At 63.1% G+C, this 57,671-nt stretch carries 30 protein-coding genes and 3 pseudogenes (2 of these 33 only partly in view); 7 read left to right on the top strand and 26 right to left on the bottom strand.

Annotation, left to right across the window (positions count from 1 at the left end):
- The 3 genes and pseudogenes from EJ071_RS39380 to EJ071_RS13605 form a co-directional block, all read right to left on the bottom strand.
- A pseudogene (locus tag EJ071_RS39380) lies at window positions 1-14 on the bottom strand (Zn-dependent hydrolase) (its annotated part extends 193 nt beyond the left edge of the window); the annotation flags it as partial.
- Window positions 11-667, bottom strand: a complete 657-nt coding sequence (locus tag EJ071_RS13610; RefSeq protein WP_126098330.1) for a TenA family protein — start codon at window positions 665-667, stop codon at window positions 11-13. The pseudogene EJ071_RS39380 and the gene EJ071_RS13610, both read right to left, overlap by 4 nt.
- A gap of 3 nt (window positions 668-670) precedes the next feature.
- Window positions 671-1,513, bottom strand: coding sequence for a BtpA/SgcQ family protein (locus tag EJ071_RS13605; RefSeq protein ID WP_126098329.1), 843 nt, complete (start codon window positions 1,511-1,513; stop codon window positions 671-673).
- Between the two features lie 26 nt (window positions 1,514-1,539).
- Between EJ071_RS13605 and EJ071_RS13600 the strand changes: the two genes are divergently transcribed.
- A complete protein-coding gene (locus EJ071_RS13600; RefSeq protein WP_126098328.1) occupies window positions 1,540-2,439 on the top strand; it encodes a ribokinase in 900 nt (299 codons plus the stop codon).
- Window positions 2,440-2,441: 2 nt separating this feature from the next.
- Here the strand turns inward: EJ071_RS13600 and EJ071_RS13595 are convergent, their stop codons facing one another.
- The 9 genes and pseudogenes from EJ071_RS13595 to EJ071_RS13555 all read right to left on the bottom strand — a co-directional run bounded on the left by EJ071_RS13595 (window position 2,442) and on the right by EJ071_RS13555 (window position 12,114).
- Window positions 2,442-3,215 (bottom strand): glutamine amidotransferase, encoded by a 774-nt coding sequence (locus EJ071_RS13595; protein ID WP_126098327.1) that lies wholly within the window; start codon window positions 3,213-3,215, stop codon window positions 2,442-2,444.
- Between the two features lie 44 nt (window positions 3,216-3,259).
- A pseudogene (locus EJ071_RS13590) lies at window positions 3,260-4,329 on the bottom strand (phosphotriesterase-related protein).
- Window positions 4,326-5,339, bottom strand: coding sequence for an ABC transporter permease (locus EJ071_RS13585; protein ID WP_126098326.1), 1,014 nt, complete (start codon window positions 5,337-5,339; stop codon window positions 4,326-4,328). The pseudogene EJ071_RS13590 and the gene EJ071_RS13585 overlap by 4 nt, the downstream one beginning before the upstream one ends.
- On the bottom strand, window positions 5,336-6,175 hold the full coding sequence (locus EJ071_RS13580; RefSeq protein WP_126098325.1) for an ATP-binding cassette domain-containing protein: 840 nt from the start codon (window positions 6,173-6,175) through the stop codon (window positions 5,336-5,338). The genes EJ071_RS13585 and EJ071_RS13580 overlap by 4 nt, the downstream gene beginning before the upstream one ends.
- On the bottom strand, window positions 6,144-7,103 hold the full coding sequence (locus tag EJ071_RS13575; protein WP_126098324.1) for a substrate-binding domain-containing protein: 960 nt from the start codon (window positions 7,101-7,103) through the stop codon (window positions 6,144-6,146). The genes EJ071_RS13580 and EJ071_RS13575 overlap by 32 nt, the downstream gene beginning before the upstream one ends.
- Before the next feature lie 39 nt (window positions 7,104-7,142).
- Complete coding sequence (locus tag EJ071_RS13570) at window positions 7,143-8,165, bottom strand: LacI family DNA-binding transcriptional regulator (protein ID WP_126098323.1); 1,023 nt, start codon at window positions 8,163-8,165, stop codon at window positions 7,143-7,145.
- Window positions 8,166-8,595: 430 nt separating this feature from the next.
- A complete protein-coding gene (locus tag EJ071_RS13565) occupies window positions 8,596-9,432 on the bottom strand; it encodes a carbohydrate ABC transporter permease (RefSeq protein ID WP_126098322.1) in 837 nt (278 codons plus the stop codon).
- A gap of 17 nt (window positions 9,433-9,449) precedes the next feature.
- A complete protein-coding gene (locus EJ071_RS13560; RefSeq protein ID WP_126098321.1) occupies window positions 9,450-10,334 on the bottom strand; it encodes a sugar ABC transporter permease in 885 nt (294 codons plus the stop codon).
- A gap of 136 nt (window positions 10,335-10,470) precedes the next feature.
- Window positions 10,471-12,114, bottom strand: a complete 1,644-nt coding sequence (locus EJ071_RS13555) for an extracellular solute-binding protein (protein ID WP_126098320.1) — start codon at window positions 12,112-12,114, stop codon at window positions 10,471-10,473.
- A gap of 343 nt (window positions 12,115-12,457) precedes the next feature.
- On the opposite strand from EJ071_RS13555, the gene EJ071_RS13550 reads away from it, so the two are divergent.
- Window positions 12,458-13,564, top strand: a complete 1,107-nt coding sequence (locus tag EJ071_RS13550) for an ABC transporter ATP-binding protein (RefSeq protein WP_126098319.1) — start codon at window positions 12,458-12,460, stop codon at window positions 13,562-13,564.
- Window positions 13,565-14,378: 814 nt separating this feature from the next.
- On the opposite strand, the gene EJ071_RS13545 is transcribed toward EJ071_RS13550, so the two are convergent.
- The 7 genes from EJ071_RS13545 to EJ071_RS13515 all read right to left on the bottom strand — a co-directional run bounded on the left by EJ071_RS13545 (window position 14,379) and on the right by EJ071_RS13515 (window position 20,435).
- Window positions 14,379-15,536, bottom strand: coding sequence for a sulfite oxidase (locus EJ071_RS13545; protein ID WP_126098318.1), 1,158 nt, complete (start codon window positions 15,534-15,536; stop codon window positions 14,379-14,381).
- 527 nt (window positions 15,537-16,063) lie between these two features.
- On the bottom strand, window positions 16,064-17,326 hold the full coding sequence (locus EJ071_RS13540) for an ABC transporter substrate-binding protein (protein WP_126098317.1): 1,263 nt from the start codon (window positions 17,324-17,326) through the stop codon (window positions 16,064-16,066).
- Between the two features lie 47 nt (window positions 17,327-17,373).
- Window positions 17,374-17,796, bottom strand: a complete 423-nt coding sequence (locus EJ071_RS13535; protein ID WP_126098316.1) for a DUF4440 domain-containing protein — start codon at window positions 17,794-17,796, stop codon at window positions 17,374-17,376.
- Window positions 17,797-17,804: 8 nt separating this feature from the next.
- Window positions 17,805-18,860 (bottom strand): aldo/keto reductase, encoded by a 1,056-nt coding sequence (locus tag EJ071_RS13530; protein WP_126098315.1) that lies wholly within the window; start codon window positions 18,858-18,860, stop codon window positions 17,805-17,807.
- Window positions 18,857-19,216, bottom strand: a complete 360-nt coding sequence (locus tag EJ071_RS13525) for a TIGR04076 family protein (protein WP_126098314.1) — start codon at window positions 19,214-19,216, stop codon at window positions 18,857-18,859. The genes EJ071_RS13530 and EJ071_RS13525 overlap by 4 nt, the downstream gene beginning before the upstream one ends.
- Window positions 19,217-19,705 carry a DUF3830 family protein gene (locus EJ071_RS13520; protein ID WP_126098313.1) on the bottom strand — a complete coding sequence of 163 codons (489 nt, stop codon included), beginning with the start codon at window positions 19,703-19,705 and terminating at the stop codon, window positions 19,217-19,219.
- A gap of 1 nt (window position 19,706) precedes the next feature.
- Window positions 19,707-20,435 (bottom strand): GntR family transcriptional regulator, encoded by a 729-nt coding sequence (locus tag EJ071_RS13515; protein WP_126098312.1) that lies wholly within the window; start codon window positions 20,433-20,435, stop codon window positions 19,707-19,709.
- A gap of 154 nt (window positions 20,436-20,589) precedes the next feature.
- Between EJ071_RS13515 and EJ071_RS13510 the strand changes: the two genes are divergently transcribed.
- From EJ071_RS13510 to EJ071_RS13490, 5 genes are read left to right on the top strand one after another with little or no spacing between them, the layout of a single operon-like run.
- A complete protein-coding gene (locus tag EJ071_RS13510) occupies window positions 20,590-21,390 on the top strand; it encodes an ABC transporter ATP-binding protein (RefSeq protein WP_126102569.1) in 801 nt (266 codons plus the stop codon).
- The gene (locus EJ071_RS13505) at window positions 21,387-22,154 is read left to right on the top strand and encodes an ABC transporter ATP-binding protein (RefSeq protein WP_126098311.1); all 768 of its coding nucleotides are present in this window, start codon (window positions 21,387-21,389) and stop codon (window positions 22,152-22,154) included. The genes EJ071_RS13510 and EJ071_RS13505 overlap by 4 nt, the downstream gene beginning before the upstream one ends.
- A complete protein-coding gene (locus EJ071_RS13500) occupies window positions 22,151-23,059 on the top strand; it encodes a branched-chain amino acid ABC transporter permease (protein ID WP_126098310.1) in 909 nt (302 codons plus the stop codon). Before EJ071_RS13505 ends, EJ071_RS13500 begins: the two co-directional genes overlap by 4 nt.
- On the top strand, window positions 23,056-24,039 hold the full coding sequence (locus EJ071_RS13495; protein ID WP_189521458.1) for a branched-chain amino acid ABC transporter permease: 984 nt from the start codon (window positions 23,056-23,058) through the stop codon (window positions 24,037-24,039). The genes EJ071_RS13500 and EJ071_RS13495 overlap by 4 nt, the downstream gene beginning before the upstream one ends.
- A complete protein-coding gene (locus EJ071_RS13490; protein WP_126098309.1) occupies window positions 24,036-25,340 on the top strand; it encodes an FAD-dependent oxidoreductase in 1,305 nt (434 codons plus the stop codon). The genes EJ071_RS13495 and EJ071_RS13490 overlap by 4 nt, the downstream gene beginning before the upstream one ends.
- A gap of 439 nt (window positions 25,341-25,779) precedes the next feature.
- On the opposite strand, the gene EJ071_RS13485 is transcribed toward EJ071_RS13490, so the two are convergent.
- From EJ071_RS13485 to EJ071_RS13460, 7 genes and pseudogenes are all read right to left on the bottom strand, one after another.
- A complete protein-coding gene (locus EJ071_RS13485; RefSeq protein ID WP_189521457.1) occupies window positions 25,780-26,577 on the bottom strand; it encodes an efflux RND transporter periplasmic adaptor subunit in 798 nt (265 codons plus the stop codon).
- A gap of 122 nt (window positions 26,578-26,699) precedes the next feature.
- Complete coding sequence (locus tag EJ071_RS40245) at window positions 26,700-27,395, bottom strand: hypothetical protein (protein ID WP_348628159.1); 696 nt, start codon at window positions 27,393-27,395, stop codon at window positions 26,700-26,702.
- Window positions 27,396-27,416: 21 nt separating this feature from the next.
- Window positions 27,417-28,639: pseudogene (locus EJ071_RS40240) on the bottom strand (DEAD/DEAH box helicase); the annotation flags it as partial.
- A 111-nt stretch (window positions 28,640-28,750) separates the two neighbouring features.
- Window positions 28,751-29,581: a SapC family protein gene (locus EJ071_RS13475; protein WP_126098307.1), complete on the bottom strand. Its 831-nt coding sequence runs from the start codon at window positions 29,579-29,581 to the stop codon at window positions 28,751-28,753.
- A gap of 436 nt (window positions 29,582-30,017) precedes the next feature.
- Window positions 30,018-32,165, bottom strand: coding sequence for a M50 family metallopeptidase (locus EJ071_RS13470; RefSeq protein ID WP_126098306.1), 2,148 nt, complete (start codon window positions 32,163-32,165; stop codon window positions 30,018-30,020).
- 9 nt (window positions 32,166-32,174) lie between these two features.
- Entirely contained in the window at window positions 32,175-34,058 is a 1,884-nt protein-coding gene (locus EJ071_RS13465) for an efflux RND transporter periplasmic adaptor subunit (RefSeq protein ID WP_126098305.1), read from the bottom strand.
- A gap of 31 nt (window positions 34,059-34,089) precedes the next feature.
- Window positions 34,090-57,671, bottom strand: partial view of a hypothetical protein gene (locus EJ071_RS13460; RefSeq protein WP_245460222.1) — the 3' portion only. 11,158 nt of this gene lie beyond the right edge of the window; only the last 23,582 of its 34,740 coding nucleotides appear in the window; the start codon falls outside the window, past its right edge — the gene reads right to left on this strand; the stop codon is at window positions 34,090-34,092.

The following is a 57,671-nucleotide window of genomic DNA, read 5'->3' as shown; positions in this document are numbered from 1 at the left end:
CGAGGCTCGCTCATACAATGTTTCCATAGGCGGCATCATGGAAGGCAATCTCCAGTGCCTGCACGCGGCCGAAGACGGCGCTGAGCCGGGCCTGCCCTGCATCGTCGAGGCTGGCGTCCGCCTCGTCGATCTGCTGCCTCAGCCATCCAGCCTGCCTGGCGAAGGTATCGCCGGCGTGCATGGCCACCCACTCCTTGAGCAGCGGATCGGCAATGGCCGCGGCCGCGACGCGCTTCGACCAAGTCCAGTACATCCATTCCGCCGCAAACATCGCAACGATGGTGTCGAGGAATGCTCCCTTTTCGGCTATGTCCAGCATCCCGGCGCAGAATGCCTTCACGCGCGGATCGCCGAGATTGAAGCTGCTGGGATCGATGACGCGGGCCGCCAGTGTCCGTTCGAAATAGGCGATCTGCTGGTTGGCCAGATCATCCTGCACACCGATCAGCCAGCGCTTCTGTTCGATCGTGCCGGCCTTGGCGGTGGCAAGCGCGAAGATCGAGATGGCCGTATCCACGAAGGCGCCCTCGTAGACAAGGTAGCGGTCGAACACCTCGCCCGCCAGATGACCGCCCTCGATGTCCGTGGTGAAGCGGTGGCGAACCATGGCTTCGAAGACGGCCTCGTTTTCGCGCAAAATGCGCTCCGACAGCGTTTCGCCCGTCATCCGTCAGGCTTCCAGAGCCGGCTCGGCAGCGGCGCGGAAGGCGCGCACGCGCTCGATGTCGACCGGGTTCCACCAAGCGCCGCCCGCCTTCAGCGACGAGGCGACGATGACGCCGCTTGTGCGCTTGAGGATCTCCACGACATTGGTTTTGTCTACGCCCGAGCCGACCAGCAGCGGCAGATGCGTGGCGGCGGCGATCTCCTCGATCTCCTCGATGGTAGCGGCGTTGCCGGTGCGCTGGCCGGTGGCAATTACGCCGTCGGCATCAAAAAAGGCGAGGTCGCGCGTCAGCTCGGCAATGCTGCGATCGGCGACGATGGCGTGGCTGCCATGCTTGACGTGGCTGTCGGCGAAGACCTTGATGTGCTCGGCCCTGAGCGCCGAACGATAACGCATGGCCTCCGCCGCGCGACCCTCCATGAAGCCCTCATTGGCGACATAGGCGTTCGCCCATTGGTTGACGCGGATGAACTTCGCGCCTCCCGCCAGGGCGATGGCAAAGGCCGGTATCGGCGCATTGGCCAGCACATTGATGCCAAGCGGCACGCCGACCGCGCGCGCGATGCGGTCGGTGACGACCGACATGAAGGCAGCCGTCTCATAGCCGATGTCGTCAGGCTTCGAGAAGGGCACGTCGCCATGGTTTTCGATAATCAGGCCATGCATCCCGCCTTCGATAAGGGCTTCGGCATCGCGCATGCAGGTATCGTAGATGGTTTTCATATCGGCGCCGCGATAACGGGGGGCACCGGGGAAGGCGGGGCAATGAATCATGCCGATCAGCGCCTTGTCGCGCCCGAATATTTCCCTTATGGCGCTGGCGGGATTGTCCGAGATTTGCTGCATTTCAAAAGTCCTTCGGAAGAGTGTTCATGCATGCTTATGTCATAGGCAATGTGGCGGTTGACGAGACCATCCGGGTCGAACAGTGGCCATTGGCCGGTGCCTCGATCTTCGGCAGCCACGGCTCCAGCGATCTCGGCGGCAAGGGCGCAAACCAAGCGGTGGTCATGGCCCGCTGCGGCCTGAGCACCACCCTCGTAGCGCCTGTGGGTGTGGAGTTCCGCGCCCAGAGCATCGCCGAACGGCTCGCCGCCGAGCCAGTCGAATGCCGACTCCTGCGACAGGAGGGCCGCAGCAGCGACTTCTCCATCATATTCACAACTCCCGACGGGGAGAACGCCATCGTCACCACGACGGACGCGGCCGAGAACCTTCGGCCCGAGGATGCGCTGCTTGCTATCCGCGAAGCACAACCGGGCGACCTTGCGGTTTTCCAAGGCAATCTGAGCGAGGCGACGACAGAGGCGCTGCTGCGCGAAGCGCGCCGGCGCAGCATCGTCACAGCCTTCAATCCGTCGCCGCTCAGGCCTTCCTTTCAGGATCTGTGGCCGCTGGTAGACCTTGCCTTCCTCAATGCAGGCGAGGCGATGGCACTGACGGGCGAGTCGAGCGACGCGGCCGCCGCCGTGCTGCATGCGCGCGGCGTACGCGATGTGGTGCTGACGCTCGGCGCGGACGGCGCCCTGCTCAGCGGCGGCGGTGCTCCGCTGCGGGTGGCCGCGATGCCCGCTAACGTCGTGGACACCACCGGCGCGGGGGACACGTTTATGGGCGTGGCCCTGGCCTCCGCGTTCCTGCGCGGCACCCGCCTTGACGAACTGGCGCTCATCCATGCGACCCGAGCGAGCGCACTCACCGTGTCGCGGAAAGGCACGCTGGGCGCCTTTCCGAGCATCGAGGAAATGAGAGCGATCCTGGCGCACCTTTGAGGTCAGCGCTCGGCGGTCAGCCAGCCGAGGATGTTCTTCCACAGCCTGCCGTAGCCTTCCCAGGCACAAAAGGCCGGCGATAGCCAGTGCGGGCCGATGTCAGAGGTCCAGGCCGCCGTGCGGCCCTTGCCATGGCTGCCAATCACAAGCAGCGGGAAGCCACCCTGGTCCTGCGGCAGGCGCGCGAGCAGCTCAGCATTAGTACCTGGCCGAAGTTCAACCTCGTTGACGCCAAGCAGCGGCGGCCATGCCTGGCCGGTCAGTCCCGCCATGACCGGATGATCCGCGGCGACGATCTCGGCCACGGTGCCTTCGGGTATCTCGACGCGATCGTCATAGGGCAGGCAGGTGACGGGCAGTGTGTCTTCCACCGGCGTGCGGCGCCAGCGGGCCTTGCCGTCGATGCCCTGGAAAGAGAAGTAGCCGCCGACCATGAGCAGGCCCCCGCCCTTTTCCACCCAGGCCTTGAGCAACTTCAGCCGGTTCGGCACGGTGCGCGAATGCAGCCACACCTCCGGCGGCAGAAGCAGCGAATTCGCCCCGATGTCGGACAGGATGATGGTATCGTAGATGTCTAGCCCCGCCATCTCGAAGGGCAGCTTCTCCACTGCTTCGTGGGCCGGCATGTAAGTCAGCTCATATTCTGAGCCTTCAAGCGCCTTTACCAGCGGCTCGGCGCCGAGATGGAAGGTGACGGAACCGAACTGATCGAAGCCCTTATAGTGGGTGGCCGAACTTACCCAGCTTTCGCCGACCAGGAGAACCTTCTTTGTCATGTCGTCTTTCGCTTTCTTCTATGGGAAATTGGGGCCTTCCAACGTCAGACCGTCGCGTCGAAGACCAAGCGCGGATTGTCATGCATCAGCCGCGTGAGCGCGGCCTCCGGCACGCCATGTCGCCCCAGGCGCGGCAGGAAGTGCTTCGGCACGTAGGCATATCCGTTGCCGCCATAATGAGTGAGCATCATCTTCAGGAACACGTCGTGCGAGATCAGGATGCGATCCAGATAACCGGCGTCGATCAAGCGCACGATGCCACGCGCCGCCTCGTCGTCGCTCGGGCACTGCACCTGCTGGTCGGCATAGAAGAAGTCCATGCCGACCATGTCATATTCGATGAAGGCGCCGCGAGCGGCCAACGACAATTGATAGGCGAAATCGTCGTGCGAGGGGTTCATGTGGCACAGCACCGTGTGGCGCAGCTCCGCCCCTCCTCCTCAACGATGTCGAGCACCTTATGGCCGAAACGGAACCAGCCGGGCAGATGCACCATCAGCGGCAGCCCCGTCAGCTGCTGGGCGCGGGCGGCTCCGCGCAGGGACTTCTCTTCGCTTTTTGTGAAGTCGGCGGAAACGCCGATCTCGCCGATCAGCCCGATCCTTACCCCGGTGCCCTCAACGCCGTCCACTGCCTCGCGCACGATCTCGGCGGCGATGTCGTCGGCTGACATCGACGCCACCTTGGCCGGGTGGGAGGATGCGAGATAGTAGCCGGCGCCCATGACGATATTGAGCCCGCTCGCCGCCGAAATTCGGCGCATGGCCAGCGGATCGCGGCCGATGCCCTGGCAGGTAGGCTCGACCAGGGTGCGCCCGCCGACGGCTGCGAACTGCTTCAGTTCCTTCACCGCCAGCGCCTCATCGTCCAGAGTGATGTTGTGGCGGTTGACGAAGGGGTCCTGGCGCAGCTCCGACAGGATCTCCATGCACACGAAGCCGCCAGCCAGATATTGCCGCTCAGGCTCCTTCGGCCTGTGCCACCAGCACAAACAATCGTTCAGCACATGCTCGTGCATGAGCGTCATGCCAAGGTCGGCGGCGGCGACCGGCCCGGCCACCGTCATCACCTTGCCCGAGCGCACATGCGCCTCGGAGAGCGGGGTGGCCGTCATTTCGCTTTGCCTCCCGCTCTGCTCGGCAGCCGGAACTTGGCATTGAAGATGCGGGTGTTCAGCCAGATGGCGATCAGGATGATGGCGCCGGTGACGATCTGGGTGAAGAAGGGCGAAATGTGCATGAGGATAAGGCCATTGCCTATCACGGCGATGGTGAGCGTGCCGAGCAGGGTACCGAGGATGGTCCCGCGCCCGCCCATCAGCGAGGTGCCGCCAAGGACAACGGCTGCGATCACTTGCAGTTCGAAGCCGACGGCCGCGTTGGACGAACCCGAGCCAAGACGAGCGGCGATAAGCAGGCCGGCGACGGCGCAGGAAATGCCCGAGATCATGTAGACCGAGGCGATGACCCAGCGCGCCGGCATGCCGACGCGACGCGCCGCCTCCATATTGGAGCCGACCGCCACCACCTGCCGCCCGTAGCGGGTCGAGCGGATCGTGACATAGCCGACGACGGCCACGACCACAGCGATGAGCGCGGGAACTGGGATACCGACGATTTCACCGCGGCCCAGCATGAGGAAGCCTGCAGCGTTCTCAATCGGGATCGAATAGCCCTGGGTGAGGTAAAGTGCCAGCCCGCGCAGGATGGAAAGGCCAGCGAGCGTGACGATAAAGGCTGGCACGTCCTGATAGGCCACGAACCAGCCTTGCCCAAGCCCCGTCAGCACGCCGAGGGCCAGCATGGCCAGAACGGTGGCAGGCCATGGTAGGCCTGCAGCCATCAGGATGGCAGCCAGCGCGTTGACCAGCGCCACCTGCGAGCCGACTGACAGGTCAATACCAGCTGTGATGATGACGAAGGTCATCGCCACGGCGACGATCAGTATGGGGGCCGCCTGTCGCAGGATGTTCAGAATGTTGCCAACGGTGAGGAAGGTGTTCGTGCCGACGGCAAAGAAGGCGATGCATGCGAAGAAGAAGATCGCGATGGAGAGTATCTGAGCGTTCTCAGCCAGGAAGTCGGCCCATGGCGAGCCTTTCGCCCTTTCGGTGTAGACGGTCATTGGTGTGCGCCTTCTCCGACGATGAGCTTGACGATGTCTTCGAGGTCCGTTTCACCGATCCGGCGCTCGGCAACCTTGGTGCCTTCGTACATGACGGCGATGCGGTCGCAGACGCGAAACAGGTCCTGAAGGCGATGGGTGATGAGGATAACCGAAACGCCGCGCGCCTTGACGCGCTTGATCAGTGCCAGCACTGCTTCGACTTCCGCCACGGCGAGCGCCGAGGTGGGCTCGTCCATGATCAGTACCTTCGGGTTGAAGGCTGCGGCGCGGGCGATGGCGATGGCCTGCCGCTGGCCGCCAGACAGCTTCTCCACCTTGGCGGTGAGGCGGGGAATGCGGATCTCAAGAGCCTCCAGCATGTGGCGTGCGCCTTCGAGCATGGCCTGGTGATCGAGGAATGGCCCCTTGGTGCGCTCTCGCCCAAGGAAGAGATTGCCTATCACGTCGATATGATCGCACAGGGAAAGGTCCTGAAACACCATCTCGATGTTGCGGGAACGCGCGTCTGCCGGGCCGGAGAGCACCACCGGCCGACCTTCGATGGTGATGGTACCGCCATCGGGAATGTAGGTGCCGGATATGATCTTGGTCAGCGTCGACTTGCCCGCGGCGTTGTCGCCGACAAGACCGAGACACTCACCCGGATAGATGTCGAGATCGACGCCGCGGAGCGCCTGGTGCGAGCCGAAGGTCTTGACGATGCCGCGCAGTGAAACGCGTGGCGCCGCGCCGTCGGCGGGCCCGCCGGCAGGCCGGGGGAAGTCCCCCCGGCGACGGCAGACATTGCGGCCTGGTGCTCGGTCATTTGAAGACTGCCCGGTACGGCTCGACATTGTCCTTGGTGACGATGGTCACCGGCACTGCGACGTTCTTGTCCACGCTGCCGCCCCTGGTAATGGTGTCGAGCGCTTTTACCGCGGCCTCGCCCATGCCGGCAGGATCCTGCTGAACGACGGCCGTGACGTAGCCCTTGTCGATGCCCGAGATCGCCTGCGCGGTCAGGTCCCAGCCGAAGATCTTGATCTGGTCCTGCTTGCCCTGGCTCTCCACGGCAGCGATGGCACCCAGCAGCGCCGGCTCGCCGGTGGCGTAAATCGCGTTCATGTCGGGATTGCCGGTGATCAGATTTTCGGCGGCGGCAAGCGCGGTGTCCTGCACGTTCTGGCCATCGACCACAGCTATCGTCTCGATGCCGTCCTTGCCCTTGATGGCGTCCTCGAAGCCCTTCTGGCGCACGTTCTGGATGTAGGAGTTGAGGGCTCCGACGATGCCGATCTTGGCCTTGCCGCCCATGTTGGCCTTAACGTAGTCGAGGAAATGCGCGCCCATGTCGGCACCGGCCTTGGCGTTGTCGACACCGATCTGCGCCTTCTGCGGACCCTTGGGCAGGATGGCGTCGATCGCCACCACCGGGATCTTGGCGTCCGCCGCCTGGTTGACCGCCGCCATGATGCCGTTGACGTCGATGGCCACGACGATCAGGCCGTTCACCTTCTGCTGAATGTAAGTCTCGATGGCGCTGTTTTGGGCGGCGGCGTCGTTGTTGGCGTTGAAGATTACCAGCTTGGCGCCGGCGGCGTCCGCAGCCTTCTGTGCGCCTTGGTTGATCTGGTTGAAGAACAGGGCCTGCTGGTTGATCTGCACCAGCGCGTAGGTCTTCTGGTCTTGCGCGACGGCAGGCGAAACCGCGCCGGCAAAGATGCCGAGTGCGGTGAAGCCGAGAGCTGCAGCGAAGGTTCTGCGGGTTGTGGTCAAGGTCATATTCGTTTCTCCTCTGTGAAGTTTTCTTCCATTGCCGGCTTAACGTTTCGCGGGCGAGGCAACGGATTCCCGCACCACGATCTCGACTGGCATCAGTTCCTGCGGCGCCGGTGACGCGAGATCCTGCCAATTCGTTTCGAGAAGCAGCGCCAGCGACCGTCTGCCGATGTCCCGCACAGGCTGGCGCACGGCTGTCACCGACGGCGCGAACAGGTGGAAGGGCGCGACGTCGTCGAACCCAACAATGGAGACGTTGCCGGGAACCGAGATGCCCTCCGCCCGGAAGACCTCGATCATGCCGATGGTGATCTCGTCCGATGTGGCGAAGATCGCGGTGCCCGGCATGCCATTGGCGATGAAGCGGCGGGCGGCCTCGCGGCCGAACTCGACCGTGTAGTTTCCACGATAGCTTGCCGGCACGATGTCCTCGCCCCAATGCTCGCGCAGCGCGCGGCGCAAGCCGTCGAAGCGACGACGGCCGCTGATCATCTCCTGCTCGCTGCCAACGAACAGCACTTCGCGATGCCCGTGCGCGGCGAGGTGGCGACCAGCGAGGTAACCGCCCTGTTCATTATCGCAGAACAGTTTCGGCACATCCGCACCCGGTACATCCTCGTCGGCGATGACGACCTTGCCGACCTGGTTGATGTGAGTTGCGAGCTGGCCGTCGTCGGCATGGTTGGTAACGAAGATCAGCCCGTCCACATGCTTGCGCTCGATCAGCTCCAGATAGGCTACCTCGCGGCCGGTTCGGTTGAGCGTGGCAAAGAGCGAGACGGCAAGGTTGCGGCTGTCGGCTTCCGCCTCGACCGCGGCAACGAAGGTGGCGAAGAACGGATTGGCGATGTCGGGCACGACCAGGCCGATCGTGTCCGAGCGGCCGCGGCTGAGGCGACGCGCATGCGGGTTGGGCCTGTAGTTGAGGTCGCGGATTGCGTCCTCAATGCGCTTGCGGGTCTCTTCGGGAAGAGAGAGCGAGCCATTGAGCAGGCGCGAGACAGTCGCCACGGAAACGCCGGCTGCCCCGGCGACGTCCTTCAGGCTGGCGGTTCTGTCGCTCATGCTGTTCCCTTGCTACAGCATCTTGTAAAGCGCTTTAGTAAACCGCTTTACCATCCATTGAGAGGCAAACTTTGTCAAGCCTTGCGGTTGATCCCCGAATGGTGGCCCGGACACGTCGTTCCCCAAGGGCAGTATCGCCAGCAGAACCGTCACGAATCTCTTGCCGCTCAATGCCGCCAGGGCGCAGGTGTGGGGTATTTAACCCAGCGAGGGGTCTGGGGCGTTCCCAATTTGCCAGCCGACCGACCCGAGTTTTTTGGCCGGGCAGAGCCACAAAGTCCGTTCACATGGTGTCGCCGAAAGCTGAAGAGCGAATCTTCGACATGGGTCCCACTCGAACCCCAGGATCAGTGCGCCGATCAAACGACCTTGAACACTCGCAAAAACAGCGGTTTATGGACGGACACTAGGCTAGATCGGGACCTGCCCGTCAGCCCAGGCCGCGCGCCAGATAGCGTTGCACGAAGAAATAGAGGATGACTGGTGGAACGATGCCGATCAGCGTGTTGACTGCCGCGACATTGAAGTCGACGCCGCGCGTCGAGCGCGAGGCAAGCACCAGCGCCGAGAAGGTCGTCGCGCTCTGCGAGGTGAGCGCAGAGGCAAACAGCGCCTCGTTCCAGGTGAAGGCGAAGACAAGGACTGCGGTCACCACCAGGCCGTCAAGGGAAAGCGGCAGCGAGATCTTCCAGAAAATCTGCCATGGTGTTGCGCCCTCGACCTTCGCCGCGTCCTCGATCTCCGTGCTCACGTCGCGGAATATGTCGCGCATGATGACGACGGCAAAGGCGAGGTTGAAGGTGGAATAGCAAAAGATCAACCCCGTCCAGGTATCGATCAGCCTGAGATAGACCATCAGGAGATAGAACGGCACGAGCACCACGGCGGGCGGCAGGACGCGCTGGGACAGGAACCACAGCGCAATGTCGCCCGAACCGATCGGGAAACGGAAGCGGGCGAGCGCATAGGCGGCCGGTACGCCGAGAACGAGCGCGAAGGCGGTGGTTCCGACGCTGACAACGACACTGCTGACGAAGGCGTTGATGGCCTGCGGATCGGAAAGGACGTTGCGCCAGGAATCGAGCGTTGGCTGGAAGGTGAGGAAAGGAATGAAGGCGCCGGGCTCGAAGGTCGCCGTGCTTGTCTTGATCGAGTTGATGAACGCCCACAGGAAGGGCAGCAGCGTGATGACGGCGGCGAGCATCAGCAGCACGTAGACGACCAGCTTGGAAAGGGGTCCGGCCCGCAGCCACAGAATGTTGATCATCTTCTCATGCCTCCGTGTCAGCCGAGCCGCTTGCGCATCTGCTTGAAGAAAACGGTGATGAGCGCGGCCACCATGATGAGGAAAGCGATGCCCATCGCCGAACCCTGACCGAAATTGAAAAACTGAACCGTGGTCAGATAGTCCATTGCACTGAAGACCTCAGTGCTCGTTCCCGGTCCGCCGGTGGTCAGCGCATAGGGGATCGCGAACACCTTCAGGCATTCGATCGTGCGAAGCAGAATAGCGATGGTTGTCACCGGCCAGGCAAGTGGCACGCCAAGCCGCCACATCACCTGCCAATGACTTTTCGCGTCGAGGATCGCCGCGTCATAGAGATCGCTCGAGATTCCGGCGAGACCGGCAAGCACGATGACGAAGACGAACGACGTCCAACGCCAGATGTCGAGGAGGATCGCCGCTGCGATCCCGCCTGATGCGGTCGACAACCACGGCACCTCGATCCCACTAAGCCCGAGAACGACCGGAACGATACCGCCTTGGGAACTGAATAACGTCACGCCGAGATAGCCGATGGCGACTTCCATCGTGAAAAGAGGGATTCCGATTACGGTGCGGAAACCGCGAGACCAAGGTGCGCCGAGATTGACCAGCCATGCCGCAAGGAAGCCGAGCACGACCTCGACCGGGACCGAAACCGCTACGTAGATCGCTGTGACCATGATGGCGTGCCAGAAACGGGCGGATGTGAGCACGTCGACATAATTGCTGAACCCAACGTAGCCCGTGATGCCCATGCCAAGCACATAATTGGCGAAACTGTAACGGATGACGAAAAGGAGCGGGAAGAATGTGAAGGCGATGACCCAGAGCACGGCAGGGAGGAGCAGGACATATTTAAAGACCGCGCCATATTCGCGTGGCCTCGCAGACAATGCTGCCATGATACGCTCCTTGGACTCTGCGCAGTGGCGGTTGCTCCGCAGCGCCGCATCCAGGAATGACAGACGGAGCGGCGCCGCAGCAGTGGAACCATTCTGATCGGCGCCGGAACCCTGGAACGGCTTCCAGCGCCGTCAATCACGCGAACGAGGCCTGGTAGAGCGCCTTCTGCTTGTCGCGTCCATAGCGGTCGGTGATCTTCTCCCAGGCCGCTGCCGTGGCATCGAGCGCGGCCTTCGGCTGCATCTGGCCGCCGAGGACGGCGGAGACGTTGACGTCGAGTTCGTGCCAATATTCGGCCGTGCCGGGAATGCGCAGATACTCTTCCTGCACCGGCGCGCTTAGGACAGAATAATAGCCCGTCAGATATTCCTTCACGTCGTCGGCATTCCAGCCTTGCGCCTTGAACTCGTCGATGCTGGCGCTGCCGACGGGCGGCAGATACTCGAATTTCATGCCAGGTTGCACGCCGGTCCAGCCGTTCGCAGCGTTGAAGAAGGCATTCTTCTTGTTGGCCATGAAGGCGAGGAAATCATAGGTCGCCTCCTGCTTCTTGGAATTGCTTGAAATCACGCAATGCCACGAGCCCCCATTGGTGTTGCCGACCTGGTTGAGCTCGTATTTCTTCCATTCGCCGGTGATCGGATTAAACGCGTCGGTCGTGCCGGGAATCCCGGCCGCCCCCATCTTGCCTTGGACCTTCGACGTCTTCGGGTCCTGGGCGAGGGTCGGCAGGTCGCCCCAGGTCGGTTCCATCGCCGAATGGCCGGCGAGGAACAGGTTCCAGCCTTGTCCGAGCGTCCAGCTTATCTCTTCGCGAGGACCGGCAGCGGCGAGCTTCACATAGTCCTCGAGCGCCCTCAGATGCCCCTCGGAGTTGATGAGCGGCTTCATGTCCTTCGGGTTGAAGAAATAATATTTGTTGTCGGGCGAGACCACGTAAGGCGCCGACAGCGACAGGAAGTGGAAGAAGCCCTGTTCATTGACCTTGGCATGCAGCGCAAGGCCATAATCCGCGCTGCCGTCGCCGTTCCAGTCCCATCCGGTGAAGAAGGCGGCGGCGTCATGCAGTTCCTTCGTCGTCTTCGGCGGGTTGGCCAGGGCGTAGCCATATTTGTCCTTGAACTTCGCCTTGTTCTTCTCGTCGGAGAAGATGTCCTTGCGGAAGTACAGGGCCTGCGCGTCGCAGTCGAACAGAACGCCGTAGAGCTTGCCGTTCCATTCGTAGAGCTTACGCATGGATGGCAGCCACTGGTTGGGATCCCAATTGGGATAGCGTGGATCGCTCAGGAACTTGTCGATCTCGACGATGTAAGGAGTTTCGGGAACGAAGAAGTCACCATAGAACCATGCGCCCGTCATATAGGCATCGTAACGACCAAGACCGCTCGCAAGGTCGGAGAAAATCTGCTGGTGAAGCGTCTCGATCGGCACCTCGGCGACGTTGATCTTGCCCCCGGTCTCCTCTTCCCAGTGCGGCACGTGATATTTTAGCCCATCGCCGACCGTCGCCTTCAGAACCATGACATTGATGGTGGTCCCTTTGAAGGGTTTGGTCTTCAGGAAATCGACGCGCTCCTTGGTGACCGGTGATTCATAGGGCGCTGCCGGCGCTGAATCCATGAGATTGGCCGCCCGGGCCGGCCCAGCGAGCTTTGCCAAAACCGTGAAGGAAAGGCCAAGCTGCAATCCGCCCAGGATGAAGTCCCGTCGGCCGATCCTTCCCTTCAGATATTGATGTACGAGATATTCGAACTTCCCGACGTTTCCTCCATTCGGCATTTTCTCCTCCTTTTGCTTTGCCTTGCGGCATCAAGCCCGCCATCCGGAACGGATCGCGAATTTCTCCCTGCAAGCAAAGCGGAAATGAAGTGTTGGCCAAGACCTCCGATCTGCGATCGACGAGCTCCGGGGGTCAAAACGTATGCGACCGGGGCGCAACTTTTGATCATTCAGTTTAGTCCCCCCTTCAGGACACGGTCAATGGAAACCGCAGGCCGCAACTCCACCTGCGGCCTGATGTCTTCATGGACACAGGCGACGACGATGTGTATCAATCTCAGCATAGCCGGTTTCTGATGTGCTTTGCGGGCCGCGGCTCCTTGTAGGAGGCACACGGGGAACGATGGCAAGAGTGGAAGTCAGACACGTCTCCAAGAGCTTCGGCAACATCACGGCCGTCGAAGACTTCTCGCTTGTCACCTCGGACGGTGAATTCATCGCTCTCGTCGGGCCTTCGGGCTGCGGCAAGACCTCGATCATGCGCATGATCGCCGGTCTTGAGACCGTTAGCGAGGGACAGGTTCTGTTCGACGACAAGGACGTGACGAACGCGCTTCCGCGCGACCGCGACGTCGCCATGGTGTTCCAGAACTATGCACTCTTTCCGCATCTCAACGTGTACTCCAACCTCGCCTTCGGCCTTCAGCTCAGGAAAACGCCAAAGGCGGAAATCGAGGCGCGGGTGAAGAATGTCGTGCGCATGCTCGACATAGAGGAGCTTCTTTCTCGCCGCCCGCGTGAGCTTTCCGGCGGCCAGCGCCAGCGCGTTGCGCTGGGGCGCGCCATCATGCGGGAGCCGCGCGTCTTCCTGATGGATGAGCCTCTGTCCAACCTGGATGCCGCCTTGCGCATGGAGATGCGCGCCGAGATCATCAAGCTGCAGGAGCGCCTCGGCATCACCACATTCTATGTCACCCACGACCAGGTCGAAGCTCTGAGCATGGGCGACCGTGTCGTCGTCATGCGCAGCGGCAGGTTGCAGCAGGTCGGAACCCCGATGGAGCTCTATGAAAGGCCGACCAATTCCTACGTGGCTGGCTTCATCGGCAGCCCGCCGATGAATTTCCTCGCCGCGCGGGCTAATGGCAGCACGCTCACGCTCGAGGTGCAGGATGTGGAACTCGAGCTTTCCGGCCGCCTGTCGGCGGCGCTGCGGGAGTCGGGCTCTGCCAACATTCTTCTCGGCGTCCGTCCGGAACATGTCGCACTTTCCGATCATCCTGCGAGCGACGGACTTTACAGCCTCGAAGCGACCGTCGATACGGTCGAACCGCTCGGCCACACGATCCTGGTTCGCACGAAGCTTTCCTCGCAGCAGCACATCAGCGTGCTTATCAGCGAAAAGATTCCATGGCGCGCAGGCGCTGGCGTCCACCTGATCTTCCGGCCGGAGCATGTCTATCTGTTCGACAAGGAGGCGGACCGCCTGCTCTGCGGCCTCCCTGCCTGAACGATCGAAGGAACTTCACTCGCGCCCGAGGCTCGCCGGCCGCCGCCAGGCCTTTTCATTGGCGATAGCCGTCCAAGGAGAAGACGACCAATGCCCGAGCCGAGAAGACCCTGGACATCAAGCTCGCCCACATCCGTGCGGGACACTGGACGCCGGCCGATTTCATTATCGCCGACGCCAAGGACGGCGATATGGGCTTCGGCGCTGGCCGCTGGCTCGCCCCACGCCCGCAAACAATCGGAAGCCCTTTAAGTATACCACCAGCATGGCCTCCTTGTATCACCAACCGCAGCTGTGCCTCGGCTTCGACATCGCCAAGGACACCATCACCGCCTCCGACGGCACAAGGCCGATCTGTTCTTCTGGTCGATCTATGAACTTGCACCTTTGCCAGACCGCTTCGAGCGGTGAAATCGGCATCCGAGCCCATGGTCAAGAAACGTTTGGTCGGGTGGGCCAGCTCACCCGATGATGTCCGGGATGATGCGGTCTTCCGGCGCCATCACCGGGTCCTTTGGGACAAGCTTCTTCTTCATGCGCTACTGTCGGGACGGAATGCCTTACCGAAACCGATCACGACCAGACTACCCATGTGCTGACGGGATCGGAACCCCTTTGTTTCGCAGGAGCCGCCAATGCGATCAGCAAGGTTGGAGAGTCATGTGCAATAGAGGCGATACTGACTCGTCTTGAGCAAACAGGATGCGGCAGCCAGCTTCAGGCAGGCCCTAGACTAATCGGAACTTGGTATGACCCCATGCCAAAAACATGGGGTCACATCGATCTCAGACAGTTTGATGCGACTTTCCGCCAGTCAGTGAATGTCGATACGTCGCGTGACCTGACCGTTACTTTCCCAGTAGGTATGCTTCTTGGCGATGATGGGATCGTCCATTGCGGGTTGGACCTGCCCTCCAGTACTAACCGCACGCGAGGTGACCGTGTGCTCCCCGACGGACGGCTTGGGCCAGTCGACGGACCACATCTTCCAAGCGAAGTCCGCCTTGTCGGTTTCGTCGATGGCTGCCGGCATCCATGGCCCGTTGTCGATCTTCACCTCGACCCGGTCGATGGGCGCACCCCAAGCCGCTCCGACTATCCGGTAGTCATCGCCGATATGAGTGACCCGGGCCGGCGCAGACTTCAGGCGCGCCCGCCCGACAGAGGTTTCCACCCATACCGTCTCTCCGTTGCGCTCCTCCTCGCGCAGTGTGACGTAATCGCGCCCCATGAACCGGTTCTCGAAGCGCTGGTCTCTCACGTCAATTCGCTTGAGCCATTTCACGTTCGCGACCCCGTACCAACCCGGCGCTATCAGCCGCAGCGGGAAGCCGTTATCAGGAGGCAAGGGAGACCCGTTCATCTCGTAGCAGAGGATGTTTTTGGGCTCCATGGCGTCGGCGAGCGACATGCTGCGCGCAAAGTTCTGCATGAACTTGACGTCGTCGGCTCGCTTGATTTCTCCTTCATCGGTGCCCCAGAATACAACCTCGATACCACTATCGAGGACTCCGACCTCCTTGAGGATCGGGGCGAGCGGCGTACCCGCCCACCGAGCATTGCCAATTCCGCCATTGAAAAACGGGAGGCCCGTATTGCCCGAACATTCGACCGTGAACGTGACTTCCTGGCGCGGTCGAGCCTTGATGTCGGCGAGCGTCAGGGCTGTCGGCTTTTTGACGGAGCCGCCGATTTCGAGCTTCCACGTGCTTCCGTCGATGACCGGCCGGTTGAAATGCGCGATTGAAAAGAACTTGTCGTTGGGCGTCACCCAGGAATCGAGATCCTCCCACACCAGCTGATTTTTGATGACTTCCGGAACCGGGTTCGGCGGCAGCTGATCGAGCCATTTGATGACTTCCTCGCCGGCACGGGTTGGAAAGGCATACGCTATCCGCGATTGAAAGGACGCCAGCGCTACGAGGGCTGCCCCCCCTTGAACGATGAATTCACGTCTGGGAAGGTAATGCATGATGACTTCTCCTCCAGTGAAAAGCTCAGTTCTCCTTCAAGTGATAAATGCAATAGCGACCGGGATCACGCAAAGCACAGGCAGGCCGTGGCGGGCAATTGTGAGAGCGCGTGAAACAACCGGAGTTAGAACCGCGCCGCAGTTAAAGCGACGTCTCCCCTCTCAAATCGCCGGCTCGTCAGGTCCGAGCCGGATATCGTTAACTATATGCCCTATCTGCCCTCCTGGCGAGGGCACGGGCTCACATCCTTCGCATCGGGCTTGATATCTCATCGTGTTCCAAATCGAATGCCGCCTACAATTGGTGAGTCGGATCTTGTGCGCGGCATGGACCGTCAACACCGATCTCAGCTTTCAGAAAATGGGCGCTAAACGGTCTTTCTTACCAAGGGCGCCGAACGTCGCATTTGGGCACTCAAATTCTGACGTCAGACAACCCCAGAAACGCAAGGTATACTGGCTTACTTATCCGCGGTCGCTGGATCCCGGATCAGCGATCCGGGGTCCAGTTCTGGGCGTCGAACACTTCATTTGTTCAGCTTCGCCTGCAGGGCGTTAACGTCGTCCGTCGTCATCTCGCCGTCGGTGGTCACCTTGCCGTCGACGATCTTCCAAAGTCGGAACGGGCCGGTGATGTCGCCGTATTTGTCGAAGGACACCGGGCCGATCACGCCCTCGTAGCGGATCGGCTTGCCCTCCTTGATCAGGCCGAGCGCCTTGGCGAACTCCTCCTTGCCGGCATGGATCGGCGTGCCGGCCGGATCGACCGCTTTGTAGATCGCATCCCTGATCTTGGCTGGCTCCTCCGAGCCGGCAATGGCGATGGCAAGCCCGACGATGGCGCCGGCATCGTAGGAGCGGTCGGCCGCCGGATTCGACGGCTCGATGCCGGAGAAGGCCTTATAGTTCTTGTTGAAATAATCGGTCGAAGCGGTCGGGCTGGTGCCGGAGGACGTACCGTAGGCATCCTTCAGATAGTCCGCGCCGACGGAATCGATGAAGTCGGGGCTGTTCATGCCGTCATTGAGCAGGAACTTCTGCACGCCGCCCTGCGAAACCCAGGTGCGGGCGATGGTGGCGCCGTCGACGGGCGTGCTGACGAGATAAAGCCCGTCCGGCTCGCCGGCCATGGCCGCCGTGACTTCCGACGCGTAGCTCGACTGTTTCTCATTGTAGGGCGTGTCGGAAACGATGGTGCCGCCCAGCGCCTTATAGGCACGCGAGAATTCGGCCACCATGTTGACGCCGAAGTCGTTGTTGACATGGATGACCGACAGCTTCTTGAAGCCCTTGTCGATGGCGTATTTGGCGGCCGCGACACCCTGCAGCGCATCCGAGGTGATGGTGCGGAAGAAGAAGCCGTTGGTCTTGCCTTCGCGCCCCAGCGCCGTCAGCGTCGGCGAGGACGAGGCGGGCGACACCTGGACGACCTTGGCCGGCGCGGTGACCGAGGTCAGGATCGGGATCGACACCGACGAGATGATGCCGCCGATGATGGCCGGCACTTTCTTGACCTGCACGAGCTGGGTCGCGGCGTCGACCGCGATGTTGCCCTGGCTCTGGCTGTCGCGCGTGTCGGTCGCGAGATCGCAGCCGCGGACGCCGCCTGCATCGTTGATGTCGCGGAACGCCATCTCGACCGACTTCGCGCCGGCCTGGCCGTATTCGCCTGCCGGACCCGTCAGTTCCATCACCAGGCCCACGGTGATCTTGCAGTTGGCCGCATGCGCCGGGCTGGCAGCCATCAGCAGACCGAGCGCGGTGCCGATCTGGAATAATTTCATTGTCATTGTCATTGCTGTTCCCCTTTCGTTGCTCGACTTCATACTTTGCCTGTTCAGTCTTGTGGCATCTGCAGCCAGGTTTCATGCAGATGTCGCCATTCGACGCCGTTCGGTGCCGATGAATTGGTAGTGAAGACGGCGCTCGAACGCCTTCGGCTCTGCTTGCCGGCGCGCTGCTGCGCCTCGACATAGGTGAGGACAACCAAGTCGCCCGTCCCCCATCCGGGCCGGATGTCCTCGATCGAAATGGCGAAGTCGCCGTTGAAAGTCGCGCGGCTCGCCTTGACGTGCTCGAGCACCGCTTCGCGATCGAGCAGTTGGCCGCTAGGCACGACCATGGAGAAGCCCTCGCCCATCACACTTTCAAAGCGGCTGAAATCCGCTCTGTCGCAGCGCCGCCTGTCGAACCAGTCGACGAAGAAGCGATGCAGATCGACCACCTCGGCGCTGGCGCGGGAAAGGAGCGAAGCGTCCATGTCCGGGCTCACTTCCCGCCAGCGTTCAGATTGTAGTGCATGATCGAGCCGTGGCGGCCGTGGCGGTCACGCTCAAGTGTATAGACATCGCCTTCGAGCCCAGAACTCGCGGCGATCACTGCTCCGATCGCCGCCCGGTCCTGCGCGGACAGCGCGATCTCCATGATGCGGGCGTTGGCGAGCGCATGCGCCTGGTTGCGGGCACCGACGATGACGGCGGCCACCTGTGGCTGCCCCAGTACCCACGCGCTGGCAATGGTGGCGATGTCGACGCTGTGGCGGTCGCCTGCCGCTTTCAACGTTCCCAGCAGATGCTGGAACAGATCCCAGCCGCCGAAATCGTCAATGATCAGCTTGTACTTGACCAGTGAGCGGTTTTCGAGCGGCATCGATGGTTCGGCGGCACCCAGCCATTTCTCGCTGAGAAATCCGCCCGCCACCGAACCGTAGCAAAGGAAGCTGACACCGTTCACCGCAGCGAGACCTGCAAGGCTCTTCGCCGGACGCTGGTCGAGGACGGAATATTGCAGCTGCTGGCTGACCACGGGCACGCCGGCTGACAGGATTTCGGACAGGCGTTGTGTGTCGAAATTGGTCGTGCCGACATTGCGCACCTTGCCCTCGGCGCGCATCTCGTTCAGCCAGCCCATCGCGTCGATGTAGCGGGGCTGCGAATAGTCCCACCAATGGAATTGCACGAGATCGAGCCGTTCCGTTTTCAGCCGCCGCAGCGACTGATCGACGATGCTCCTGATGTAATCGCGGCTGATGCTGGCGAGCCGCTCAAGGTCGGGCACCAGCTTGGTGTGCACCTTCATCCGGGCGGCGACGTCGAGGCCGCGTTCGTTGGCAAGCCGCAGCCGGGCGGCGCCGATCAGTTCCTCCACGCCGGTGTAGATGTCGGCGCAGTCATAAGTGAAGATGCCGGCGTCGAAGGTGGCGATCAGGTCGGTCACCGCCTGCTGCCGGTCGATCGCGCCATGCCCGCCGGCAAGCTGCCAGCCGCCGCGGATGACGCGCGAGATCGTGTAGCCGGAGCCGAGCTCGAACGTTTTTGCCATCATTTGTCCTCGCTGTCGGGCGTCAGCGGCACGGCCGTGGTCTCGGCGTGGCTGAAGCGCCGCTTGCCCGTCCTTACGATCCTTAGCCGGCTTGCACAGTTGGGATCGGGGCAAGCGATCTCCGCATCCGACGTCATCCAGTCGTTCGGGTGCGTCGGCCGCTGCTTTGCCGCGAGCAAGGGCAGAACGGCAGCGATGGAGTAGATTGAGAAACCCCGCCCCGCCGGCATGGACAGCATTTCGCCCCTGAGTTCGAAATAGTCGCCTGGCTTGGCGCCGCAGTAGATCGGCTTGCCTTCGGGGATGACGGCCTCGACGCGGAGGTCGAAGAGTTCGAAACTGTCGTCGCGCTTAGCCATTCAAGCCTCCGCCCGTGTGAAGGTTACGTCGCAGGCGCCGTTGCGGCGAATGACGCCGCAGGCCGCCGCAATCTGTTCCCGCTGCTCGGGCAGCACTTGGGCGACTACACTCCCGGCAAGCCATCCGATCGGAAACAAAAGTCGCGCGCCCTGCCCGTAGAACAGGCCGATGTCGAAGATCGCGTTCGGGTTGCCGCTCCACATGCGCGGCGGCACGTAGGAAAGCACGATGTCGCCGGGTTGCGGCGTCAGCGTCGCATTCTCCGCCGGCAAAGGCTGAGCATAGGCCTGGTTCTCCAAATGCGACGGCGGAACCGGGCAGGAAATTTCAGGGCCAGTCCACATGGCATGGATACCGGCGACGACGCGCGGCTCCTCCAGATAAGCCCACAGGAAGGCCGCGTTGTCGGGCGCCTTCTCCGGCAGCAGAAGCGCTGTTGCCGATAGGCCGGAACGCGGCTCGGTGATCTTTATGGCCCGTCTTGTCATGTCACTCCGTTCTGGTCCTGGATTGCAGCTTGTCGCGCAGGAAGGCGAAGGGGCGGCTGATGTCGGCCACCAGCGCCTCGCGCGCGGCCTGCGCGTCCTGAGCCGCAAGCGCCGCCACGATGCTGCGGTGATAATGTGCGGTGTCCACCTCGCCGGCTTCGGAAAAGGCGTAGATGGCGACGCGGATGCATGGTCCTGACTGCAGCCAGAGGCTTTCGATCATCGGGATCAGCACTGCCGAGCCGCAGGCACGGTAGATCTCGAAATGAAAGCTCTGATTGAGCGTCACCTCCCGGTCGACATCCTTCTTGTGCTTCAGCGCACGGATCTCGTCCCACTCGCGCAGCAGGGCCTCGACGGTCGCGATCTGGCGGGGTCCCATACGGGAGGCGGCGAGCGAAATCGCCTCGCCCTCGATGAGGATGCGGGCGCGCAGCAGATCATCGATGCGCTCCAGCGTGATCGGCGGCACGCGCACCGAGCGGTTGGGGAGCGCCTCCAGCGCCTTTTCGGTGATGAGCCGGCCGAGCGCCTCGCGCACGGGCATCGTGGACGTGACCAGCGCATCGGCAAGGCCGCGGATAGTGAGCACTTGGCTCGGCTCGAAGAGGCCGCCGATCAACGCCCTGCGCAGCTCCGAATAGACGCGGTCCTGCACGGTCTCGCGGCCGACCGGCGCGAGTTGCGCGGCGAGAGCCTCGTTGTTGCGCTCCAAGGCTGCCTTTTGCATGGCGTTCCCGACTCCAGCCCTTTTTTTGGCGGGGCCCTTTTTGGCGGGCTGGCCCGTTTTCGGCTTGCAGACAAAATTAAAGCCGAATAGCGTGATCAAAGCAAGTGTGATCACATATCAAATCAGGGAAGCGCGTTTCCGGCCTGAGGAAATGATGGGAGAGACGGCGAAGTGGCATGGGGCGCAGCCCCAGGCGCCGGTGCTGGCGGCGAAGAACGTCGTCAGGCGGTTTGGCGGGCTCGTTGCCGTCAACAACGTCTCTTTCGAGGTTCATCCCGGCGAGATCCTCGGCCTGATCGGCCCCAACGGGGCCGGCAAGACGACAATGTTCGACCTGCTCGCCGGCAGCATCCTGCCCTCCAGCGGCGAAATCTATCTCGGCGGCGTGCCGGTCTCCGGTGAACCTGCTCATCGCCGTATCGGCCGCGGCCTCGGTCGCACGTTCCAGATCCCCCGGCCCCTGCCCAACCTGACGCTGATCGAAAACGTCATGCTCGCCGCGCAGGGACAGACCGGGGAGCGGCTGCTCGCCAACTTCGTCATGCCTTGGCGTGTCGCCGCCGAGGAAAGGGCCGCCGCAAGGAAAGCCGCCGAGCTTCTCGAACTTGTCTCGCTGACCCGACTGGCGAATGAGCCGGCTCGCGTGCTTTCCGGAGGGCAGCGCAAGCTCCTCGAGCTTGCCCGCGTGATGATGGCCGATCCGGCAATCATCCTGCTTGACGAGCCGGCGGCCGGCGTCAACGCCACACTGCTCGAAGTGATCATCGACCGCATCCGCGACATCAACAGCAGCGGCATCACCTTCCTGCTGATCGAGCACAATATCGACATGGTGACGCGGCTCTGCCATCGCGTGCTGGTCATGGCGAGCGGCGAGCTCCTGTGCGAAGGCACCGCCGACAAGGTGGCGCGCGACCCGCGCGTTATCGAGGCCTATCTCGGAGGCGCGGCATGAGCGAGACCGTGCTTGCCGTCCGCGATCTCGAAGCCGGATACGAGCCCGGCGTGCCGATCGTGCGCGGCGCCTCGATCACAGTCAACAAGGGCGAGATCGTCGTCGTTCTCGGGCCGAACGGTGCCGGCAAGTCGAGCCTGATCAAGGCGGTTGCCGGCCTTGTCCCGATCAGCCGCGGCACCGTGCTGCTCGACGGCAAGGACATCACTTCGGCACCCGCCCATACCATGGTCCGCCTCGGGCTCGCCTTCGTGCCGCAGACCGAGAACGTCTTTCCGCTGATGTCGGTGGAAGACAATCTGAAAGTCGCTTGCGGCATCCTGAAGCCACGCGAAATCCCGGCGCGCATCGCGCAGATGTACGCCGCATTCCCCGATCTCGAGCGGCAGCGAAGGGCGGCCGCCGGGAACCTGTCTGGCGGACAGCGGCAGATGCTGGCGGTGGCGCGGGCGCTGATCGTGCGTCCGAAGGTGCTGGTGCTCGACGAGCCGTCGGCGGGCCTGTCGCCAAAATTCGTCGCCTTGGTGTTCGAGATGCTCTGCGCCATCCGCAAGTCCGGCGTCACAATCCTTCTGGTCGAACAAAATGCCAAGGCGGCGCTTGCCATAGGCGACCGCGCTTATGTGCTGGTCGAAGGCAAGGACCGGCATGAAGGCGTGGCCGCTGAACTGTGGAACGATCCGGTGGTCGCGGAGCTCTACCTTGGCCAGCGCCCGAAGAGCGACGCCAAGGCCATACCCTCCGGCAAGGGGAGCGCCGCATGAGCCTGCAATTCATCGTCGACGGGCTGCTGACCGGCTCGATGATCGGCCTCGGCGCCATCGGTGTGACGCTGACCTATTCGATCCTTCGCTTCTCGAACTTTGCGCATGGCGACTTCATGGCCTGGGGCTCTTACGCGACGCTCGCGGTCGTCGGCGCCATCGGCGCGATGTTCGGCAAGCTCGCGCCGATCGGCTCGCTCTCCTTCGGCTGGCCGCTCATCGTCGCGCTCGTCATCGGCATGGCGTTCACGGCGCTGCTCGCGCTGCTGCTCGACCTGGTGCTGTTTTCCCGGCTGCGCAAGCAGGGCCAAGCGATCATCGTGGTGATGGCGAGCTTCGGCGCCTCGATGGCGCTGAGAAGCCTGCTCGAATTCACGTTCACGTCTCGGCCGACCTATTTCAGCCGGGCCATACAGATCGCCATGCCGGTCGGACTCGGCATCCGCATCACCCCGGACCAGATCGCCCTGCTCCTGCTGACCGCCCTCCTGGTGACCGGCGTCCATCTCCTGATCACGCGCACGCAGACAGGCCGCACCATGCAGGCGCTCAGCCAGAACGCGGCGCTCGCCCGCGTCGTCGGTATCGACGTCGCCAAGGTCGTGCGTGTCACCTGGATCATCGGCGCCGGACTGGCCTGCGTGGCCGGCGTCATGATCGGCATCCTCATCCAGATCCGACCCTTCATGGGCTTCGACATGCTGCTGCCGATGTTTGCCGCCGCCATCCTGGGCGGCATAGGCAGCGTGCCGGGCGCCGTGCTCGGCGGACTGATCATCGGCTTGGCCGAGGCCGGCGCTGTGCAACTGATAGGCGCCGAATGGCGCGCGGCAGTTTCCTTCATCATCCTGATGGCAGTGCTGTTCGTGCGGCCCATCGGCCTCTTCGGGGTTCGCGAAAGATGATCGATCTCGTCGGCTACGGCGCCTTCTTCCTGACCACGGCGTTGATCTTTTCGCTGATCACGCTGGGGCTGAACCTGCAATGGGGACTGACCGGCCTGTTCAATGTAGGGCTCGCCGGCTTTGTCGCGATTGGCGCCTACACCTCGGCGCTGCTCACCACGTCGGCCGATCCCGCGCGGCTTGGCGGTTTCGAGCTACCGATCCTCGTCGGCTGGCTGGGCGCGATGGTCGTCGGCGGGCTTGCCGCGGCACTGACCGGCATCGCCACGCTGCGGCTGAGATCGGATTATCTGGCGATCACCACCTTTGGCGTCGCGGTGGTCGTGCAACTGGTCGCGCTCAATGCCCAGAAGCTGACCGGAGGCCCTTTCGGTATTGGCTTCATTCCGCGCCCGTTTGGGGGCTTGGCCGAAACGCCGCTGCTCTTCAACCTGTCTAACCTTGCCATCGTCTCGATGGTGACGCTCGCCGCATACGTCGCGCTCGAACATCTCTCCCGCAGCCCGTGGGGCCGCGTCCTGAAGGCGCTGCGCGAGGATGAGCGTGCTGCGATTTCGCTCGGTAAGAGCGCGCGCTTCTACCGCGTGCAGGCATTCGCGGTGGGCGGCGCCATCATGGCGCTTGCCGGCGCGCTGCAGGCGCATTTCATCGGCTTCATCGCGCCCGACAACTACCTGCCGATCCTGACATTCCAGGTCTGGGTCATGCTGATTCTCGGCGGCTCCGGCAGCAACTTAGGTGCCGTCGCCGGCAGCGTGCTGGTCTGGGCGATATGGGCCGGCTCCGGCGCGCTCACCAGCGTGCTGTTCTCGGCGCAGCAGCAGGCGCGGGCAGCCGCCCTGCAGATCGTCGCCATCGGCGTGATGCTGTGCGTCATCCTGCTGGTCAGGCCGAGCGGCCTGTTCGGCGACAGGCCGCGACGCCTCCGGACCGCCAAGGCTCCGAGCCCCGCCGCGCCTGAGAGCAGCGGCGGCCCATGAGCCGGACGGCCTTAAAGGATTCGCAAAACCTCTCCCTTTGGCACGCCCTTGCTCGCGATCGCCGTGACCGGCCGCCGATCGAAGGCCGGATCGATGTCGACCTCGCGATCGTCGGCGGCGGCTTCGCCGGCCTCTCGACCGCGCTTCATGCAGCCGAGAGAGGCATCTCGGTCGCTGTGCTCGAAGCCGAGATCATCGCCTGGGGGGCAACGGGCCGCAATGCCGGCTTCGTCGTGCCCAATTTCGCCAAGATGGATCCGTCCGCCATCATCGCGCATCTCGGGCCGGAGCGCGGCGAGCGGCTGATCGACTTCGCCGGCGGCAGCGCCGACCTGGTATTCGACCTCATCAAGCGGCACCGGATCAATTGCGACGCGGTGCAGAACGGCTGGATCCAGCCGGCGCATTCAGCGGCGGCTCTGGAAAAGGTGAAATCCCGCGTCGGTCAATGGGCTGCGCGCGGCAGGCCCGCTGTCACGCTCGGCAGCCGTTCTGTCCAGGAGCTTACAGGCGTACGCGGCTATCTCGGCGGCTGGATGGATCGTTCCGGCGGCGTCCTCGATCCGGTCGCCTACGCCCGTGGCTTGGCGACCGCCGCCGAAAAGGCTGGCGCCCGCATATTCGAGCACAGCCGCGTCACGGCAATCGACCGGACTGCGCAAGGCTGGGCGTTGAAGACGCCGTCGGGATCGGTGCGGGCGGAAAAGGTGCTGATTGCCACCAACGCTTATGGCGGGCAGCTCAATCCGGCTCTCGGTCAAACTTACTTCCCGCTCAGGGTATTTCAGATCGCGACGGCGCCGCTGCCGCGCGGCATACGCAGCAGGCTGCTGCCTGGCGGACAAGGTGTCGGCGACACCAGACGCAACCTTTTGACCTTTCGCTTCGACAGCGAAAACAGGCTGATCAGCGGCGGCATGCATGTTGTCGGCGCGGGCGCCGATACGCGAGTGCCGCAAGCGATCTGGAGGCGGCTCGCCACACATCTCGAGCTGCCGGATATCCCGCCGCTGCAATATTCCTGGTCCGGCATGGCGGCCGTCGAGCCTGATTTTCTGCCGCGCCTCGTAGATCTCGGTCCGGGGCTGATCGCGGGCTTTGCCTGCAACGGCCGTGGCATCGCCATGACCACGGCCATGGGCAAGGCGCTCGCCGATTGGGCCGGGGGAATGAATGCCGGCGACTTGCCGCTTCCCTTCGCTCCGCCATCGCCGATCTCGTTCCACAGCGTGGTCCGCTATGCGCCGAACATCTTGCTCGCATGGAGCATTCTGCGCGATAGGCTGGAACGGACGCCTTGAGGTTGGTGTTGGATCAAAAAGCCGAGGTTCCAATTTCCTAGGTACGCGGCCGCTAGATTTCGGGCGGCCACGAACGGAACTTTACGGCCGAGATGTGTGCCTCTACGCCGTTCCGAGAGCTCGCGCGCTCCTTTCCGTCCAGGGACGCTGATCCGCAGGCCGGACGTTACTCCGGCGGCTATCCATGCTGGCCAGCCGGCGCGCGTCGCCGGGCGATCGTTGGCGTGGCTTCAGAGCGACTTCACCAGGAGCGGGGACGCCCCTCTGCGGACCGGAATGCATGTAGCGATGGCACACTCGGCAACAAGGAGTTCCGTCGCCGTCGCCTGCTTTCGAACTTTAGCCGAATGACTGCTCGCACGCGATGCTGGCTGGTAGGATTGCGGCGCGATGTTCACTTGTTTCGCTGGGCTGCTTCGCGAGACTTTGAAATCAGCACTCAATCCGCCGTACCGTCGAATGAAACCCTGCAGCGGTGGCCGGCAGGAAGCTTTTGGCCGGTATTGGAAAGCTCCACACGCACACCGAACGTGCTGGAGGCGGCATCGAACACCGAATCGACAACCTTGACGGTCCCCTCATACGTGCCGGCGATCGGTTCGTTAGGCCTGACCATTACCGGCATGCCCACCTTGATGCTGCCGAACTTGCTCACGGGGAGGAAGGTCTCGACAAACAGAGGGTCGAGCTGGGCGATCGTGGCGAGTTGTCCATCCTGATCGAGATACTCTCCCTTGGAGAGCGACCGCTGGATCACGACACCGGTGATCGGGCTTCGGATGGTCTTCTGTTCGAGCACGGCCTGCGCCCGAGTGAGCTCCAGTTCCGCAGCGCGCTTGCGCATCTCCGCGAGCGCCAACTCCCGTTTCACCACCTCCGCCTCCGCAATCGCGGCATCGAGGTCGCTCTTCGCTGATATGTTGCGCTTTACCAGTTCCTCGACACGCGACAGCTTGTTTTGCGCGAGGTCCAGGCGCGCCTTCTGCGCCTCGATCTCGCTTGTGCTCCCTGCCTGCACCGTCATCAGCGCCACCGTCGCAGACTCTACTTTCGACGACAGCGTCGCGATCGCTTCGCCGGCGGTGACCCTGTCGCCGCGGTTGATAATGACGGAATCAAGCAGGCCCGGAACTTGGCTGCCGACCTTGACGACGATTGCGGGATCAATGACGCAGTCGAACGATTCGGCCGCCGCCGAAGCCGCGGCCGAAATCCCGAAGATCAGCCCCGCGGCCAACCGCCACGCCACTGCCCGAGCCAATCCACCGGGTTCCATTCCTTCGCTGTCGGAAGATCGCCGGGGGTGAGGAGCCTTCGCCGCGGTGAGCCTCACTCGCCGAACCGACGACCTTGCCGACATCACTCTTTCCCCCCCGAGAATGCCAGGAGCATACCCAGCCGCCCGTCCTGCGCGAGCAGATTCCTGCGGTCCCGCCTGTGAGCGCGCTCGGCGCGACGCTGAGCCAGATGAAAGAGCACCCGACCGAATCGCGGCGATCGTGGCAGGCGTGCCGGCAAGAGTTCGAGCAGCGGGTCCTCCATGGAAAGCACCGTCTCGGTTGTGCCCGGCTCGCCGCGCCTTGCGGTTCGCCCTTGCATCTGGCGGTCTATGCGACCCGCATCATGCAATTCGCTCAATATGACATGGAGGCCGCCATCGTCGAGAAGATCGGGGTCGACGGCGATATCGACGCCACGGCCAGCCATGTTGGTGGCCACGGTGATGCGGCCGCGGCGTCCAGCCTCCGCGATGATGCCGGCCTCGCGCGCGACGTTCTCCGCGTTGAGTACTTCGTGTTCGAGCCCTGCCTCCATCAGGGACCGGCTGAGCTGCTTGGAGGCGAGCACCGAGCGCGTGCCGATCAGCACCGGCCGGCCGCTGGAGTGTAACGCCCTCACGCGTTCGACGATGCAGCGCCACTTTTCGTCCTGATTGGCGCAGATGGTGGCGCCGAAATCTCGACGCCTTGATGGCACGTTCGGCGGAATGCGAACGACGCCGAGCCGATAGACCGACCACAGTTCACCCGTTACTTCACGCGCGGTCCCGGTCATACCGCACAGCGTAAGATAGCGCCGAAAGAAGCGTTGATAGGTCATGCGAGCCATCGGCAGCTTCCGGCTCGTTGTCTCGCATGCCTCCTTGAATTCGATCAGTTGGTGCAGCCCGTCGCTCCAGGACCGGTCGGGCATGATCCTGCCGGTGTATTCATCGACGATCTGCACCTTGCCGTCCTGGACGAGATAGTGTTCGCCCTTCCGGAAGATGTACGTGGCCGACAGCGCCTGGCGAGCTCCTTCCTCGCGCCGGATGCGATTCAGCCAGATGCCGCCCACCGCCCGACCTTTGTCCTCGAGGCAAGCTCGTCCGGCATCGGTCAGCTCGATCCGCCGCTCCTCGGGCCGCATTCTGTAGTGGAGGTCCGGCTCCAGGTCCTCGATCATCCGGAAGGCCTGTTGCGCCCACTCCCGTTCCTCGCTGGCGTCGGTCTCCCTTGAGATGATCAGCGGGGTGCGCGCTTCGTCGACGAGCACGCTGTCGGCCTCGTCGACGATGGCGAAATGCAACCCGCGCATTGCCACACGCTTGCTGGCATCAGCATCACCAGCGAATTCTCTAAGCCTCGTACGGAGGAAATTCGGTCGGATACCGAGCGCGATGCGGTCGCGCAGATAGTCAAACGCGATGTCCTTGTTACTGGCGTAGACGATGTCGCGGGCATAAGCGGCAACCTTCTCCGCTGGCGACAGCCCGTTGGTGACGACGCCGGTCGAAAGGCCCAGAAAACTGAAGATCGGCGACAACGCCCTATGATCGCGCTCCGCGAGATATTCGTTCACCGTCACAACATGCACAGGCATCCCGGCAAAGGCGGCGGCCGCCGCCGGCAAGGCGACAGTGACCGTCTTGCCTTCGCCCGTGTCCATCTCGACGACGGCCCCCCGATCATTGAAAGACCCGCGAGTACCTGGACGTCGTGGTGCCGCAGCCCGACGGTTCTGCGGGAAACCTCCCTCACCAGCGCAAAGAGGGCAACGACAAGCTGCTCGTCCAGCCCGTCACGACGCATTGCGGCCCGTATCTCGCGAGCGCGCCCCGCCAGACGAGCATCCGACGCCAGCTTGAGTTCCGGCTCCAGCGCGGCAACGCCGCCGACCAACCGTCCGACCCGCGATCGCCACAGACGGCTAACAAACGCGCTCGGGGCGGCCGTGACGACCGCCTCGATTGGATCCAGCCAGTGCTGTTTCGGGTCAGCCCGTTCCGCATACCGTTCAAGAGCTGGCAGTGACCACATTTGCGCTTGCTCGCTCACCCGACTTTACTCCGCAGGCTGAGCAACTGCCGAAGGCGCGGTGTCTGCCCCGCTCCCTGGCGATCGGCAATTTCGTATTCGCATGGCAGCAGGCTATGCCGAGGCTTCCTCGACCTTGGCGTTCCGGCCAGCCGTCCTGGACGGATGCCGTGATGCCTCCTTGCTTATTTCGATGGGCTCGGCCGCGATTTCGGGCGCCGCACCCCTCGTGGCGATACGCTCGATCATGTCGCCGAAATGGCGAAGCGAATGGAGATGCAGATACGTGCACTCAAGTTCGTCGTTGCGGAACATGGCGAGCAGATCTGCATCGAGCAACGCCTTCAGCTTTTCCCGGCTAACAGTCATGAAGCCCGAAAGCGACCGTCGCTCGCCGCTGTTGAGGTTGAACTGAGCTTGCATGGGCTGCAGAAGGTCGAGCGCTTTCAACCTGTCGCAATACTCCTTGGTCCGCTGGAAGCGCCCTTGGTAGTCTTGGAGGAAATTCAGAACGCTCTTCAGATATTGCGTCTGCTGGCCGTCATTGTCGAACAGACGCTCTCCGCGCCCTTCCCGGTTGCAGCCTTCGAAGCTCTCATCGATGTGCAGGATGAACGTCTTGCCTGACTTGTCAGTGGAGAAGACGAAAGGATAGCGGCGGACGAAGGCCGGTATGTATTTACCTTGCCAGGCACCCTCGTCGTTGATGAACAGGTTCTCTGTTTGCTGGGCACCGAGCACCACGACAGGCATGACCGAATCGTCGGCGCCGGCGAAGACAATCGGATACTCAGCCGCGGCCTGGGCAAACTCGACGGCGGTGAGCGGTACGGAATTGACGCTGCTGGCGAAACGATAGCTTACCCCTGCCTTCACGGCGAGGTCCTTGTGGCGCTCGGCACTGACCGGCGTTGCATTTTGATAGAAAAGCAATTGTGTAGTCATGAAACACTCCCTTGTTAATCCAAGGAGGATCCCGACGCCATCTGCAGCCTAAAATGATATTTACTTATTCCGCCGCCCGGCTTCCCCCTGGTAAGCAGAGAACACTGTCATGGCTTTGATGTCCAGTCAGATTTTCGAAAGAATATGATTAATGATTAACACTTGGATCACGTCCAAAGAGGCGATGTATTTTGTGGTCATTGGTCCTACGTCATCAGACAAAGGTCTGATGACAAAAGGGACCATAGTTCATCTGCGCGACCGCTTCTGGGGTCATATATGTAGCCGGCTCTTATGTAGCCGGCTCTACCGATCATTGATCGTTCTTTCAAGCAGGATTGCTCCGACGAGCACATAATCGCATCGTCGTCCCAGGAATATCACAACAACTTCAGCGCGCCGCTTATTAGACCTGAATTATACGACGTTCCTAAAGTTATATCTGAAAAACACGCAGAAATACCTGCCTGACGCCTCGATAGAGACGTCCTACAAGCGGTTCCGCCCCATATGAGAAACGCACGTAGACGCGGCTGCCGATGCGCGGAATTGTCCGATCCTCATCCAGGCGCAAGTCGAGATGGAGGAGATTGGCGACCACGCGGCGCTGCTTTGGATCGGTGGGATCAAGCGAGATCGTGCCGCCGCCGACAGTGCTCAGGGCGGCGCTCGGCAGCGAGTCGCTCAGCGCTGGCACTTCCCGGATCATGCTGGCCGGAACGGCTCGCCACATATCGCCGACCAGTCTCACTCTGACATCCCGGGTTTGGCTGCGCACCAGATCCGCCTCGTCCTCCGGCACGACGACCCGGATCAGCGGATGGTTGAATTCGGCGACGTAGCCGACCGTCTCGCCGCGATGCAGGAAGCGTCCGACAAGGTCGGTCGCGCCTGGCAGTATGAAGGTCCCGGAAGCCTGGCTGCGTACGGTAAGCGACTTCTGCCTGTCCGCGGCCAGGGCAAGATCGGCCTCTGCCAGCCGCAGCTCTTCTTTGACAATGAGGGAATTGGCTTCATCGGCTATATCCTGCTTGGCCAGCCTCACCTTCAGTTCCCGGACGCGGATCGTCAGCAACTCGACCTTGGCTGCAAGCAGCGGATCCTCCAGCCTGACCAGAGGCATGCCCTGCGCCACCTCGCTGTCGGGAGCGGCCAGAATCTCCTTCACGACGCCATCGGCCCCGACATTGACGATGCCGTTGCCGGGCAACCAGACGATTCCCTGCGCGATCGTTGAATGCGGCAACGGCACCAGAAACAGTACCACCGCAAGCGCGGCGACCGTGCCTGCAACTACACCCAAGGCGCGGCCGCGATTGTGTCGGAGCGCCGGGTTGACCAACAGGAACCACATCCCCTTCGCGATCGGCACGCCAAGCATCAAGATGACCGCCCACACAGCGATAAGCGTTCCTACTATGAAGAACTGCCGGCTGACGAAGGTGACGATCGCCGCCGTAATGGTAAGCCGGTAAAAAAACGCGGCGAACCCATAGAAGAAGAGCCAGCCCGCCTCCCCCGACGCCGTGACGGGGGAAGTGGCCGAGCGTATCTGGAACGCGTAGCGCTGAACCAGATAGCCGAGATAAGCATTGGCGCGACTGGCGAGGTTCGGAATCTCGATAATGTCGGAGAGTACGTAGTAGCCGTCGAACTTGAGCAGCGGATTGCCATTGAAGACAAGCGTCGACACGCCGCCGATCAGCATCACGTTGAAGGCGAAGGCCCGAACCAGCCCAGGCTCCGCGTTGACCCAGACAATCAGCGCCAGCGCGGCGAGTACGATCTCGACCAGTATTCCCGCACCGCCGACAATAGCCCTGTGCCATTTGTTCTGGAAGGCGAGGCTGTCGGATGCATCGACGTAAGGCACCGGCATGAAGACGAGCAGCATCACACCGATTTCATGGACGGTGCCGCCCCACCGCTTTACCGCATAGGCATGGCCCAGCTCATGCACCGCCTTGATCATAGGAAAGGCGATGAGCAACAGGATCAGATTCTCCGCCGACAGCACGCGATCGGTGACGTCTTTGGTGAGCGCCCTCCAATGCACCCCGGCAAGCACCAATGCATAGCCGAACAGGAGGCAGAAGCCGAGCGCCCCGACCCAGGAGAACAGCGGCCTAATCAGCGGCAAGGTCGCCTGCAGAAACTTGTCGGGGTCGATCAGGCCGAAGCGCAAGGCAAGCGGATTGATGAAGCTCATGATGAGCTTGCGGTCCCGCTGCTTCTTACCCCGATCGGCGAGTTCTCCGATGTCGGGCGGCACGTCGCCGAACAGCACGTCAGTCGTGTGCAGTTGTCCGAGAAGGTGGATGACCTCGTCTTGAGTCATCACCTTGTCCTCGAGTTGCGCGCAGGCCATTTCCCAGATTTCCTGGATCGTCCGCCTGCCGTCGAGCAGGCTGATGATGAACCAGGTTTCGGGCGTGAACCGGTGGAAGCGGCCGGACGTTCTGTCTTGCAGCACATACCAGAGCTGGCCGCGAAAGATCGCCCTGTGGATGCGGGCGTGACTGCGCAGCCTGAGCCTCAGGCCGGAGACCCGATACCAGGACGAGCTGAGGTAGGACTGTTCCATCGGCTCAACCTAAGGCAGCCAACGCCACAGGACGAGGTAGACCCAGTCCACCATCTTGCCGGCATAGCTCGTCACGAGCAGGCGCCGGTCAATCGCCGTCTTTGCGATACCCTCCATGCCCGGCCTGAGCCGCGGGCTCGGGTGATCAAGGGCAGCTTCCACTTGGAAGAAGTTCCGGCCGTCCTTTTGCATGGAAAGCGCGGTGATCTGCTCGATGCGGTAGCTCATGGGCTCCTGCGGCAGGGAGGCCACGCGCAGCACGCCCGCCTGGTTAAGCGCGATGTCGCCGATATCGCTCTCGTCGACATCGATGACAACGCGGTACGTGTCGAGGGGCGCGATCCGGAACAATTCCTGCCCCCTTTCGACAGCAGCCCCGATCGACTGGCTCAGGTCGCCCTGGACCACGAAACCGTCGAAGGGCGCGACGAGACGGGTGCGCCTCAGTTGCTCGTCGATGAGCTTCAGTTGCGCCTCCGCCTGTTCGATCTGGGTCTTGATGATCGCCGCCTCCGCGCGATCATACTTGGCGAGCGCGCGGTCGTATTCGGTCATCCGCTGCTGGCGCGAAGTGGAGAGCCTCAATCGCTCGAAGGAAAGGTCCTGGTCGTCGAGCTGGGCGAGCGTGTCACCTTTCCTCACCGTCTCGCCGGCGCGGACGTTTTCGCTGGCCACATAGCCGTTGAATGGTGCCACGATCGTTCTTTGGATCGTGCCCCTGACGATGGCTGGCGACGTAACGGCATGGTTCGTGGTGGCCAGGCTGAGCCAGACCGCGGCAGCGGCAAAACAGACTGTGGCGAGCTTGCGGCCGAAGTAGCGGGGGCCGAGCAACCGCTCGACCTGTCTGGCGGATGCTTCCCATATCTTGACGAGGATGTTGCGATCGTTGCGGCGCTTTTCCTCCAGCACCGGCCCGACGACAGCCGCCACCGCATCGCATAGATCGACCTCAGCCTCGTCGAATTCCCGTCCTGCCGGTTTGATGAAGGTGATAGCGCCGATCGATTGGTGGTCGAACTGCAGCGGCACGGTAAGCACGCCACCGGTCTTGTGTTCCCTGGCAAGTTCTTCGTGCTCGCGGCTGACGCGGTATTCCCAGCCTTCCCTCGCAGGATGAAGCACGATGCTGCGCTGGTCTACAGCCTCGTCCATCGCCGCCGCGATATCCTTTATCAGGTTGATCTTCTTCGAGAAATCCGCCGCATGGGAGACAGCCGCGACAGAACAGCGGCGATGCCGGACAAAGCCGACGCTGACCGGGTCGCAGTCGAGCCTGAGCGCAAGCTCAGTGACCAGGGCCGTGCTTGCGGCGGTGATGCCATTGTTGTCGAGCACGGTCGCCAGCATGTCGAAGGCGATGCGACTGCGCTCGCGCGCTTCCTGGTCGTCGGCCTGCATCTGGCGCCGCAGCAGGACTTCCATCCAGCCTGCGGCCCACTGCATGCGACGCAGCGTCTCGCCGGCGCCAATCTCATCCCCAACCGAGGAGACCGCGCACACGCCGTAGATCCGCCCGTCCACGATGAGAGGTTGGGCAATCTGCCGAACCGCCTGCGCTCCATCCGGACCGCCGCCGCCGGTGACGGCACCCTGACGCTGGACGAGCGACTTCTCGGCTATGGCCGAGAGGCTGACGCCGACCACATCCTTGTCGGGCCACCATGCCACCGGAGTGAATGGACCGACATCCGGCTCGCCAAGCACGGCCACACCGGCCACCACACCCGGAACTTGCCGGCAAAGAAGCGCCAGCCACGCTTCCACGAATTCCTCTGGCCCTGCGGCGTTGCGAAACTTCTGCCACAAGGCTTGGTCAAGAACGGCGAAGCTCACCGTTCCTGAAGCTGAACCCGCCTGGCCCGGCGTCGGGCCCTTCAGCATTTCATTCATTCGCCGGGCATACCTCGTTCTTACTCGCGTCCTATGACCTGCTGAACAGCCCGGCCAGTCTCTGCAGCAGGCCGGTACGGGCCTCCCACTCGATCATGCCACCAAGTTCCTCGATGCCATCGTCACCATGGCGAGATGACTCAGGAGTGGCGTCTCGATGGTTGTCGTTGTTCTCTTCGACAACCACATAGGTGTCGTCCGCACTGTTGCCGCCGATCTTGGCGAACCGCATCAGCTCGAACTCCGACGCCTCCACGAACACACCGCTCTGCTCGTCGAAGAAGCCTGTCGCGCCGCCGTCGGACGACTTGCTGCCATTTGGCGAGGCTGCCCTGCCCGTCGACACGGTCGCGACAGGTCGAGGCAGTGCGATGCTTGCTGCCCTCTCCTCGTTCCCGCCTGCCGAGCCGCTGACGAAACCGCCAAGCCCTTCGTCGAAGAAGGCGGTGACGCTGAGGCCGGCATCGGCATCGACGGTCGGCAGACGCCGCTCGCCGACTGCCAGCACCTCACCCATCACCGTGCCCAGGCCGCCGGAGACACCGTCGTCATGGGTGAGGCCAAGACCGTGGCCAAGCTCATGGATCAGCACCGAGAGAAGGTCGATACGGCCATCGGCCGCGCCGCCGCTAACAGCAACCAGCTTGCCATCGCGCCAGGTGAATTCCTCGGCGGTTGCCGGCGTCAGGTCGACGAACCAGCCATTGCCGGCGGCATCGGTGTCCAGGAACACCGTGCCGTCCTCGTAACGTCCGAGGGTGCGGCCGTCGAGTTGGACAATGTCAATGGTGATGTCGGATAGGGACGCAATCTGCTCATCGTCAAAACGTCCGCTCGCCTTCAATACCGTGACCGCCTGGTCAAGCAGGGCATTGACCGGCGCCCCGGCTGTCAGGTTAACCGCGTTCGTGGTCGTTCCGGACGAGGCCGCCATCAGGTTGGAGGCAGTGTTGAAGAACAGATCGTTCGTACGCAGCTGGAAGCGGTCGAACGAGGTCGCGCCGCTGCCGGTCATCAGGCCGATCTGGCCGTCCACCAGCACCGAGTTGTATCCGTAGGTGCCGACGAGACCTCCATTGACCTGGATGCTGACCGAGGCGCCCTTGAAGACGAGCCTCAGCGAATAGTCGACGCCTGCGTCGAGGGTCTTGCTGAAGCTCGCGTCGATCGTCAGGCCGCCCTTCGGGCTGACATGACCGACCACCACCTTGTCGTTGACGACGTCGAGCGTAACGAACTTGTAGTCGTTCGCCGCGTAGCGGTCGAACACGATCCCGCCCGTCGAGACAGTCGACAGCTTGGTTTCGACTTCCAGATACGAGTCTGCGTCCAGCGACGTGCCGAGCTTGAACGTATTAGCGGCGGCTCCGCCGTTGGCTATCAGCCTGCCGTTGCTGAACGTCCAGCCTGGGGTCCCGGCAAGCGGGAAGCGCCCCTGCGCGTTGTCGAACTGGTCGGTGTAATCCAGCGTCAGCTCGGGCGGCAGTATCTGCAAGGTGAAGTTGTCGACCGTGCCTTTGGCGCCTTGGTTGCCAACACCGATCATGCCCTTGTTCAGCCCCTGCGGCTCGCCATTCTCGATGCGAGGCGCGAAGGTGTAGCTGAACTGGTTAACGCCGGCCACCGACACGGTCACGTTTGTGCCATTGACCGCGACGAGCACGTCGTAAGCCGTGCCTGCTTTCAACTGAACGGGCTTGTTCGACTTGACGAGCTGATGCCAACCGCTCGCGTCGCGGTAGCCCATCTCGATCTGATTGGTCGAGACATTGATGCCGGCATATTTGAAGTCGGTCGGCGACTGGTAGTCGAAGATGATGTAGGTATTTGCCTTCCAGCCGGCGAGAGGCTTCTCGGCGGTGATCTTCGCCGAAACCTCGAAATACACCGGTAGATACTGGTCGGCATAGAACACCGCCGCCGCCTGGTCTGTCCCGGTGTTGGACTGCACCGACATCGCGGCGTTGGACACCGCGAACTTGCCCTGGTCGGCCGCGAACACGTCGAGCGTGCCGTCGTTGAAGGTCGCCGTGCGCAGCACGTCGCGCCGCCCGCCAGGTACGTTGCCGGCCTGCGGGTCGGTAGGCCCACCGGTCTGGTTCTGCCAGTAACCGTGATCCTGCTGCGTCACCAGGCCTATCTCGCCGTCGATGCCGCCCTGCATGGTCGTCACGTTCGAGTATTTCTGGTTGTGGTTCGACGTGCCAGTATCGGTGTAGCGAGTGATGTCCACGCCGTCCCCGAAAGCCTGGGCGTAGAGGAAGTCGAACAGATGCGGCGGCACCTGCCGGCTGACCGTCGCGATGCCGAAGGGTGCGAACGGCACGATGTAGCTGTTGAACTCGCCCACCCAGTCGATCAGGCGGTCGCCCTTGGTGTTGCCGATCAGGATGTCGAGACCTGCGCCGCCGAACACCCGATCCTCATAGCTCCAATGCGTATCCGGGCTTTCGTCGGTGCCATGCAGCGGCAACTGACCTGGATTGGCATTGGGCGGGTTCGGATTGATCGTGCCCAGATAATCATCGGCGTTCATCAGGTCGTTGCCGAAGCCGCCATAGATGTGGTCGCGACCCGTGCCGCCGATGATCCAGTCGTTGCCCAGATCGCCGAAGATGCGGTCGTCCCCGTCGCTTTGACGGTATTGCTGCGGCACGGTCGGATCGGGTGTCTGTCCGTCGGGCTTGAATGCAACATAACCGAGCACGCTGACGCCCTCGTCACTGCGCCAGTTGAGGAAATACTGCAGCAATTCAGTTCCGCCGGTGATGCCGTCCTGGTTGATGGGAGGCAGCCCGCCGTTGGCGGCGGTCGGCCCATCCCAGACGTGCCCCGCGGCACCATCGAACAAGATCACACGGCGTGGATCATACTCATTGTAGAGGAAGAACTCGCCGGTCCTGCTCTGCACGGGCTTGGGTTCGTTCCAATGCGGATCGCCGGAGCCGAAGTGCAATATGTCGCCGGGGTTGTAAGGCCGGCTGAAGTCCGTGCGGATCAGCCCGACGAAGTTGCCGAGGTTGTCGAAGCGCGGAGCATAGGATTCGCCGAGCGCTTCCGCACCGCTGATGGCATCGTCGCCGGAACCGCCATGCAGGAAATCCTGGCCGAGGCCGCCGAAAATGACGTCGTCCGCGAACTGCTGGTTAGAGAGGAACGGATCGGCCGCCCCCATTTCAATTGCAGTCAGGTTGAACGGAGTGAGGTCGACCGACTTCGTCAGCGCGCCCGCCACGTTGATCGTTTCAACCTGGACGTCGCCCGGTGTACGGATCACCTCGTTCAACACGTCGCCCTGGCTGGTCCTGGTGTCGGGGTCCGTGGCGCGCAGAGCCAGGACGCCATAGAGGTTTTCGGCAGCGGCCGGGTTTGCTGTGTTGCGGCTGGTGAAGATGCGTCCATCGTCGCCAAGGATGCCGTCGATGCCGGTCCCGCCGGAAATCCAGTCGGAGCCCCAGCCGCCGATGATATCGTCGTCATCGGCATCACCGAAGACGACGTCGCCGCCGCCGCCGGCATAGACGAAGTCGTCACCAGTCTCGCCGTGGATTTCATCGTTGCCGCCAATGTCGACGCGAGCCCAGATCCCGGTGTGGGGATCGCAGCAGCAGAGCGAGAACATGGGTCGCATGTCGTCGTCTGCAGTCGTCGGGGTCGTCGCCGGATCCACCAGCGAGAAGTCCTCCGGCTTGAAGTCGGGTCCGCCCGGCGTGTAGTCGAGCAGCCGGATACCGCGGACAACGATCTTCTCGCCGCCGTAGTTGTCGTAGTTGAAGGTGACGTAATTCTGCCCGAACGGATTGGTTTCGGGATGCGGATTCACGTCGGTGTGATTGATGCCGACGATGCGGATGATGTCGCCATTGTCACCCACGATAGCATCGGAATCACGGCCGTGCTTACTCGCGAATGTCGTGCCGTCCGAGATCGTGACGATGTCATTGCCGTAGGTGGTTGCAGTAGACGTCTTGCCCGCCAGCGGATCGAAACCGTCGTTGCGGGCGATCCGGAGCCCGGCGCCGCCAAAGATCCAGTCCATGTCGTCTGGGCGGTTGTCGGCAGTCGTCAGGCTGAAGAAGTCCGAAGAGCCGCCGACCAGATCGTCCTGGCCGAGGCCGCCGAAGATGACGTCCCGGCCGCCGCCGCCCTCGATATAGTCCTGACCATCGCTGGCGGCCTCGAAGCTCGGCACCACGAAGAGCGCGCCTGCCGGGTCGTCGATGCCAGAGCCGTTAAGATTGGCCAGCCGCACCGGTTTGCGCGCGGCGCCGACATGGGCAGTGCCCATGACCGCGGAGTCGATCGAACCGTCACCTTGGATCACGTCATACCCGAGTTGGCCGAAGATCTCGTCATTGCCCGCACCGCCGGCGATGTAGTCGTTACCGAAGCTGCCGACACCTGCATCGCCATTGTTGATGGCGAAGGTGTGATACTGGGCATAGTCGATCTTGTATTCCGCCCACCACTCCGGACCCGTCGGATCGCGGTAGTTGCGTGCAATGCCATCGGTCAGCAGCCTGCCCGATGTGTACTCGGTCAACGAGTTGGCACCCGTCGCGTCATAGGCATAGCCAGGATCAACGCCGGCTGGGACCGGCCGGTCGGTGCGCGAATACATCAACGTGCCGGCAAGCGTCTGGAAGCGGAGGTTCTGGATGTCGTCCAGCAGGTTGCCATCGTCGCCGCCGTTGCGGGTCAACTTGACATTGTCGCCGAAAATCAGGTCGTCGTCCTGACGGCCGTCGAGCATGTCGTTGCCGCTGCCGCCGATCAAAATGTCGGGAATATCGCTGCCAAAGATGATGTCGTCGCCGCCGTTCTGCGGCTCGGCCGTGCTGATCTCGATCACAGTCGACAGGTTTGTCGTCTGAATCTTCTGCAGCAGGACCGGAGGCAGGTTGGGATCGTCCACCCACTGCTTCACGACGCCGTGGTCGCCGAAGATGATGTTGGGCAAGTCCTTGTTGAGGGAGCCATTGCCGTCAAGGAAGTCGTTGCCGGCGGCCATGTCGTCGCGCATCGGCGTCTCGACCTTGACCGGTTTGAAGGTCTGATCGCTGGCGCCCAGCCGCGGATCGATGGTCGGCGCCGGGCTATTGTCGGACGTGGCCACATGCAGCGCGCGGGTCAGAATGTCCACGTTGAAGCCGCTGTCGCCGTAAATGTGGTCGCTGCCGCCTTGCCCGAGTATAGTGTCGTCGCCGGAGCCGCCCGCCAGATGATCGCCAGCCTGGCTGCCGATGATCAGGTCGTTGCCGGCTCCGCCATAGGCGGTGAAGCCCACGCTCGGCAGATTGCCGGTCAGGTTGCCGTTCTGGTCGTAGAGATTGGCGAACAACGCATGAGCGTCGATGATGTCATTGCCGTAGTAGACGAAGCGGTTGGCAAGCGGGAAGACCCACTCATTGTCCTCGTTCTCCTCGTCTGGCAGTTCCGGGAACGGATCGAATGGTTTCTGCCCGAACTCCTGGCCAAGCCGATCGTAGGATCGGCCCGAATACCAGGCGCCGTCTTGGCTGGTGTCGCCATAGACCACGAGCGGGCTGTTCGGGCCGGCGAGCACGCTGTTGGGCGTGGCCGGCGCGATGACGAAGTGGTCACCGCCCACCTCCGGACCGGAATCCTTCTTCAGGTCGATCCGATAGACGGTGATCGTGCTGCCGTCTTCGATGACGCAATCATGGATCGCAGCGCCGTCCAGCACCAGGTCGGCCTTGGTGACTGACTTCACGGTGAAGCCACCCGGCAGGCCCTCGATATAGATCACCTGCCCTGCCGCGAAACCGTCGTCGAGCCAGCTGCCCGCGGCCCGCGTCAGCGTGTCGACCACCAGCGTCGCCTCGATCTCAACTTCCACGCGCTGCGGGATCGAACGGTGCAGGTCGATATCGGTTATGGTTGCCGCTGCACCGAAATTCGGGCCCGAAAGGATCAAAACGGAGCCTGTGCCCCAGGTGGCGAACTCACCTGCGGGCCGCGCGATACCGTAATCGGCGGCGTCGCCGAAGCCGAGGATCTCGCGGGTCTCGCCCTCACTGCCGACCTGAATGAGCTGGCCGACCGTGTAGCGGTCGCCCTGCCAGTTGCGGCCGTCGAGCCGGGTCAGGATGTTCTGGTTGTTGTAAGTCTTCGTCTGGTAGGTGCCGATGGTCTGGACCGGCAGGTTGCCGCCGCCATGTACCATCGTCAGCCCGCCATGCGGGCCCTGGACCCAGATGTTCGCGCTGACATTGGTGGCGCTGTCGATCGGCTCGCCCAGCACTTCCATAGTGTCGCCATTGATCGACAGGACGCGGTACTGCTTGGCCTGGTCGAAGCTGCCGTTCTCGCCACCGATGTTGATCAGATGACCCTTGAGGAAGCCATGGGCCTCCCAGCTCTGGCCGTCCTTGCGCTTCAGGATGCCGCCAGTTGCCGTATAGGCCACATCGTAGGCAACCGTCTCCAGCACCAGCGGATCGACAGCGACGATCTTGCGCTCGCCCGTCAGGCCGGCCGGCAGGGCCGGGCCGCTCAGCACCAGGATCGAGTTGTCGTTGGGATCGCGCAGGTACCCGCCGTGCCCGTCGGAAACCTTCTGGCCGTTTCCGTCGAGATAGAACGCGTCCTCGACCGAAATCACGGTCCAGCTTCCGGCGACCCCCTGGATGGTGACTGTCTGACCGGGCAGGAAGCCCTGCGCCTTCCAGTCGAAGCCGTCCCGGCGGATAGTATGGCTGCCCAGATAATCCGGGTCCGCATTGTTGTATTTGAACACGTTCTGGGCCGAGACGAACGGCGCCGGATCGAGCGTGCCGCCGATGTCGAGGCGGTCGTTGCCCTGCCCGAGCATCAGGTTGAACACTTCGATCGTGCTCTGGTGGCCGTCGGTGCCGACGCTGGTCGAGCCGTAGTTCACTTTGCCGAAGCTGATGCCGCCGGGAACGACGATCTGGGTCGAACCCGCCGCGGCTTCACCGTAGAGCGGGCCGCTCAGCCCCTTGAAGATGAGGTCGTTGGCCATGCCGAAGCCGCGCAGCGTCGTCTGGTCCATAACCCCGTTGCCGTCCGCCTGGCTGGAGTCGTTGAAGATGTTCAGGACGTCGATCTGCTGGCTCTCCGGCGGCTGCGCGCCGATGGCAATCAGGAAAGTATCCTTCTCGCCCGGCAGCTTGACGCCCGCGGTCAGCGAACGGTCGGCGCCGGTCGGGCCGCCCTCGACGGCCAACGGGCCGCGCAGCTTGGACAGAAGATGGGTGGAGACCGGGAAGACCTTCACGCCGTCGCGGGTCGGCGGGACGATGTAGTCCGCGTCGGCCGCGAGCTCCACGGTCTGCAACTCGTGCCAGGCATCGGGAGCCGAGGCGTCGCCGCCGGTGAACACCACCTCGGGCGCGATGCGCACAACGCGCACGTTGTCCGCCGTGGCGTCGCCCAGCCAGGTCGAGCTCAGCGTCTGTTCCACGCCGTCGATCATGACGTGGATCAACTGGAGCTTCGCATCCTTGCCGGCGTTGTCGCCGCGGATGAGCTGAATCTTGGCCTCAACATCCGGATGGCCGCCATTGAGGTCCGATATCCGAACCCACATGCCCTCAAGGAAGCCCTCGGAGAGCCAGCCTTCCTGGGCGCCGGTCAGCCCCCGGTCGAGGAACTGGCCGGGGAAGGATTGCGGACTGGTCTCCTGGCCGTACTTCACGGTTCCTTCGAAGATGAAGCGTTCGGAAAGGTCGCTCAGCACGGCCGGGCCGGCGGTCGCGCCGGCGGCGGCCCACGAGCCGGTCTGGGTCAGGGTGATCGTCTTGCCGTCCTCAGAGACCGACGCGATCTGGTAGTCGCCGTCATTGCTGACGAGCCTGCTCACCGACACCGCCGCGGTGGCCGTGCCCGTGGTCGCCCACGGATCGGTCGCAACAAGCGCCGTAAGGACGATCTGGTTGGCGCTGACCGACTGGATCAAATAGTCGCCGTCATTGCCGGAGAACGCGCCGGTAGTGTCGATGCGGATCTTGTTGCCGGCGGCAAAGCCCGCGCCGATGCCGGTGGCGCTGATCGCCAGATTGGCACCATTGGTACCGAACGTCAGCACGCCGTCGAACAGCTCTTGCGCGACCGCGCTGCCGCCGATGCGGATATGCTGGCCTTCGATCGGCACGAACTCGCTGAGAATGACGGCCTGGCTGGAAGCGCCCGACTTGTTCCAAGCGCCGATCTTCGTCAGGACGATCTGGCCAGCGCTGACGCTCTGCACCACGTAATCGTCGTTGTTGACGTCGAAGCCGTTCGCCGAGGGCGCGCTGACACGGATCTTCTCCCCCGCAGCAAAGCCGAGCGTATCCAGACCGGCGCCGTTAAGTGCCAGCTTGCCGCCGCTGGTGGTGAAGGTCAGGTTGCCGCTGAAGACCTGATGGGCGGCCTCGGAAGCGCCGAAGAAGCCCTGGTCGATGAAGCTGCCGAGATCGGAGCCCGCCCCGCGCTTGATGGTCAGGAACCCGCCCTGGGTGCCGAACACCAGGTTGCCGGTGAACATCTGCGTGGCTTGCAGCCCGCCGATCACGGCGTAGTCTTCCGGCGAGATGACCGTGGAGCCGATCTTGACCACGTCGGCCAGGCCGTCCGTGAGCACGGCGACCCGGACCGTCGCGTCCGGCTCGCGGGTCAGGCGGATCTGGTAGGTGTCGTTCTTGCCGCTGCCGGCCGGAATGTCCTTGATCAGTTGCGTGCCGGTGCCGCTCTCGAGAATGACCGCGCCCGAGGTCTCGTTGTCGTGGACTTCCACGTCGAGGAGTTGCAGTCCCGACCGCAGGTTGGGGAACACGTAATCCGTGTCGGTGGTCAGAGCGTCATTGCGCACGAATTCGACCACGGCGGTCTGGACATCCTCGCGGACATAGTCGTCGCGCGCCTCGACGCCAAGCATGATCGGGTCATTCCAGTTGCCGGCGTCAAAGGTCACCTGCCCCACCACCACACGATCGTTGACCGCGTCATAGGTCGGGTTGGCGAACAGCGTCAGGCGGCTGTCCGCATTCGTGTTGAAGAACTTGATCGCCTTGTCGGCGAAGTCGTTGAGCACGATGTCGACCACCACCGTTCCGGCGGGGGCCTTGGCCAGGCGCAGTTCGACCTTGTCGGTCAGCTTCGTGGCGTTGGTGCCTTCGATCACGACGGTGCGGTCGTCCAGATTGCCCGCTGCGTCGATTTCCCGGACGTAGACGCCGGGAGTGTCGTTATCGAGGACATTGACCTCGACATTGCGCACGTCGGCTCCGTCATAGATGCCTACGTTCGAGATGACCGAATGCTGGACCACGACCACACGGTCGCCTTCCGAGCGCTGGTCGTCGGGCGCGAAGACGTAGACTTTCTGTTCCTGGTCCCAGTTGCCGGCGTCGAACTTGAGAACGACGGCGCGATCGGGAATCCACATCTCCTGACCGTCGATGACGACCATGTGCAGGAAGCTGTCATCGGCCGCCGTCGCGAGCTGGCCGTTGTATGTGTTGGTGTGAGCGCCAGACAACGGGTCGGTCGAAAGCCAGATCGAATCGCCGAGCGCATCGGTCAGCGGGTCGGGATTGAGGTTGTAGGGAAGACCCGTCGCCGGGTTGATCGTACGCTCCTCCTGCGGCGAGCGCGCCGCGGAGACCGTGACATAGACCACTTGCGTGCCCGTCAGCTGTTGCGAGAGCCGAACCGTGTAGAAGTCCGCGAACTGATGAGCCTGGTCCTCCTCGCGCACCACGGTGCGACCCGAACTGGCATCGCCGGCGGCTTCCTCGTTGATGACCACGAGACCTTCGTTGGCGGTCGAGACGTTGTAGTCGAAGCCGTCGACAACGAGGCCGTTGTAAAGTGCATCGTTCGACGTGACGAGGTGATCGACGGCGCCGGACACACCTTCGAGCTCGCGGGTGATGATGTCCTCGGTGACGTCTCCGGTGACATTGATCGTGTCGGAGCCTAGCCCGCCGATCACCCGGTAGGCGACGCCGAAGGCGGTCGACTGCACGAAGAACTCGTCATCGCCTTCGAGGCCGTCGACCTCGACGACCTCGATGGTCGAGTAGCGCACGTTGAGGCCGGCGCCAAATATGCCCTTCTCCGTGATGACGATGTCATCAGCGAACTCGGTGCCGAGGATCACCAGCTTGTCGAAACCGGCCCCGCCGTCGACCGAGACCGGCGCGTTGATGTTGTAGCGAACTTCGTCCTGGCCGCCACCGGCGCGGATGTCAGGCGCCTGTGCGACAGAGAATCCGAGTCCGATTTGTGGCGTCGCCACGCCCTTGTTGTCGAGCACGATGACATCGTCGGTCGGATCGTCGGTGATCAAAAGGTCGAGATAGTTGATGCCGCCGTCGCCGTTGGTATCGAAGACGTTGCCGATCTTGGCCTGCAGGGCCGCGCCGTTTGACAGCTGCGCGAAGGTGAGCGAGCCGCTCTTCAGCCCCTTCAGGATCGCCACGCCGGCATCCAGATCGGCCTTGTTGATCGCTCCGTCGCCGTTCCAGTCGAAATCGGTCGTCGCGGCGAGCGCAAAGGCGCGGACGATGAACAGGTCGTTGTCGTCGTCGCCTTCCAGGCGCAGCTCGGCCTGGTTCGAATAGACCCGGAAGGTGTCGTTGCCTGTGCCGCCCTGCGCAATCACCGGCGAGGACGAGCCGGCCGACAGCCAGCCGCGGGTCGTGGCCACGAGGTTCGGGAAGACGTCCTGCGGCAGCAGTCCGCCGTCGGCCATGTCGCGCTGCGCGCCGAATATCTGGCCGATCTGGAACTGATCGTCGCCCGCGCCGCCATCCAGCGTGGTGATGACGGTAGTGTCGTCGGTGAAGAAGGCGTCGTTGCCGCCGCGGCCTTCCACGGTGAGCCGGCCGTTCAGCCCGGAATCATAGTTGATCCGCTGGACCTCGTTCGAGGCCTCGTTGCCCTGCACGACGTCCTGGTATGGGCCGAGCGTGCCGTGCAGCAGGGCCACATAGCCCGGCCGGTCGGCCGTCTCGTGCGGCAGATAGGCCGCCGCGCGCAGCAGGAAGATATCGTCAGTCTGGAAATTGGCGCCGTTGTTGGCGCTGTCCTGGCCGAAGATCGAGAGTTCGTCCACGCCATCATCTTCCTCGCCCGTGTCGAGCACGTTGATGATGTAGTTGCGCTGGTTGCCCTGCGAACCCAGCGTATAGACCTCGTAAGTGTCGGTGTCCGACTGACCGTCGAGGGTCAGCGTGTGCTCGGCGAGCACGTTCATCTGGTAGGTGTAGGCGGCAAGCGGAGCGCCGGTCGTATATTGGTCGGTGGTGAAGGTGACACCCGCCGGCGTGATCGCCGGCGAGGTCTGCGCGGCTGCATCCTGGAGGAAGTAGACCTTGAAGGTGTCCTCGCCGTCGTTGCGGGCGTTAGGCGTCGCATAGCTGCCGGTCGCAGCATCGCTGCTGCCATAGACTCTCGTCTTCGATCCGATGAAGATGTAGCCCGCGCTGCCCCAGGCGGTAGCGCCGCCGGCGCCCGCGGTGTCGCCGAACTGGAAGAAATCGCTGTCGGCGTTGCCGAAGATGCGCGTCAGCCTGTCGGCATTCGTGACGCCGGCCGTGTTGTCGTCCGGCCGCCAGGTGCCGATCGGCCGCGACGCGGATGTACCGGAAGGCGTGCCCGGCGAGCGATTGCCCGCCACGACCATGATCGCGCCGGCGATGATCTGGCCGCGCAACAAGATGTGCGTGCCATAGCCGACATCTGCGTCGGCATAGTCGCCATAGATGTCGATCTGGTTGCCGGCGACGACCGCCGAATTCTGGTGCGTCTCGACGTCGTCGCCGACGCGCAGCATCACCGATCCGGTTTCGGCAAGGATGAGGCCGTGCGGCAGCGGACGCAGGGCGTCCACATGCAGGCCGGGGAGCCTGGAATTGCTTTCGGCGAACTGGGCGCTGCCGCCTTTGACGAGTTGCAGATCCTCGCCCGTCGAAGTGGCGTTGGCCGATTCGCGCACCGTGATCCGGATATCGCCGGTATAGGTGTGAGCAAGCAGAAGTCGCAGGTACCCGTCGGTTTCCGTCACATAGATGTTGGCGTCCGCCTCCATGGCGACATCGTCGCCATTCTGGTCGAGGCTCAGCACGGACGAACCGCGCGAACTGTCGATCTCGAGGTCGTTGCCGGAAGAGCCGATGCTCGCTCCGACGCCGTTGGCGTCGAGATCGACAGCCTGACCGAGCACGTTGACGAAGTCATCGCCGAGGCCGTTGTTGCGTGCATCGCGGATCGAACCGTCAACGGTGCGCAGGCCGACATTGTCGATCGACCAGACAGTATCGACCTCCATCGGGCCGAACAGCTCGTCGAGATAAATGCCGCCATGCACGGGGATCGCTGCATTGTTGTCGAAGGCGTTGAGGACGCCGTTGCCGTTGTTGCGGTCGACATTGATTTCCAGGAAGTCGGTCGCAAGACCGATGCCGCCGGAAATCGCTGGCCCGCCGACCGTGACAACGCCGGAATACAGGGTGATGTTGACGCCGGTCACGTCGACCGTCGGCTGGCTGTCGGCGTCGAGAATCTGCTCACGGGATCTCAGCGTGACATCGCCGCCTGTCGAATGGATATGGCCGACAAGCATCGGACCGACCAGCTCACTGGCGGTGATGTCGCCATTGGTCGTCAGGAAGATCTGCTCGATGCCGTCCTCGGAGCTTCCGCCCGGCCAGTCGACGTCGGTGTTGACGACGAAGTTGATGATGGTATCGGGCGAGTCGACGACGACGTCGGCACCATAGGGCGTACCCGCGATCGACGTCGTCCGGTAGGTGCGCGGCTCGTCTCCGCTATAGAGGGACGTGGTCGTGACATGACCGATGTCGATGTCGTCGCCGGACCGGACTTCCGCGAAACTGTAGGTGGAATCGACCTCTTCATAGTCGGTGCCCAGGCTGCGACGCACGAAGTTGTAGAGCGATATGCCGGTGACGTCCGGGCTGAAATGGTCGAAATATTCACCAGTGCGCGCCTGGGTCGTGACGAGGCTGACCAGCGGATAATAGGTGCTGACATGCACGCCGTCGATGTTCGACAGATTGTCGCCGGCCCTGGAGTCGTTGACGACCACGTCGACATCGTCACCCGCCGTGATGCGGTCGATGGTGACGGCGAGCGAGGACAGCGCCGGGTCGGCGGAGCGATCGTGCAGCGTGATGTCGAGAACCGCATCGCCGCCGGCATCGGCAGTGAGATGCACCTGCCTCAAGGTGGGCGTCTCGCCCTTGTCGACCGCATGGGTTATGCGGACGAGCTCGACCATCAGCGCCTTGCGCGGCTGCGTTCCGGCGGCGTTCTGGTCGCCAATATGACCGGACGCGTCGACGTCGAGCGTGTTGGTGCGGATCAGACCTTCATCGTAAGGGTGCCCGCTGGCCGGGTGCGAATTCAGGTACAGTCCGGCGAGCGCCGGCTGCTCTTCCACAAGATTGAGCTCGTCGACAAAGATGTTGCCTCGCTGGTTCTCGATCTTGGTGAAGCCCAGCGTGTTCTCGATGCCGCGGTAAAGCAGGATATCGCTACTCGGCACACCGGCCGCCGCGAGGTTGACAATCCTCACGTCGGTCTGAGGATGGCGCAGGTTCACGTCGAATTCGAACGTCGGCGTGGCCGGGGTCACCCCGTCGGCCCGCTTTGTCGGATCGTCCGGATGCAGCGAAATGTTGTTGTCAGCTGGATTGTTGCCCGTATCTCCGTAGATCGTGTCGACCTTGATGTCGACGACCGACGACCCGTCAAGCGTGTCGATATGGTTGATCACCAGGTCGAATTTCGATGAATTCGTGATCTTGACCGAATCCCAGGTGCGTTGGCTGTCGACCAGCCCGTGATTGCCCCAGATGCGGCCGTTGTCGCCGGAGATAGCGTTCGCATAGAAGGTCAGCTTGCCTGCCGAGTCATAGACGATGTCATCGATGATGACCTGCGGATTGGTGGCGTTCGCCGCAACCAGCGTGTCGCCGATCGTCTTGCCGGCATTGACGCCCAGGAAATTGATGTTGGCGAGTTTGGTGATGACGCCGTCCTTGTCGATCTCCAGTTCGGGATTGGGCTCGCCGAGCAGGATGACATGCGCCTCCCAGAAGATGTCGCGATTCCGGTCGGTTGACTCGCTTCCGCCGCTGTGGGCCGGGCCAATATAGAAGCCGCCTGGACTGCGGCTGCGCGTGTTGCTGAAATTGTAGTCGAGCGCGTTGACGTCGACAGTGGTCGCCTTGAGCACGGCCTCCCAGAAGCCTTCGATCTTGGCGTTGTTAGTCACCTCATCGGTCGCGTTTGCCGTGGTCGAGCCGCCGATCGCATAGAGTCTCGACTTCGCCGTCGCGCGGTTGTCCGTGCCGGAATAGAGCGACTGGATAAGGATGGAATTGTCGGCGAGCACGAATGAGCTGTGCTCGAGGACGACTTCGTTGCTGCCGCTGATCGTCGCCGTCGAGTTGGCGACCGCGGAGCCGCCGGCGCCGCCGGCAGTCGTGTTGGTGTTTGCGTTGGCCCGGTTGCGCACGATCTCCGAATTCACCGTCACGGCCGCGCCGACAAGATCGGCGTTGCCCTGCAGGATGATTTCGGCCCCCTTGTAGCCGACCGCGGCCTGCACTCGTGCGGTCGCACTCACATTGGTGCTGGCCCCGAGGCCGCCGCCATAGGCTTCGGCTTTCGCAGTCGAGTTGTTGTCGACCTTGTTGTCGACGACCAGTGCATGGTCGGCCGTCAGGTCGCCATTGATCTGCTGCTTGACGCCGAAGCTCAATGTTGACGTCGCGGTTCCGTCACTCGCCGCACCGAGACCGCCGCTGGACGACTGCGCCTCCGACGAGACATAGGACTTGGTGATGCCCCTGACCGTGAGGTCGTTAAGCGCCTCGATACTGGCGTCGGAGCCGACAACGATTTCGCTCTTGTTGACGCCGGTTGCCGTGGCCTGCGCCCCTTCGAGCGAGATGCCGCCGCCACCGCCGCCGTCAGCCACCGCAACCGAACCCATCCGGCTGTCGGTCTGAAGCAGGACGTTGACACCCTTCAGCATGGCGCCGGCGTTTACCGTCAGGTTCGTCGAAACCGTCTGAGAGGATGAAGTATTCGAGTCCTTGTTGTTCCAGGCGCCGCCGGACGAGCCGCCTGCCGAACCGGTGACCACGCCATCGGCCGACGATGGCACGTTGAAGCCGGCTGCACCGCCGACCCCGTCGAACAGGCCGGAAATCGAATTGCTGGTGATGTTGTAGACCAGAGTCTGGCCAGAGGCAGGCCCGGTGTCCTGCAGATCGACGCCTTCCTTGACCAACCTATGCGTGCCGGTGCTGCTATTGCCGTTGAGATTCAGCGCGACCGGCGTGCCGTTGAAGCTGGTCGACAACTTGTATCCGGCGGCATCCTTCTGAACCACGTAATAGGCTTGACCCGGATTGAGGTTGCTGAGGGTCTGCTCGCCCACGCCGATGAGCGAATGCCCGGTAAAGCTGTTGGAGAAGGCCAGATTTTTGACGACCGGCGCGACGTAGAAGTCGTCATTGGGGTTGCCAGGAGTGCCGTTGTTATTGATGAACCCGACTGTATCGCCAGGATTGTCAGCCAGCCGAATGAAGTTTGCATCGAAATTATATGCGACGCCGACGGCACCGGTATAGCTGCCGCCATTGATGACATAATAGGTCTGGCCACTGACCAGCCCGGCTATTCCTGAGCCGGTGTAGATCACCGCCTGGCCGTTCGAGAATCCGTGGTTGGGCAGATAGATGCGACCGACATTGGAGTTGTCCTGGCTCACGGAGAACTCGTTGGCCTCGGTCGCCGGATTGTCGAGCGTGACATTGGCGTCCACGAATGCCGAGATGAACGTGCGCGGCTTCGCCGGGCGATACGTCACCACATCGCCGTTGTTGAAGGGCGTGCTCGCGTCGAGAATCTTGTCGTTCGCGTCGTCGATCATACCGCGCGTGAAGGTATCCGCCACCTCTACGAAGCCGAGCGTCTGCAGCTTGATCGTGTTTTCGTCGATTACCTTGACCTGGTACGTGGTGCCGTTCGACAGGCCGTCGATCACGTCGCCTGCGTTCGAGTTATAGATCAGCTGGTCACCATCCACGAAAGTATGGTTGGGGATTGTAATCGTGTCGTACGCCGCGTTGACGGCGCTTGAGCCGAACCTGGCGCCAAGTTGCACGGTATTCCCGTCGCGCACGATGACGGTGTATTCCTTGTTCTGGACAAGACCGCCTGTGGTGGCGCCCGTCCAGGTGATCGTGGCGCTGTCATTCAGCTTGTGTGGTTTGCCGAAGTCGATGAAATTGCCGCCGTCGCTGGACCCCGTGACAGTGCCGTCCGACACGTCGCCGCCATTGGCGCCATGCTGGGCGATCATCTCGATGTTGCCCTGCGCTTCGACGCGTTCGGAATCGCCGATCACGAAGTTCACCGTGCCGGTCGCCGAAGCGCTTGTCGTCACCGAGCTGTCGCTGATGAACCCGCCACCGCTGACGCGGCCCGCCGAATCGGCGTCCGTAACAAGGTTGGCCGTGCCTTTGACGTTGCCGCCAACGCGCATGATGCTGCCTACGCCGGCAAAAGTCAGGTTCATCGTATGCACGGTCGTCGAATCCGCGCTGCCGGATGAGAAATTGCCGAGACCGCCGCCGTCCGACGACATGGTCGCGGTGGCCGTGGCGAGCGCCACGGCGTCGACATTGATGTTATTGGCGGCACTGTTTGTACCGTCATCCACATCGCCGCGGAACTTCACCGTGGTCGAACCGCCGGCCGTCACGTTCGCGTCAATCTTGGACACGCGGACAAGTCCGCCGCTGGCCGTGGATCCGCCGCCGAAGGCCTCGTTGCCATGACGACCCGCGATGTTGATATCGCCGGACGCGGAGGTCAGCGACAGGTCTTCGTCGATGTCCAGGTTAAGGGTCGAGCTGGCATCGGCGTTGACCTGTGTCTTGTCCACGGCCGCCAGGCCACCCGTGACGTTGTTGGCAGATGCGACTGCGCCACGTGGCGTGGCTCCCGAGACGCGCAGGAAATTGACGCCGTCATGGTTGAGAAGGCCGACGATATTGACGCTGTTTTCAGCATGAATCGAGCCACCCTGGCCGCTGGTGAAATCCAGCGAGGCATCGAAGTCCGAGAAGGTGTTGGAATTGGAGATCGCAACCGCGCCGGCGGTCAATGAGGTCGCCGCGCTGATGGAATTGCCGACCAGCTTGGCCTGCATGTCGAAGCCAGCCGCCGACGTCACATCGACATTGCCGCCGATCCGGCCGATGACCTGCGACTGGTTGGTCGCGCGGGTAACGACATCGCCAATCGAAGCGCCGACGGAAATCGTCGTGGCCTTGGCCGTCGAGCTGACATTCGACGTGAGGTCCGCATCGAGATCGATCCCGCCCGAAGTGGTGGTGATGATCGTCGTGCCTTGCGAGCCATCGCTCGCTTCCGCGCCGATCCGGATCTCTGCGCTGCCGGTATCCTTGGAGGTCACATCCAGCGCGGTGACCGAGGCGAGGCCGGCAATGCCGGTGCCGAGCGCCGCTGCATCGGCAGTGTGGTTGCCGTCGGCCAGGAGTCTGATGCTGGTTGCCGACAGTTCGCCGTCCTCGCCGATCCAGGCGCGCGTGTCGGCGTCGAGTTCGGTCACCACGGTCGCCGACGAGAAGGCGATACCGCCGGCAATGCCGAGGCCCTTGGACTGCGGAGCAGAGGTGGAGGTGCCGGTCGCGGTCATGGTGAGCGCCCCGCTCAGCGTCATGTCCGTATTGTCGGCCACGAAGACCTCGGTGTCGTGCGCCGCCTTCGCGGTGATCTTGGTCGAGGTGACGGCGGCAAGGCCGCCGATCTGGAAACTCGTCACATCGGCGTTGACTGTGGTGTCGGAGGTCGCGGTCAACGTCACCGCGCCGGCAGTCACGTCGCCGTTTTCACCAATGTAGGCGCGGGTGCGCGACGATTGTCCGCTGCCGTCTCCAATCGTCGCGATTGCCGTGATGTCGCTGACTGAAACGCCCAACGATCCCGAAGCCGCATTGATGAGAGCGTTTGCCATCGACGCTCCGGTCGCGGTTGTCGCGATGCCAGTCAGGCTCGCGTTGCCGAGATCGACAATTGAATCGTGGCCGACGAAGGTTTCGGTAATCCGGCTGGCGGTCGCACGGGCTTCGAGGTCGTTGACATCGGCGAGCCCGCCGAAGCTGGTGGCGGTGACAGTCGAATTAGCCGCGGCGGTTGCCTCTGTCGCCGTGAGATTGACGGTTCCCGCCGTCAGGTCGGTGTATTTGCCGACATAGGCGCGGGTCTTGCCCTGCATGTCGGAGACCGCCGTGGTGATCGACACGCCGACCAGTCCAGCAATGCTGAAGCCTTCAGTGACGGCACGCGCCTCCGTTCTACCGGTCGCAACCGCGTCAACGATGCCGCGACCCAAGCCGTCCAGGCTCAGGATGTCGATGTCTATAATAGATGTTTCGGAGGCATCGTCGTTGCGGCCGACATAGGCCTCGACATCATTGGTTGTCTTCGCGGTCGGCGACAGGCCGGCAACCGATGCGCCACCAGCGACCGAAACATTGAAGAGCTTGGCGTCGGCAAGCGCGTCGCCGTCAGCCGTGAGGTTCAGGTCCGTTACGCGCAGATCCGCGCCGTCGCCCGCAAAGGCCCGTGTCTTGCCACCGGCAATGGCCGTCGGCTTGTAGAGGGCGATTGAGACGGCCAAAGCTCCGCCGCCGCCCTCGGTGCGGGCGATCGCGTCGATGTCGCCGAGCGCCGAGATGTCGAGTGCATCAGCCCCGCCGGTCACCTTGACCACGGCGTCCGGGTCGCCGCCGGCGCTCACGCCATCGGGTGCGCCGATATAGGCCTCGATGATGCCGCTGGTCTGGGCGACCGCTTCCAGATTCTGCGCAGTGCCAAGGAACGAGATGCCGACGCTGAAGGTTGTCGCCTCGGCCTTGTTCACGACCCTGTCGCCGCCCAGCTTGCCGGCGCTCACGTCGAGCGTGTTCGCCAGCAGATTGACGCCGTCGCGCACGTAGGCGCTGGTCCTGCCGGACACCGTTGCGGTGGGCAGGAAAGAATTGACCGATGCTAGCCCGGCAAAGCCGCCGCCATCGGCATTCGCCACGGCGTGCATGAAGCTGTCGGCCACCACGGTGATCGTCCCACCGCCGACGTTGATGTCGGTGGTGACATCAGCGGCGACATCATCCGCCTGGGCGCCGATATAGGCCTCGACAATACCGCTGACTTCAGCGGTGGCCGTGACGATGGCGACGCCGACGAGACCGGCGATGTTGGTTGTCGTCGAGAGCGCCTCGGCTTTCATCTCTGGCGCGTCCGCAAGTATGGCGATGCTGCCGGCGTCGACGTCCACGCCCTCGCCGATATAGGCGCGCACCGCGCCCTTAACCTGACCCAGCAATTCGTAGGAGGCAATGCTCACACCACCGGCAACACCGATGCCGTCGGCTTCGGGCTTGGCCAGCATGTGGCCGATCGCGTCGATGTTTAGCGCACCGCCCTGCAAATTGACGACGCCAAGATTGGCGCTGGCCGTCTCGCCCGCGCCCTGGCCGACATGGGCGTCGACCGTGCCGCTGACGATCGCATGCGAATCGTGGCGGGCGCCGCCGCCGGCGAGCGAGACGTTGACGATCAACGCCTTGGCGGACGCGTCATAGTCGCCGTCGGCATCGATATCGAGGCCGGTGGCGAAAATGTCGGCGCCCTGCCCCACATAAGCTCGCGTCATGCCGCCGACATCCGCCAGCGTCGAAACAGTCGAAACCGATATGCCGAGGGAAACGTCACCGCTGTCGACCGTGGCAATCGCATCCATGTCGGAATAGGCTTGGATGTCGATAGGCTGGTCGACGTCGATGACGCCGTTGAGACCTGCCGGTACGGTCAGGCCGACCGGTGCGCCGACAAATGCCTCCACGACGCCGTTGATCTTGGCTTCCGCATCGATGACGCCGACGCTGCCGAGCACTCCGAACCCGAGCGAGAACGTCGTCGCCTTGGCTTCGTATTTCACGCGATCGCCGGGGTTGCCGGCTTCCACCGCGAGCGTATCAGACGTGAGGTCGACACCATCGCGCACATAGGCGCGCGTCGCACCGTCGACATGGGCTTCAGGCAGGCTCACGCCAACGGTGAGGCCGAGCGAAGCGCCCCCGCCGAACACCTCGGCGATTGCATTCATGAATGTATCGGCATCGACGATCACGTCGCCGTCGGCGGCTTCAGCGCCGGAGATCGTTATCTGCGGGCTTGCCGCCGGCGTTGACACGCTGCTGGCCTGTGCGCCGATGAAGGCTTCGACCGCACCAGTCACCTTGGCGACCGACGTCAGGACCGAGACAGTTGCAAAGCCGGCAATGCCGATGGAGAACACCTCTGACTGGGCCTTCATCACCGGCGCGTCGGCGGTGACCGTCAAATCGTCCGCCGTGAGTACCGTGCCTTCGCCCGCATAGGCACGCACCGACCCAGACGTATCGGCCGTTGGCGTGAATACATTGACCGTGATGCCGAACGAACCGGAGCCGCCCTTGGCGCTCGCCGTCGTCGTGCGCGAACCGTTGGCGTGGATGACCGCCGTTCCGTCGCCATTGCCGGCGTCGGTGAGCGTAATCGTCGTCTTCGCGCCCGCCGTCGGCGTCTCGGCGGCGCGCGTGCCGGTGAAGGCTTCGGTGTCGCTGTCGATGGTCGCCGTCGAGGTGGTGACATTCACCGCGAAGGCGGCGCCGATCGCCGCGCTGACATTGTTGGCATTCGCCGTTTCCGTGCTGTCGGCGGTGATGTCGAGCTCGCCTGCGGTCACGGTCGTCTTCTCGCCGACATAGGCGAGCGTCGCGCCGGTGATGTCGCCGTTGGAGATCGTGACGGCGGCAGCACCCAGCAGCCCGAAGGACAGGCCGACCGGCGCCGCGTTCGCCGTGTAGTTCGACGTCGCCTTGATGATGAGGCCGTCGGTCCCCAGCGCAAAGTTGGTCAATGCGCCTGGGACGGTCCCGGCGCGCGCGCCGACATAGGCCTCGGTGATCCGGTCGACATTGGCGTCGATAAGCGCGACCGAGCCTGACATCAGGCCAATCGACAGAGAGAAGGTGTCGGGCAGCGCCGAGGCGACGCTGTCCGCGGTGATTTCGGCCTTGGAATCGACTGATACCGTGGTGGCGCCATCGGCGAAGGCGCGCGTGGCACCACCCACAGAAGCTTCGCTCTTCATGGCCGACACGGCGAAGCCCAGCGCAGCGCCAAGGCCGAAGGTCTTGGCGCGTGCGGTGTGGTTGCTGTCGGCGTCGATGAACAGGTTGCTGCCGGCGCCGAGCGCCGTCAGGTTGGAACCGCTCGCATAGGCTTCCACTGTCGAATCGAGGTCGGTCTTGGCCCAGCCACCCGCTCCGGCAAGGCCGATCGCCGCCGTTATCGCGACGACGCTGGCGTCCGCGTTGACGTCCTGCGTGGCATCGGCATCGATGGTAATCGAGCCATTCTCGGCTGTCACGGTGCTGTTGGAGATATGCGCCTTGGTAGCGGCGGTCATGGTGTTCGTCGCCAGCCCGACGCCGATCGCTGCGCCGACGGCGCCGGCCGCCACGGCGACCGAATCGACCGTCGCGATGGCATCCGAAGTGTCGTGCGCCTCGACCAGGACGGTGGTCGAGGCCCTCACGACCGACGATGTATCGATCGAGCTCTCGATGTTGCGGGTGACGGTATTCGTCGCACTGGCGCCGGCGCCGGCGCCGGCAACGCTGCCCAGCGCCACAGCCGCCGACAGCGCATAGGCATCTGGCGTCGCCTGGACGACGGATTCCGACTGGGCCTTGACATTGACCCTGCCGCCATTGGCGTCGACCCGGCTGTTGCCGATGCGCGCACGCGTCGTGCCGGCGAGGTCGTTTGAGGCGATGGCGGCAGCGACCGTCACCGATACAGCTCCCGCGAAGGCAGCCGAAACCGAAACCGAGACCGCCAGCGCGTCAGCGTCGGCGAAGATGCTATCCGTCGCGGATACCTCGATCTTGCCGCCGGCCGTGATCGACTGGCCCTCGGCAAGATCAGCATTGGTGATGATGGCTTCCGCCACCTGATTGATGATGTTGACCGCACTGGCGCCCGTGCCGGCAAGGCCGACGGACACACCCCACGCGGCCGTGACGCTGATGGCGATGCCTTTCGCATCGGTCTCGATCAGGCTGTCGGCCAGTGCCGTGACGAGAACGTCAGCCGAGGCGTCGACCAGGCTGTCGTCGATCATGGCGCGCACCGTACCGGCGACCGTGGTCACCGCGTCGGCGAAGCCGATGGAAACGGCGAGCGAAGCGCCGCCGGCACCGCCGGCCGAAACCGAGACGCCGAGCACGTCGACATCGATCGCGGTTTCGTCGGTGGCAATGAGGCTGACAGAGCCTCCGTCCGCGATGACCGACGAATCGCCGGAGATCACTGCTTCGGTCAGGTTGGTGGTGTTGACCGTGGCGAGCGACCCGGCCGCCGTGCCGTTGACCGAGACGCCGCCGGCGCCACCCGCGGCGACGCCGACGCCGACGCCGAACGCAGTAACAGACCCTGTCGACAGCGCCGTCAGCGAAACTCCGCCCAGTGTCGACGTCACGTCCGACCCGATGATTGCCGCGCGGGTCGTGGTGCCGAAATTCACCTGGGCTTCGGACACCGCGACCGAAACATTGAAGGACCCGCCCGCAGCACCGCCGGCAGCTACCGACGCGGCCACCAGCTTCGCGGTGATGGACGACATGTCGGTTGCCGACAGCGAAACCGTGCCGCCCGAATTGACCGTCGATCCGTCCGTGATGGAGGCTTCAATGGTGTTGGTCAGGGTGTTGGTGGCCACGACACCGGTGCCGGCGCCCTGAATCGACGCCCCGCCGGCGCCGCCGGCCGAGATCGAAGCGGACACGCCCGTCGAGGTGATGGTGTTGGCGCCGGTGGCTGTAAGGCTGACGATATCGCCGGCGCCGGTTCCGGCATCGACCGTGGAGCCGGATATGCCGGCCAGCGTCTGGCCTGCGATCGAGTTCGTTGCTTCGGTGACGGCGATCGAGATGTTGGCTGAGACGCCGCCGCTGCCATTGGCGCTGATCGAGGCCGCGACGAGGGTCGCGGTGATGTCGGACAGGTTTTCGGCAAGCAGCGTAACGTCGTCCGCTGCCTGGACATGGCTGCCGTTGACGATGCTCGCCTCGACATTGTTGGTCATGGTGTTGGACGCAACGGCACCTGTTCCGGCTCCGCCGATGGCTACCGCTCCGCTGCCGCCGGCCGAAAGAGCGGCCGAGACGCCGGTCGACAGTATCGTCATGTCGGCCTCGGCCTCGAGGCTGACATTGCCGGTCTGGCTTTCGACCGTCGAGCCATCGATCGTGGCCGTTGTCGTGCCGCCGACCGAATTCTCCGCGAGCGTGACAGCGACGCCGATCTGGGCGCTCACCGCGCCGGCGCCGCCAGCGCTGATCGACGCTGAAACCAGCGTCGCCGTGATCTTCGAATTGTCGTCCGCAAACAGCGTGACATCGCCGTTCGCCATGACCGTGCTGCCGTTGACAATGCTGGCCTCGACGCCGCTGGTCGAGAGGATGA

The organism is Mesorhizobium sp. M1B.F.Ca.ET.045.04.1.1, from assembly GCF_003952465.1.
Lineage (GTDB): Bacteria > Pseudomonadota > Alphaproteobacteria > Rhizobiales > Rhizobiaceae > Mesorhizobium > Mesorhizobium shonense.
This window is presented reverse-complemented; position numbering and strand designations above follow the sequence as displayed.

Bases quoted from the DNA above. Each gene is read 5' to 3' on its own strand.
- EJ071_RS13540 (WP_126098317.1), bottom strand. From the start codon at position 17,326: ATGACAATGAAATTATTCCAGATCGGCACCGCGCTCGGTCTGCTGATG.
- EJ071_RS13525 (WP_126098314.1), bottom strand. From the start codon at position 19,216: ATGGCTAAGCGCGACGACAGTTTCGAACTCTTCGACCTCCGCGTCGAG.
- EJ071_RS13570 (WP_126098323.1), bottom strand. From the start codon at position 8,165: ATGAGCGACAGAACCGCCAGCCTGAAGGACGTCGCCGGGGCAGCCGGC.
- EJ071_RS13610 (WP_126098330.1), bottom strand. From the start codon at position 667: ATGACGGGCGAAACGCTGTCGGAGCGCATTTTGCGCGAAAACGAGGCC.
- EJ071_RS13600 (WP_126098328.1), top strand. From the start codon at position 1,540: ATGCATGCTTATGTCATAGGCAATGTGGCGGTTGACGAGACCATCCGG.
- EJ071_RS13500 (WP_126098310.1), top strand. From the start codon at position 22,151: ATGAGCCTGCAATTCATCGTCGACGGGCTGCTGACCGGCTCGATGATC.
- EJ071_RS13595 (WP_126098327.1), bottom strand. From the start codon at position 3,215: ATGACAAAGAAGGTTCTCCTGGTCGGCGAAAGCTGGGTAAGTTCGGCC.
- EJ071_RS13565 (WP_126098322.1), bottom strand. From the start codon at position 9,432: ATGATCAACATTCTGTGGCTGCGGGCCGGACCCCTTTCCAAGCTGGTC.
- EJ071_RS13495 (WP_189521458.1), top strand. From the start codon at position 23,056: ATGATCGATCTCGTCGGCTACGGCGCCTTCTTCCTGACCACGGCGTTG.
- EJ071_RS13465 (WP_126098305.1), bottom strand. From the start codon at position 34,058: ATGAATGAAATGCTGAAGGGCCCGACGCCGGGCCAGGCGGGTTCAGCT.
- EJ071_RS13510 (WP_126102569.1), top strand. From the start codon at position 20,590: ATGGGAGAGACGGCGAAGTGGCATGGGGCGCAGCCCCAGGCGCCGGTG.
- EJ071_RS40245 (WP_348628159.1), bottom strand. From the start codon at position 27,395: ATGACCGGGACCGCGCGTGAAGTAACGGGTGAACTGTGGTCGGTCTAT.
- EJ071_RS13520 (WP_126098313.1), bottom strand. From the start codon at position 19,705: ATGACAAGACGGGCCATAAAGATCACCGAGCCGCGTTCCGGCCTATCG.
- EJ071_RS13580 (WP_126098325.1), bottom strand. From the start codon at position 6,175: ATGTCGAGCCGTACCGGGCAGTCTTCAAATGACCGAGCACCAGGCCGC.
- EJ071_RS13585 (WP_126098326.1), bottom strand. From the start codon at position 5,339: ATGACCGTCTACACCGAAAGGGCGAAAGGCTCGCCATGGGCCGACTTC.
- EJ071_RS13605 (WP_126098329.1), bottom strand. From the start codon at position 1,513: ATGCAGCAAATCTCGGACAATCCCGCCAGCGCCATAAGGGAAATATTC.
- EJ071_RS13535 (WP_126098316.1), bottom strand. From the start codon at position 17,796: ATGGACGCTTCGCTCCTTTCCCGCGCCAGCGCCGAGGTGGTCGATCTG.
- EJ071_RS13550 (WP_126098319.1), top strand. From the start codon at position 12,458: ATGGCAAGAGTGGAAGTCAGACACGTCTCCAAGAGCTTCGGCAACATC.
- EJ071_RS13575 (WP_126098324.1), bottom strand. From the start codon at position 7,103: ATGACCTTGACCACAACCCGCAGAACCTTCGCTGCAGCTCTCGGCTTC.
- EJ071_RS13470 (WP_126098306.1), bottom strand. From the start codon at position 32,165: ATGGAACAGTCCTACCTCAGCTCGTCCTGGTATCGGGTCTCCGGCCTG.
- EJ071_RS13490 (WP_126098309.1), top strand. From the start codon at position 24,036: ATGAGCCGGACGGCCTTAAAGGATTCGCAAAACCTCTCCCTTTGGCAC.
- EJ071_RS13515 (WP_126098312.1), bottom strand. From the start codon at position 20,435: ATGCAAAAGGCAGCCTTGGAGCGCAACAACGAGGCTCTCGCCGCGCAA.
- EJ071_RS13555 (WP_126098320.1), bottom strand. From the start codon at position 12,114: ATGCCGAATGGAGGAAACGTCGGGAAGTTCGAATATCTCGTACATCAA.
- EJ071_RS13560 (WP_126098321.1), bottom strand. From the start codon at position 10,334: ATGGCAGCATTGTCTGCGAGGCCACGCGAATATGGCGCGGTCTTTAAA.
- EJ071_RS13530 (WP_126098315.1), bottom strand. From the start codon at position 18,860: ATGATGGCAAAAACGTTCGAGCTCGGCTCCGGCTACACGATCTCGCGC.
- EJ071_RS13505 (WP_126098311.1), top strand. From the start codon at position 21,387: ATGAGCGAGACCGTGCTTGCCGTCCGCGATCTCGAAGCCGGATACGAG.
- EJ071_RS13475 (WP_126098307.1), bottom strand. From the start codon at position 29,581: ATGACTACACAATTGCTTTTCTATCAAAATGCAACGCCGGTCAGTGCC.
- EJ071_RS13545 (WP_126098318.1), bottom strand. From the start codon at position 15,536: ATGCATTACCTTCCCAGACGTGAATTCATCGTTCAAGGGGGGGCAGCC.